Origin of the sequence: Euzebyella saccharophila (assembly GCF_014855495.1) — a bacterium.
GTDB lineage: Bacteria > Bacteroidota > Bacteroidia > Flavobacteriales > Flavobacteriaceae > Euzebyella > Euzebyella saccharophila.
The window spans coordinates 1-57,671 of the sequence record NZ_JACYFJ010000008.1; the positions used below are offsets into that span (position 1 = coordinate 1).

Consider the following 57,671-nt stretch of genomic DNA (forward strand, 5'->3'; position numbering starts at 1 on the left):
TCCGAACAGGGAAGTTAAGCCCGCCAGCGCCGATGGTACTGCTACACCAAGTGGGAGAGTAGGTCGCCGCCTTTCTTACAAAAGCCCCTTCACAAAATGTGAAGGGGCTTTTTTTATGGGGTGTACTTACTAAGAAATTGTTATAGATTAGTCTTAAGTGTCCAATCAGAACTAAACTTCTTTCTTCTTTATCTATTATTTGGTACCAAAAAGTGGTTTTTTCTTATTTTTAACTAAAGTGTATTGAATATAATTCAATTTATACTTAGTTTTAAAGAAGAACACACAACCAATGAATATCAATTTTGAATTAACCCCAAAGGACTTATTGGATAAGTGTAATAACCTTTGGTCACACTCTTCACAAAAGATCAAAAGCATGCATGCAGGGTTACAGGGAAAGAAAGGTTCCCCTGTAGTTACCGTAAATGGTATTTATGAGCCCAGAAGTTGGACAGATTGGACACAAGGCTTTCAGTATGGGTCTGAACTGTTTCAGTTTGATTCAACCGGAGATAGTTTCTTTCTCAATATTGCTATAGATAATATTAAAAACCAAATGACTTCACACGTTAGCCATTTTGGAGTTCATGACCATGGTTTTAACAATCTCAGTACTTATGGTAATTTATTGCGCCTAATCAATGAAGGGAAGGTAGATAAGAATGATTGGCTTAAGGATTATTGTCAATTGGCATTAAAACTATCTGCATCGGTACAGGCCCAAAGATGGACCCATCTTCCGGTTGGGGGATTTATTTATTCTTTTAATGGACCACATTCCTTGTTTGTTGATACGGTGAGGACCATTCGGATTTTAGTGGCGGGTAGAATGTTAGGACACGAATCTTCTTCAGAAAATGATATTCACATTAATTTGTTGGAGCGTGCTTGTATGCATGGTATGGTAACTGCCAAATATTCTATTTTTTATGGTGAAGGAAGAGATGGCTATGATGAGTGGGGTAGAACGGCGCATGAAGCTATATTCAATACCAATGATGGGAATTTTAGGTCCCCTTCTACACAGCAGGGATATAGTGGTTACTCTACTTGGACAAGGGGTCTGAGTTGGGCAATGCTCGGTTTTGCAGAGCAGTTGGAGTTTTTGCAGAGTGTAGGTCAATTGGCAGAGCTCGATGATATTGGCGGTAAGGACCTAATTATGAAAACGTACCTTAGGGCGGCCAAGGCTACTTGTGATTTTTATATTGAAAATACAGCAAAAGATGGAATCCCATATTGGGATACCGGTGCACCTGGTCTTTCTAATTTGAATGATTGGCGAAATGTGAATTCCCAACCTTTTAATGACTTTGAACCTGTAGATAGTTCTGCGGCAGCTATTGGTGCTCAGGGCCTCCTACGGTTGGGCAACTATCTAAAAGATATAGATAAAGAGAACTCGAAAAAGTATTTTTCCGCAGGATTAACAGTTGCTAATACGTTATTCGGTAATCCTTATTTGAGTTCAGATACCGACCATCAGGGTTTATTACTACATACCATTTATCATAGGCCTAATGGCTGGGACCACATTCCCGAAGGGAGTAAAATACCTAATGGAGAGGCATGTATGTGGGGAGATTATCATGCTAGAGAGTTGGCTTATTATATTCAAGGAATGGCCACTGAATCATATTACTACACTTTTTACAAGGATATAATTTAAATGGCACAAAAAATAACAAGAATAGCCCAGCTTAAGACTACCAATGACTTCCTTGGACATGCAAAAAAAATAAAGGCAGAACTTCCGTTTAAAGAGACATTAGCCTCAAGCGGAACGTCTTCCTTGGGAGAATCAATAAAGACAGCTACGGGATTCAATATAGGCAATAGATTCTGTATTCTTCCTATGGAAGGCTGGGACGGAACTAAAAATGGTCTGCCCACCGATCATACCAAAAGAAGATGGCACAACTTTGCCATCAGCGGGGCTAAATTATTATGGGGATGTGAAGCGGTCGCCGTTAGGCCAGACGGTAGGGCAAATCCTAATCAGTTAATAATTAACTCCCAAAATCTTCCCGCGTTCAAAGAACTTTGCAAAAATCTTCGCAATGACCATCGAGAGAAATTTGGTGATGATTCGGATTTGGTTATCGGATTGCAACTAACCCACTCGGGCAGATTTGCAGTTCCTAATGAAGATAGGGCTAGGAAGCCATGGATTTTGTATGATCACTCCATTTTGAATGACAAATTCAATTTGTCCAAAACCCATCTTCCAATGACGGATGATGAAATTGAAAAACTGATCCAAGATTTTATAAAAGCGGCACAACTGGCCAAGGAAGCCGGTTTCCAATTTGTAGATATTAAACATTGTCATGGATATTTGGGACACGAGTTTTTAAGTGCCAAAACAAGGAAGGGTAAATTCGGTGGCTCGTTGCACAATCGATTGCGATTTTTACGGAGCATTGTAGAAGGCATAAAAGAAACCTCTAATATTCCAGTGGGCGTGCGACTAAGTGCTTTTGATTTCATTCCCTTTGAGAAGGATAAAGGTAATATTGGAATCCCTAAAACAATTGAAAGTACGTATAAAGAAGGCTTTGGCGTTAATGGGGACGGTACGCATATTGACCTTACAGAAGTATTCGAGTTACTGGAGGAGTTTGAAAAAATGGGAATTGAAATGGTCTGTATAACCGCCGGTAGCCCTTATTATACGCCACATATCACTCGGCCGGCTATATTTCCTCCTTCTGATGGATATTTACCACCAGAAGATCCATTGGTTGGGGTGGCCAGACAAATTAAAGTAACTGCAGAACTAAAAAAGAAATTCCCCAATATGGTTATCATCGGCTCTGCCTATTCCTATTTACAGGAATGGTTGCCTAACGTAGCCGAGTCTGTTATTGATAATGGCATGGCAGATTTTATAGGCCTGGGGAGAATGGTTCTTAGCTATCCTAATATGCCCGAGGATATTCTACAGGGAAAACCTTTGGTTAAAGGAAAAATATGTAGAACTTTTTCTGATTGTACAACCGCACCAAGAAGTGGAATGATTTCCGGATGTTTTCCGTTGGATGCCTATTATAAGAAAATGCCCGAAGCCAAAACTTTAAAGGAAATTAAAAAAGAAGTAAGGTTATGAGCAGAAATGTCCTTATTACAGGAGGTTCCCGTGGTATTGGGCTTGCCATCGCCAAAGAACTTGCCAAAAATGGGTATCACTTGGCAATCAATGGGGTTAGGGATGAACATTCAGTAATTGAAGTGTTAGAAGATTTAAAGCAATATGGAAGCAAAATAATTTACTGCCAGGGCGATATTTCATCAAATGAAGATCGAATAAAAATTCTGCAACAAATTAAAAAAGGTTTAGGTGTATTGCACGTGCTAATTAATAATGCAGGTGTTGCCCCAAGGGAACGAAAAGATATTTTAGATATGTCTGCCGATAGTTATGATCGGGTAATGGACATTAATCTTAAAGGCCCTTTTTTTCTTACGCAAGAAGTAGCCAAGCAAATGCTGCAGAGGAAAAACGAGAGGTCAGATTTTAAGGGCTGTATTGTTAATGTGTCTTCTGTCAGTGCCCACACAGCTTCCGTGTTTCGTGGGGAATACTGCATATCCAAGGCGGGTATGAGTATGATGACCAAATTGTTTGCAGTACGATTGGGAAAGGAAGGTATTCCAGTTTATGAAGTGCAGCCGGGAGTAATTGAAACGGATATGACGGCTGCTGTTTTGGAGAAATACCAGAAAATGGTACATGAGGGTTTTACTTTGGTCCCTAGGTTGGGCCAACCCGGCGATGTGGCCATAGCCGTAAAAGCATTGGTGGAAGGTAATATACCTTACGCTACCGGGGAAACGATAAAAATTGATGGAGGAATGTCTATACCTACGTTATAACTATGGCTACTAACCGCAAACGATCACTTTTGATTTTAGATATTTTGGCGGGCTTACTTTTTGTAGGCTCTTTTACGCCGATGGTCATTCCCATGGGTAAAAATGAGCCAAACTTTATGGGCATACCCTACACGATGTGGATGGGTTTTGTGGTGAGTGTTCTTTTCGTGCTATTGGCCTATGGGGTTTCCAGAATACAAAAAAGAAATGACCATGCTGACTAATTTTTTAATTGCCAGTGCCATCTATTTGGTGGTCTTGATTTTCTTGGTAAGAAGAACCCGGATCAAGGATAAAACTACTTCAAACTATTTACTGGGAGGCGGGAATATTGGTTTTGTCATGGGACTTTTTACTACCGCCGCAACCTTGTTCAGTGCTTTTACGGTAGTAGGTATGCCCGATTTTTTCAGAACACATGGTGTGGGAGCATGGATATTTTTAGCAGTTTCCGATACCATGATGGTCTATGGATTGATTAGGGTAGGGGAAATTCTTAGAAAAAAAGCAAGACATCTTGATTTTAAAGGAATGTCTGGGTTAATGGTCTCTACATACGATTCTAAGCTTGCCGGTTATGTAGCTTTTGGTGGGGCAGTCGTCTTCTTGATTCCTTATATAGCGGTTCAAATAAGTGGCATATCCATTTTCTTGAATGCGGCATTTCCTGATGTGGTGCCTGTTTGGGTATGGAGTCTTTCCATTGTAGCTGTGATGATTATTTATAGTGAAACCGGTGGTTTGAGGGCTATTATGTATAACGATACGCTACAGGGAATCATGCTTTTTTTTACTATCTGGATTGTAGGTTATAACTGTATTGAACATTTTGGAAGTATTGAATCGATGTTTGCAAAGGTGGAAAGTGTCAATAAAGAACTTTTATCCGTTCCCGGACCTAAAGGGTTGTTCTCAGCCCAGTTTTTTATTATTTCGGCATTGGCGATTATCTGTCTTCCCTTTACACAACCCCAGATTTCAACCCGGGTAGTTATAATGAAAAGCAGCTCTTCCTTACGAAAAATGGCCATTGGTCTGGGTGTAGTGGCCATATTGGTAATATTGCCGACCTTATTTATGGGCATGTACGGGGCAGTGCTTTACCCTGAAACTTCAACACAAGATTTTATTGGTCATGTACTGCTTCATGATCAAGCGGCAGGAATCGCCGCTTTAGGACTCATTGGATTAGTGGCAGCTGCGATATCTACGTCTGATTCCCAAATTTTTGCCTTGGGTAGTGAATTAAGGTCGCTTATACACATAGAAGACAAAAAGGCAATTTCCATTACAAGGGTTTTTATTGTGGTATTTGGCGTCTTGGCACTGATTTTTAGTATTGTAAGCACAGAACATCTAGTTTTGTTGGCGCGTACTAGCTTTACAGGAACCGCAATGATGGCGCCTATGATTCTAACGGGTATCCTAAGTTCTAAAAAGCTGTCTCTTCTGATGCCAATATCCACCTTTGCGGCATTATTATTCTTTGTTTTTTCCAAGTTGGGATGGCTGCCTAGTTCAGTTTTAGGTCTTCAAATGGAACTTGTCCTATTTGGTATTTTAGTTTTGGCGGTAGTTCTTGAAAATTTGGTGTTTGGTAAAAAAGTTCGCTCCTGATTATTAAAAAACAACCCTCGGTCGTAACCGAAGGTTGTCTTCACTATTAACTAACTACTCATGTGTAGATGAGTGTTTTTCTAAATTCCATTGGAACTTAGTATCCAGAATTCTGCTCTAGATTAGGATTGTTCTGCATCTCTGAGGTTGGTATCGGGAATAACAGTTCGCGTTCAGATAATGCTTTGTTGGGTAGGTAGGTATAGGTGTGACCTACAAAATCTTCCAGCATATTGGTAACAGGGTTGTATGCTTTTCTCCATCGGGCCATGTCAAACCAAGTCTTGTTTTCAAAGCTGAGTTCATGAATTCTCTCAATACGAACAGCTTCCCTGAAGGTTTCTTGAGTTAAACCGGCCAAGTCCGGAACTTCCGCACGTTGCCTGATTAAATTAACAGCCTCATAGGCATCGGCACTTGGGCCGGAACCGGCTTCATTGGAAGCTTCGGCATACATCAAAAGCACATCGGCATAACGATAAATACACCAATTTAAATCAGATTGAGCCGATTCTTCATTGGCTGCAATATCAAAATGTTTGAATAAATAGGGAGCTCCCAAATTGATGCTGTCGTTTCTATCGGCCTCTAAAGAATAGCTCCTAAAATAGAATTCCTTTTCGTTCGCTCTTTTGTCACCGTCTTCATAGGAATCCGCAAATTCGTTGGTGGAAAATATTCCTCCGGTTTGTGCGGAATAGGCAGAAATGCCCAGGTTATAGGGTAAAATACCCGGTTGCCAGTTACCGGACTGGATGTTGGCAGCGAATTGAGTCATAAATATGTATTCTCCAGTATTCTTTGTTGCCGGATTATGAAGGTCATCGTAAGAATCGAAAAGAGAAAATACTCCAGAATCGATTACTTCTTTCGCTTTATTTGCAGCAAGCTGATAATTTTCAGTCTGTTGCAATGGATAGCCTGCCATAGTAAGGTACACATCGGCTAAAAGTGTTTTGACCGCTCCCATGGAAACCCTGCCAGATTCATCCCTCCAAGGTAAAGTAGAGTTTTCTGCCTCGGTAAGGTCTGCCACGATTAAATCGTAAACAGCTTCAGCCGTTGCTTGTTCTGGATATAGGTCTTCTGAAGTTAAATCTACTGAGCTTGTTATAATAGGAATATTGCCAAACATTCTAACCAAACCAAAGTAATAGTAAGCCCTAAAGAATTTAGCTTCTGCTAGATAGTTCTGTTTTTGCGCCTCATCCATATTAATTTCCGGAATTTTCTCAATGGCCAAATTGGCCCTGGAGATACCGGTGTAATATTCGTTCCAAAAGCTATTCCCGTAGCCATTATCAGAAGTGTTGATCAAATCTTTCACCAAATAAATATTGGTGGCTTGCCCTAACGCCGTATTGGCCAAACCAGTGGCAAACTCTAACATCATCCATGTGCCTCCTCCAAAGCCACTACTGGTAATGGGAACCAATGGTTCATAAATACCGTTTACGGCACTTTCGGCATGCTCTGCCTTTGTAAAATAAGTATCACTGGTGAAGTTAGATTCGTCTTCTTCATCTAAAAAGTCACTACAGGCCACAAAGCTGGAAACAGCGGTAAGTACGGCCATAGTTTTTATGAGATTTCTATAGATTTTCATTGTTTTTTCTTTTAATAAATTATAGTCCAACATTTAGTCCTACCATAAATGTTCTTGGTCTTGGATAATCATATAGAGAGAATCCTTGGTCAAAGGCACCACCTCCATTGGAACTTTCTGGGTCATAACCAGGAAATTTGGTGGATACAAAAAAGTTCTGAACAGATGTGTAAAGTCTTAGACGGTTTAGGTGTAGGCGTTTTACCAGTTCTGGTTGAAATACGTACGACAACATTAGGTTTCTACCTCTTAAGAAAGAAGCATCCTTTAATTTGCCAGAGTCATTGTTGGTGTCGTATCCAGCGGCAATAGGCCTTATTTGTGCAATGTCCGTATCTTGATTGTCCGGCGTCCAGGCGTTCAGAACGGTAGCAAAACTATTGGCTATGGTCTGGCGATCTTCTGCAGAGTGCTCGTCCCTATACATAATACTGTTGCCATATTGGAACTGAAGGTCTACCAATAATTCCAAATTACCATATCTAAAAGTATTGGAGAACGTACCAAAGCCATCCGGAATACCTTTGCCGATAATGGCCCGATCTTCACTATTGATTGCACCGTCGTTGTTCAGGTCACGATATTTGATATCACCAGGTAAACGGTCATAAATAGCCGCTTGGTCTGCTTCATCGGTATTCCAGGTTCCCTCATCAATATACCCAAAGAAGGTACTTAACGATTCACCCTCACGTATTAAAGTAGATCCTAAGAAAATATCGGATCCACCGGAAAGGGCAATCACTTCATTTTTGTTGATTGAAATATTAAAATTAGTATTCCATCCAAAAAGTTCGTTGTCTACATTAATGGTATTTAAGTTGATTTCAATACCCTTGTTCTCCATACTTCCAACGTTTCTAAAAACATTGCTAAACCCACTAGTTGAAGGTACCGGAGCATTTAAAAGCATGTCCGTTGTCAGTTTTCTGTACAAATCGATTTCAAGGGCTATCCTATTTTGAAAAAGTCCCAATTCCAGTCCGGCATCTACTTGTTCCGTACGTTCCCATTTAAGGTCTGGATTGGCCATACGTTGTGGAATGGTATAGGAGGCTCGGTCTCCGCTAAAAATTACGGTTCCATTGGTTAAACCTGCCAACGCTCGGTAGGCGGGAATCTCCGAGTTTCCGGTCGCCCCATAACTTGCCCTTACCTTAAGATTGGAAATGGTTTCGTTTTGAGAAAGAAAATCTTCCCCGGAAACCCTCCATGCCAATGCTGCCGATGGGAAAAAGGCAAATTGATTTTCGGGACCAAACTTTGAGGAACCGTCGGCCCTACCAGTCAATGTAAGCAGGTATTTATTCTTGTAATTATAATTAACACGACCAAAATAAGAATTAAGTCCGTAAGCAATTTTACTTGAGGTTGGTGTTTGAGGGTTGGACCCTGCTCCCAAGTTATTAAAGCCGTAAAAATCATCTGCGAATCCACGGGTCGTTGCACGCGCTGTGAATTCATCAATATGCTGCCAAGAAAGACCGAGCATGGCCGTTAAGGAATTATCGGCATTAAAGTCCTTATTATAGGTTAGGTAATTTTCAAACTGCCAAGAGTTATATCTGCTGTTTTCAACATGAGCGGCACCATCAGGTCTTGCAATGTAACGCAGCTCCCTTCCCCCATAGTAATCATTTCTTTGATTAATAATATTGGTACCTATGGTGGTTCTTAACTGTAAGTTTTTGTGAAGGGAGATATTGCTATAGAAATTTCCCAATACTGTTTGGGTTTTCAAAAAATACCTACGGTCGTTGGCAACGGCAACGGGGCTACCGCCGCCTTCCATACCTGGGTAGTCTATGTTAGAGCCCCAAGAACCATCTTCGTATCGAACTGGTATAATAGGTAAAGCTTCAAAAACTTGACGCATGGTAGTAATACCGCCACCACCTAATTGGTCAATTTGTTTTTCGTTTTGGTCGTTGTAACTTAAGCTACCGCCTACTTTTAGCCAATCGGTAACTTCGGTGTCCAAGGTGAATCTACCAGAATATCTTTTCAACCAAGATTCTACAATAAGGCCTTCTTCATCCCTGAAACCCATGAACAATCCGTAATTGCCTTTTTGGGTTCCGCCGGTAAAGGATAGTTGGTGGTTTTGGGTAAAAGAAGTTCTAATGGCTTCGTCTTGCCAATCAGTATCGTAAAGGGGATTTCCTTCCGAATCGAACAACCTTGGGTCTGTTCTTTTGGTGGTTGGATCGGTATAAGCACCGCCAGCCCAACCTGCGGGATCGTATTTTTCGGCATTGGCGTAAGCAATCTCCTCCACTCTTAAGAATTCTTCAGAATTCAATAGGTCTAACTTTTTAGGAAGTGTACCTATGCTAAAATCTACATCATAATTTAAACGGGTAGACCCAGTTGAAGTACCGCGTTTAGTGGTGACCAAGATAACACCGTTAGCCCCTCTAGCTCCGTAAATTGCTGTAGCCGAAGCATCTTTTAGTACTTCGATGCTTTCAATGTCATTAGGGTTCATATAGTCTATGGGGGTACTGCCATTAGGGAGATCCACGGCATTTAAGATAACCCCATCGATTACATATAGGGGCGTGTTGGCGATACTTACAGAAGTATTACCACGAATACGAACCACCGTTCTACCACCTGGTCTACCAGATCCCGAGGTAATGTTGACACCGGCTACTTTACCGGCCATTGCTTGGTTTAGGGAAGCCGCAGGTCTTTCTGCCAGTTCTTCTGACTTGACAGAACCAACAGCTCCTGTTAAATCACTTTTCTTTTGGGTTCCATAACCAATGACCACTACTTCATCTAAGTGTGCGGCATCTTCTTGTAATGATACATTTATGGATGTTTGTCCGTCCAAGGCTATTTCTTGACTGGCAAAGCCAATATAGGATATCACTAAGGTGGCGTTGGCAGTGCTGATTTCCAGCTCAAAATTTCCGTCAAAATCTGTTTGGGTTCCGTTGGAGGTTCCCTTTTCGATAACGCTTGCGCCGGGGAGTGGCTGCCCGTTATTGTCAAGAATGGTACCCGTAATCGTGCTTTCTTGATAAAGAACGGAGGTCTCCGAATTCTTTTTCTCGCTTATGGAGGCCTCGTTCAAAGACGGGGAGTTTCCATAAGAGGCAGTACACAGGGCCAACGTATATAGGCTCAGGTAATGCTTTTTTAATAGTAGTCTCTTCATAATGTTTAGGATTGAGTTAAATGACTTTGTCAAATAATAATGACAATCCCAAAGTTATATTCATACACTACCTGAGTCTACCTCTTACATTGCAAATAGTTCTATTTTTTTGTCATTGAATTGCAGGAATGTTAAAATTTGAATGACAAAAAAGTGTTGTTTGTAAAAATAGGAGCAAAAAATTATGGTATTATTTAAAAGGATGTTCTTTTAACAATTCATCAGAGGTATAGAATCCTTGTTTATCCTTTATCTTTTCCCGTACTTTTTTCACCATATCGGGAGTGATTACCGATGCTTCGTTACCAAATGAGTTTCTAACAAACGTAAGTACCGATGCCATTTCTTCATCATTGAGCATTCCACCAAATGGGGTCATAGGAACCTGTCCCGGAAATTTTTTTCCGTTTACCTCAATAGGTCCTATCATTCCTTTAAGTGTCAGTTTTATCAACCTGTCTTGGTTGCCGGTTACCCATTCTGATGAGGCTAATGGAGGGAAACCTGAACTTTCCAAGCCTTTACCATCTGGTTGATGGCAAGTGGCACAAAATCCTTCCCGCTCATAAATCTCTTGACCTGCGAGCAACAGTTCCAACTCTTTACCTTTTAAACTGGTTTCAATGGTTTCCTTAGGTTCTTCACCTAAGTTATGGTCGTTTAAGTGGGCTAATGCTGCTTCATAGGGTCTTTTCATCCATTGGTCCAAGCCTTTCTTACCGGCTTCGGTCACAATAGGAATTCCATCTTCCTTATCCATCCATGAGGCGGCAACAAGAGTAGCCAACCGTACCCTAGGATGATTATCCTTTGCAGATTCCATTAATAATTTGGCTTTGTTGGGTACTTGGTTTCCACTAAATCTTAAAACGCCCACAGCTGCTGCCCTTGCTTTAAAATCGTCGGCCTCTAAAAGAGTCTCCAACAGGTTTTGGTCAATATCGTTCAAGCCCCAAGTAACCCAAAGGGCCTCTAAAAGATGATGCTCATATTTTTCATCCTCTTTATCAAGCTTGCTCACCCATTCTCCTAATTTCGTAAGCACTTCGTTTTTATCCCTAGCCCTCAATTCCCTTCGGGTTCTATACCTTGTCCTATATTCCGGAAGTTTAAGATTTTCCAAAAGTTCGTCTATGGTGGCCCCGTCAACCTTTGCAGGAGTAACTAAAGGCTTGGAAGGATAGGTCACTCGGTATACCCTACCGTGAGCATGATCTCTAAGTGGATCCCGGGCATTGTGTTGCATGTGCCCGATAAGTACATTGCTCCAGTCAATAAAGTAAAGTGAGCCATCTGGGGCAAACTCCATATCCACCGGTCTAAAATTCTTATCGTCAGAGAAAATCAAGTCTTGTCTGTGCTTGCTTAAATAACCTGCGGAATTGGGGTCATCAACCATGGTATGTTGCTTTGTTCCCAAGAAACCTATGGTATTGTTGATTAAAAGGTCTCCTTGAATATTCTCTGGAAAATGACTGCTGGAAACAAACTCTAAACCCGAAGTTGGTCTTACCCTATGCTTATCCTCAATAAGGTTTTGAGGGTTAGGTGAGGCTTGGCCATATCTAGGTAAGATAGACCCGGGCATCATCCATGTCATATCGGGACCACTGGTGTGTGCAAAAAAGTATTGCCCCCAGTCATCAAAGGCTATACCCCATGGGTTGGGAATAGACAATTGTGCCGTTCTTTCCAAACGATGTTGTTGGGGGCTATAGCGGTAAAAACCACCGTTGGTGGCCCTTACCGGACCGTATGCGGTTTCTACATTGGTATGTAGAAAAACCCCTTCTCCCATGTAGATGGCGCCGGACGGGTCCGTCGTAAACGCGCTGATTGCGTGATGGGTGTCATGATCATCGAACCCGCTAAGGATAACTTCGGTTTCATCTGCTTTGTCATCCCCGTCCGTGTCTTTTAGAAGTACCAAATTGGTGCCTTGGGAGACATAAACCCCCTCCGGAGCAAATTCAAAACCGATGGTCAAGTGTAGTCCATCTGCAAAAACCGTTTGTTTGTCCGCTTTATTGTCACCATCCGTATCCTCAAGGATCAAAAGCTTATCATCCGGTTTGGAATCTCCTGGTTTATAATGGGGGTAGCTGGGCATGACCCCCACCCAAAGTCTTCCTTTGTTGTCAAAAGAAATTTGAACTGGATTGGCCAAATCGGGAAAATCTTGCTCAGAGGCAAACATTTCTACCTTATAGCCGGGAGCTACATTAATTTTGGCGAGGGCATCATCCCCATATAGATATTCAGGGGTGCCATTTTTATCGCTTACTTTATAGTTGGTTTTTACTGGCGGAAGTTCCCTTGTTTTGGAATCTGCTGCTGCCAAATCCATTTTTTTGCCATTAAGTGCTTGCCAAATAGCAGTATCCCTAATAGCGGTCATTTGCTTTATCTTCTCAATTTCATAAGGGTAATTGTCGGGGCCAAAGGGGTCATAACGTCTTCCATAGGCGTGAACCCCATTTGGAATCTTAAAATCATTATGCCAGAACCAGTTTTTTTCGTTGACAGCTTCTTGAACTAATTCTTCATTGACATTGGAAGTTTTATCCGCTCCAAAAATTTCATCGGCCAATAAATCAGCCAATTTTTTATAACCATAATCATTTAGCTGAAATCCGTCATTTGTAATATGCTGTTCTCCGGTAGCCATCCAATTTTTACTTGGCTCAAAAGCGTCTACAAACAATACACTATCTTGTGCGGCTACCTCTCTCATGGCATCTGTGTAAAGCTTTAGGTTTTTATTCTCCTCTATGCCATTAGGGAGGTCCATTTCATTTGATAAATCTTCAAAAGCAATAGGGGATACTAGGGCTAGTTGGGGTGCGCTTTTACCATTGTATTTCTGGTTTTTGGTATGCTCAATAAAAGCCCTTAATTCATTTTTGTAATTTTCCAACCCATCTGGACCGTTAAAAGACTCACTGTATCCAAAAAAAGCAATGATAATATCGGCTTCCAGCTCCGTAAGCCATTCATCTTCGGTTGGAAAATGCCCCACACTATTCGAGTTATTAGCAAGTTCATTTTGATGGAATTTTTCCGCTCCTGGGAATGCCCAAGGTGATTTTCTGGAAGAGTGTGGTCTAAAACCAGGGGTATTACCGCCATCTCCCATATTTCTAATGAACAAGGAGTCATTTGGGTATCGCAATTGCATTTCCGTTTCAAAATGACCAAAATGAATCATTCTGGATGCAAGGTTGTTTCCTATTAAAACAATGTGAGAGTTGGGTTCAACATGAAGCCTAGGGCCTTTGTCAGTCTCGCAACTTTGTAAAAAAACAAGGGACAACACTAAAATTGGGAGTAATCTCGCGGTAAGGAATCTACTTAAAATTTTCATTATTGTACGGTAACGGTAAAGAGGTTAGAATTAGGTTTTTGGTTAGTTTGGTTTCGTTCGGTAATGCGGTTTTCGATTAAATCAGGTGCTGTCCTGAACTTGAATTGGAATATTCTTAAAAACGATAAATTTTCAAACGTTGTAGTTGTCAAATTCGCAATCAAAAGCTTTAAAAATCACCATATTATTGATTCAAGTTGTAAATTTAAAACACTTTTTCAAAAAAGATTTGCCTTTTTTTGCTAAAAGGTGGTATTTTTTTGTCATATATTTATCCAAATTTCAATTTTAAGAGAAATTTATGAGTACTCCAAGTATTGAAAAAACACTTACGGCAAAAGAGACTTTTATATTTAAAGATTTGGTAGGGCCTCATTTTAACCCTATTTGGCATTTTCATCCTGAGTTTCAAATTTCTTATATCGCCAAAGGTCAAGGAACTCGGTTTGTTGGTGATCATGTGCACAATTTTGTGGAAGGAGATTTGGTAATGACAGGTCCAAACCTTCCTCATTTATGGAGGAGTTATGACCCTTATTTTGAGCCGGATAGCAACCTAACAACAAGGGGTCTAGTAATTTATTTTGATCATGATTTATTTAGCAAATCGCTATTGGGGAGGGAAGAATTTTATACCATTAACAAACTTGTTGAAAACTCTTTTAGGGGTATAGAGTTTTATGGAGCTACTCCTGGTAAAATTTATAAACTCTTGATGGAAATCTCCCAAGAGAAGGGGTTTAAGAGAATTTTGAAACTACTTGAAATATTGGATATTTTGGCCCACTGTCCCGATTTCTCATTATTGTCCAGTCCTAGTTACGTAAACTCATTTAAAGGAGGCGATTCCGAAAAAATGAGTATGGTGTACGATTATGTAATGAGCAATTTTAGGGAAAAGATTGCTTTGGACGAAGTAGCGGAAATGTTGAACATGACCACCTCTTCCTTTTGTAGGTATTTTAAGCCAAGAGCCAACAAAACCTTTACAAGATTTGTGAACGAAATACGAATCGGACATGCCCGAAAATTACTCTTGGAAGACAATTTTAATATTTCTCAGATAAGCTATGAATGTGGTTTTAATGCCCTGTCTAATTTTAACAGGCAATTTAAGGCAATTACGGGCTTGAGCCCCCATGAATACAGACAAATGTTCCTAAATATGCAAAATAACGAAAACGATTGAGATGAAAAATAGGGGTGGTCTTTGATAAAATATAGGAACTCTGTAAAATAGTTAAACTTTAGATTTGTAAAATTCCCTTTATATAAAATAACCATTAATTCTTGTATAGTCAAGGTTCGTGATTTCAGTCAAAGGGAGATTGAAGAAACTGAGACCTAACAAATGTAATTTTTTATGAAAATAGGAATGAACATGCTTCTTTGGACCAACCACGTAACCGAAGAGCATTTTGGAATAATAGATACTTTAAAAGAAACAGGTTTTAATGGCATAGAGCTATTTTTAGGGGAGGGTGACGAGTCGCACTATACCAAGCTGGGCAATCATTTTACGGATATTGGCATGGGAGTGACCGCTGTAGGGTCCTTATCCCCTGAGCAGAATATTGCAAGTGAAAACAAAGACTACCGTGAAGCCGGCCTGGAAAGGCTAAAATGGACCATAGATGTTGCGGCGGCCGCGAATGTGGAGGTCATATGCGGTCCTTTTCATTCTACTTTTGCATTCTTTACAAGAAAGCCGCCTACCATGGATGAAAAGAAGTGGAGTGCAGAGATGCTTCGTAAAGCAGCCGAATATGCATCTGGGTCAAACATAATTTTGGCGCCGGAGGCCGTCAATAGATTTGAGTGTTACCTGTATAATACCATGCAAGATTTAAAGACCATGGTAGAATTGGTGGATCATCCCAATTTGGGAGCTATGTATGATACACATCACTCCAATATTGAAGAAAAAAATCAAGAACAGGCTATAAAGACCATTGCACCCTACCTCAAACATGTTCACATAAGTGAAAATGATAGAGGTACTCCTGGCAGTGGTCAAGTTGATTTTAATTCGGCATTCAAAGGATTACGAGATATTGATTATGACGGTTGGCTTACCATAGAAGCGTTTAGTACCGTTATTCCAGAATTTGCCAATGCTATCAATGTTTGGAGGGATTATTCCCCTTCAGAGGAAATTTACACCAAGGGCTTCCAACTGATTAAGGAAGGAATGAAAAAATAATACAAACCAAAACCAAAAACATACCATGAAAAAGATATTGCCCCTTTTTATATGCATTCTTATGTTCGCCTGTAAGGAGGAAAAAAAAGAACAGGCCCAAGTAGATGAACAGGAAGAGGTAAATGATGGTCCTATTCAATGGCTCACATTTAATGGGGAAACTAATGGAAAAAATGTAGTTCTCATTTCAGGGGATGAAGAATATAGGTCAGAGGAGTCTATGCCACAATTGGCAAAAATTTTGGCTGAACATCATGGTTTTAATTGTACGGTCCTTTTTGCTCAAGACCCTGAACAGCCAGGGTTGGTCAATGCCAATTATGTGAATCATATTCCGGGGCTGGAAGCTCTTGATAAAGCCGATTTAATGATAATTTCGACCCGTTTTAGAGCTCTTCCAGATGAGCAAATGAAACATATTGATAATTACTTAATGGCTGGTAAGCCGGTTATAGGTCTAAGAACGGCCACCCACGCCTTTAATTTTAAGGAGGAGGACGTGTCTTCCTATAAGCACTATGGCAACTATTATGAGGGAGAGAAAACAGAATGGGAAGGCGGTTTTGGAAGGTTGGTGTTAGGTGAAAACTGGAGGTTTCACCATGGTCATCATAAACATCAAAGTACATTGGGTGTTGTTGTGGAGGAGGCTAAATCCACAGGTCTTCTCAACGGAATTTCTGACGGGGACGTTTGGGCCTCCGCAGATGTATATGGTGTTCGATTGCCCTTGCCGGGAGATTCCCAACCTGTGGTCTTGGGAAAGGTAATGAACCGCAAGGGAGAATTTGATGAAAATGATATGTTTTTTGGGATGAAACCTTCGGATGATGAGGTAGCCAAAACCAATAATAACGGAGACGATGTAAGTGCCCCGCTCATGCCCGTTGCGTGGACTAAAAGTTATCAACTTCCGGGAGGCAAGAAAGGTAAATCCTTTACTTCAACAGCTTTTTCTGCAGTTGATTTAACCATTGAGGGCACACGAAGACTGGTAGTAAACGCCGCCTATTGGACCCTTGACCTTCTGGTTCCAAGTAATGCTAAAGTGGATATAGTGGGCAGTTATAAGCCAACACAGTTTGAGTTTAGAAAGGATGAATATTGGCCACAAACCAACTTAAGGGTAGAAGATCTAAAATAAGAAGCACGTATGGGTGTCAAGCTCAATTTTGCAAATCGTTTTCTGATACTTAATTGCCTAATTTTCACTTTCTCCTGTAGTGAAAAAAAGGAGAAGGAGGTAGAAGCGGTGAAACCTAATGTACTTTTCATTTTGGTTGACGATTTGGGTTTCAAAGACCTTAGTGCTACAGGCAGTTCTTTTTACGAAACCCCAAATGTTGATTCTATAGCAAAGGAGGGAATGCAGTTCACACAGGGGTATGCTGCAAGTAGGGTTTGTAGCCCGTCACGGGCAAGTATCATGACAGGTAAATTTACGGCAAGGCATGGCATTACAGATTGGATCGGTGCCAAAACCGGTACCGACTGGAGGGAGCACGGGCACCATGATCAATTATTGCCTGCCGAATATGTTCATGCGCTGCCAAAAGAAGATATTTCCATCGCAGAAGCTTTTAAGGTCAATGGCTACAAAACTTTTTTTTCAGGCAAATGGCATTTGGGCGATGAAGGAAACTATCCTGAAGACCACGGTTTTGATATCAATATTGCAGGTTGGGACAAAGGAAGCCCAATGGGAGGCTACTTTTCTCCTTGGAACAACCCTAAGCTCCCCATTAAAAAGGATGGCGAAAATCTTTCGATGAGACTGGCACAGGAGACAGCGGATTTCATAGAGCAAAATAAAGACGTCCCATTTTTTGCATTTCTATCCTTCTATGCGGTCCACGGGCCAATTCAAACTACGCAACCAAAATGGAAAAAATATAGGGATAAGGCCCATAAGCAGGGGATAGCTAAGGAGGGGTACGAAATGGAAAGGGTTTTGCCCATTAGAACAGTTCAAGATAACCCCATTTATGCAGGCTTGGTTGAAAGTATGGATGATGCCGTGGGAGTGGTTTTGGAATCACTCAAAACTAGCGGTGTAGCTGATAATACTATTGTGGTTTTCACTTCAGACAATGGAGGGGTGGCTTCAGGAGATGCCTTCTCCACTTCAAATTTACCGCTAAGAGGGGGTAAGGGGTACCAGTGGGAAGGAGGGATTAGAGAGCCTTTTTTCATAAGGGTACCGTGGTTGGCAATCAAAAGCAAGAAAAGTGATTTCCCTGTTACCGGAGCCGATTTTTTCCCAACCCTATTGGATTTAGCTCAATTGGAACAGTTGCCTGATCAGCACAAAGACGGGGTGAGCCTTAAACCTATTTTAGAAGGAAAAACACTCAACCTAGAACGTCCCCTATATTGGCATTATCCCCATTATGGCAATCAAGGAGGAAACCCATCCTCCATCATAAGGTTGGGAGATTGGAAGTTGATTCATTACTGGGAAAACGATTTTGAAGAACTTTATAATTTGGGGGAAGATCCTAGCGAACAAAACAATGTCATTGGGCAACACAAGCAAGTTGCACAAAAGTTGAGCAGTCAACTCTTAAACTGGTTGAAAGAGGTAGGCGCTCGACTTCCTGAGAAAGACGAAGAATATAATGCGAATTTGGCGGCCAAGCGCCATCAATATATGGTGAATGAAAAAATGCCGGCATTGGAGAATCAGCGAATGGATTTCTTGTCCGAAGATTTTCTGCCAAATAAGGATTGGTGGGGAAGCATGATTACAGAAGATTAATTTTTCAATCATTAAATATCCAAAACTTTGAAATCGTTTTTTTACTTAATCACCGTTTTACCTCTACTATTTCTAAGTTGTAAAGAGGAATCTAAACCATCAACTGGTTCAAAAGAGGTGTCCAAACCCAATTTTGTATTCCTTTTTGCGGATGACCAAACTTTTGAGAGTATCCATGCCTTGGGGTTCGATGAAGTACATACGCCCAATCTGGATCGATTGGTGAACAATGGCTCATCCTTTAGCCATGCCTATAATATGGGCGGTTGGAACGGGGCTATATGCGTAGCTTCTAGAGCAATGATTATTTCTGGTTCCTATATCTGGAACGCCCAAAAGAAAAGCCAGAAATGGAGACAAGGTGATTCCCTTGCCCTGAACCAAACATGGAGCCGTTTATTGGAAAAAGAGGGATATGATACTTACATGACCGGTAAATGGCATGTAGAAGCTCCGGCAAAGACTATTTTCAACGATGCACGGCATATTAGGCCGGGAATGCCAGGGGATAAAAGAGGTGAACTAGGAGCGGCAATTAAGAAATGGAAAGAGGAATCGGGGGACATGAAAGATTGGAACGATTATATGCCCATTGGTTATGGCAGGCCAACTGGTCCGGAAGACCGGGATTGGTCCCCTACGGATACCCTTCAAGGTGGGTTTTGGGAAGGTGGTACCCATTGGAGTGAAGTCGTAAAGAACGATGCGCTTTCCTTTTTGGATATTGCCAAGGACAAAGACAATCCGTTTTTCATGTACCTGGCTTTTAATGCCACCCATGATCCAAGGCAGGCTCCACAACGTTTTATGGACATGTACCCATTGGAAAATATCAGGGTTCCCGAGAATTTCCTGCCAGAATATCCCTGGAAAGAAGAAATAGGAAACGAGCCCGGTCTTAGGGATGAGGCGCTGGCCCCTTTCCCAAGAACAAAATATGCCGTAAAAGTGCACCGTCAAGAATACTATGCTCTTATCAGCCATATGGATGAACAAATAGGAAAAATTTTGGATGCTCTGGAGGCAAGCGGAAAAATGGATAATACCTATATCTTTTTTGGAGCCGATCATGGACTATCCGTAGGGCATCATGGTTTGATCGGTAAACAAAGTATGTTCGATCATAGCGTACGTATTCCCATGATGGTTATGGGGCCCAATGTGCCCAAGGGAAAGGTGTTTGGTCAAGATGTTTACCTACAGGATATCATGGCCACTACTCTAGAATTGGCAGAGGTTGAAAAACCGGATTATGTACAGTTCCATAGTTTTATGGACGTGCTCGAGGGAAATAATACAGAAGGCCATTATTCAGATGGTGTCTATGGCGCATACACCCAAGTTCAGCGTATGATCAGAAAAGATGGTTATAAGTTATTGGTATTTCCCACGATGGAAAAGGTGCTTCTATTCGATATGAAAAAAGATCCTTATGAAATGAACGATTTGGCTGAAGAGAAAGCCTATTCCGATAAGGTGAAGACTATGTTTTCAGAATTATTGAAACTTCAAGAGAAATATGAGGACCCTCTATCTTTGCAACATATATATGAAAAGCTGTCCAAAGTTTAACTTGATTTATCCAATTTTGATTTATAAACAACATTGGCTACCAACCCCGATACTATCAGGAGAATTCCTATAAGACTGTACATAGTGTAGACTTCCCCCAACCACAGAAAACCTAAAATACCGGTAAACAAAACTTCTAGGTACTTCAAGGGAGCTACTAAATTGTTGGCGGCAATCTGAAACGCTTTCGTCATAAAAAACTGCCCAACAAAGCCAAATAAACCCAAAGCCAAAAAGATGGCCCAGTCCAGCCCTTGGGGCATTTGCCATACGGGAATGGCCATTACCAGGCCAAAGGAGGTAGCTGTAAACATAAAGTAATTGATAATGATAATTGGATGATCTTTTTGACCAATTTTACTAATGCAGATATACACCAAACCACTCAGCACAGCGGCCGATAAAATGAGGGTAAGCCCAATATTATTTACATTGCTATCAAATCCTTTAAGAATTACAACTCCGGCAAATGATACAATGAAGAATAACCATTGGGGAGCCTTGATTTTTTCTTTAAGAAAAAAAATAGCAAATATGGCGGAAAAAATGGGTGCAAGGTAGCGTAAGGACACGGCAGTAGCAGCGGATAGGTATTTCATGGATGCGAAAAAAAGAGTCATAGAGGATGTACCCGTTATGGCTCTAAGCACAAGAAGTTTTCTTTCGTTCCCCAATATATTCAACCTTAATTTTTTCACTAGGGCCATGGTTATGAGGAGCGACCCAAATCCCCTGAAAAAAACTATTTCATAAACGTTGTATTCCACAAGTTGCTTCACCAAGGTATTCATTAGCGTAAACGCCAAGGCACCTAGTGTCATGTACAATAAGACTTTTTTTAAAATCATCAATATTCTAAGGCATTTGAAAAATAAAAAAATCCAACCCGAGGTACGGGTTGGATATCTAATATTGCTAATGAATATTTAAAAGACTACACCCCTGGTAGATCTCCCTCTCCTTTTAAAGGAAGAGATGAGCTGCCCATTAAATATTTATCCACGTGATGAGCTGCTTGCCTTCCTTCGGAAATGGCCCAAACAATAAGGGATTGTCCTCTTCTTTGGTCTCCAGCGGCAAAAACACCCGGTACATTTGTCTTGTAATCATTTTCAGATGCCTCAATATTGGTTCTAGCATCATGCTTAATACCCAATTGGTCAGAAATAGTAGTTTCAGAACCTGTAAAACCAAGGGCCAATAAGGCCAATTCACATTTCCACTCTTTTTCCGTGCCTTCAACTTCAATTAATTGCGGTCTTTGGCCGGGAACTGTTTTCCATTCCACACGAACCGTTTTTAGGGCCGTTAGCTTACCGTTCTCATCCGTAACAAACTCCTTGGTATTGATCAGCCAATTACGTTCTACCCCTTCTTTATGGGAGCTAGAAGTTTTTAATTGCAAAGGCCAATAGGGCCATGGTGTGCTTGGAGACCTGTCTCCCGGTGGTTTAGGCATAATTTCAAAATTCACCACGGATTTTGCACCATGTCTATTTGAGGTTCCAATACAATCTGAACCAGTATCACCACCACCAATGACAATCACATTCTTATCAGTTGCCATTACTTGGTTTTCTACTTTTTTTCCTAGAACCACTTTGGTCTGCTGGGTTAGAAAATCCATTGCCTGGACCACACCATCAGCATCAATACCTGGAATAGGTAATGACCTCCTTTTGGTGGCACCTCCTGCCAAGACTACGGCATCATACTCCTTAATTTCCTCTACTGGAACATTTTCACCAACATGGGAGTTGACCTTGAATTGAATCCCTTCTTCCTTTAAAATGTCTACCCTTCGGTCAATAATGTTCTTTTCCATTTTAAAATTTGGAATTCCATAACGCAAAAGTCCACCGATTTCATCGTCCCTTTCGTACACGGTTACTAAATGCCCAGCTCTGTTCAACTGCTGTGCGGCCGCCAAACCAGCAGGTCCTGAGCCTACAACGGCCACTGTTTTGCCGGTACGTTTCTTTGGAGGAACTGCTTTGATCCAACCTTCGGCAAAGGCCTTTTCAACAATGTTTTTCTCTATGTTTTCTATGGATACAGGGTCTTCAATAATCCCCAATACACAAGACTGTTCGCACGGTGCTGGACATAATCTTCCCGTAAACTCTGGAAAATTATTGGTGGAATGAAGAATAAGGGATGCCTTATGCCATTCTCCTTGGTGAACCATATGGTTAAAGTCTGGAATCAGATTCCCCAGCGGGCATCCACTATGGCAAAAAGGAATACCGCAATCCATACATCTGGAGCCTTGCAAACCTATTTCTTTTTCATTCATAGGTATGGTAAACTCCTTGTAGTGGCCTACTCTTTCTTTTACAGGAGTATAGGCCTCATCCTGTCTTTCGTATTCTTTAAATCCGGTAATCTTTCCCATAATTATGCTATCTGTAATTCTTCAACCATTGGTTCTTCATTGGCAATACGCTCAAGTGCTGCCTTGTACTCTCTTGGCATTACTTTCACAAATTTTTTCAAACTTTCTTCCCAATTTTCAAGAACCTCTTTTCCTCTGTTACTATTTGTGTAAAGAACATGATTTTCAATCAATCCCTTCAGTTCTTCTTTATCTTCTTCGGTAAGCGGATCAAAGTCCACCGTTTCTTCGTTGCAAAGTCCGTTTTTGAACAATCCCTTTTCATCAAAGACATAGGCATAACCTCCGCTCATTCCGGCTGCAAAGTTTCTTCCCGTTTTACCTAGAATTACCACTTTACCACCGGTCATGTACTCACAACCATGGTCTCCAACGCCTTCTACTACGGCAATGGCTCCTGAGTTTCTAACGGCAAAACGTTCTCCGGCAATACCGTTTATGTATGCCTGACCTTTAACCGCCCCAAAAAGACAAACGTTACCTACAATTATATTTTCCTCCGCCTTGAAATCTGCGGCTTCTGGTTTTTTAACTATAATCTTTGCTCCAGAAAGACCTTTGCCCAAGTAGTCGTTTGAGTTTCCATGGATGGTGTATGTAATGCCATTGGCTCCAAAAACCCCAAAACTTTGACCTGCAGACCCGGTAAACGTTAAGTTGAGCGTGTCATCCGGCAATCCTAAATGTCCATAAATCTTGGATATTTCATTTGAAACGATTGCTCCAACGGAACGGTCCGTATTGTTTATCTTATAATCTAAAGAAGTAACCACCTTTCTGAAGATGGCCATGTGGGCATCTTTTAAAATTTGAAAATCAATTACCTCGTCTAGATTATGGTCTTGTTTTTCCGTATTTCTTAAAACAAGGTTTTCGTAACCTTCCGGTTGATACAAAATTCCGGAAAGATCAAGTCCTTTAGCCTTGTAATGGTCCAATACCTTTCTTGCGTTCAACTTGTTGGCCTGACCGACCATTTCGTCCATGGTTCTGAAACCAAGTTGCGCCATAATAGACCTAAGCTCATTTGCAACAAAATAAAAGAAGTTGATTACGTGTTCTGGCGTACCCTTAAAGTTCTTTCTTAATTCTTTATCCTGTGTAGCAATACCAACGGGACACGTATTTAGATGACATTTACGCATCATAATACAACCAGAAGCTACTAGAGGCGCCGTTGCAAAACCAAATTCTTCTGCACCCAGAAGTGCAGCGATCGCCACATCTCTACCTGTTTTCATTTGGCCATCACACTCTACAACAATTCTAGACCTTAGGTTATTGAGTACTAGGGTTTGTTGTGCTTCGGCAAGGCCAAGTTCCCAAGGTAGGCCTGCATGTTTTAAGGAGGTGAGGGGAGAAGCTCCCGTTCCCCCATCGTATCCGGAGATCAGAACAACATCTGCCTTGGCTTTTGCAACACCAGCTGCAATAGTGCCAACACCAACTTCGGAAACCAATTTTACATTGATTCTAGCTTCCCTGTTGGCATTTTTAAGGTCATAAATTAATTGGGCCAAATCCTCAATAGAATAAATGTCATGATGAGGTGGAGGTGAAACCAATCCTACAAAAGGAGTGGAGTTTCTTGCGGAGGCTATCCAAGGCAATACCTTATGGCCAGGAAGTTGCCCTCCTTCTCCGGGCTTGGCCCCTTGTGCCATTTTTATCTGAATTTCCTTTGCAGAAGTTAAATAGTGCGATGTTACACCAAATCTACCAGAGGCTACCTGCTTAATTGCAGAGTTCTTGTTATCACCATTGGCATCTGGTTGAAAACGTTTTCTGTCTTCCCCACCTTCACCGGAGTTGGACTTACCGCCCAAACGGTTCATGGCAATGGCTAAATTTTCATGTGCTTCCCTAGAGATGGAACCGTATGACATAGCGCCTGTTTTAAAGCGCTTCACAATTTCAGTCCATGGTTCTACCTCCTCCAAAGGAATGGGGTCCAAATTGCTAAACTCGAACAGACCTCTAATGGTAAGCATTCGCTTGGATTGGTCATTAATGGCCTGGGCATAGATATCATATGATTTTTGGTCACTTAACCTAACGGATTGCTGTAGTTTGGCAACGGTTGTTGGGTTAAACATATGTCTTTCTCCATGACGCCTCCATCTATAATCCCCTCCAATATTTAAGGCGAGGTTTTTGTCAATTTTAGTCTCTGGATAGGCATTTTTGTACCTATGGTTAATTTCTTTTTCGATTTCGTACAATCCCACACCCTCAATTCTTGAGGTGGTATAAGGGAAATATTTCTCTACGAAATCTGAGTTGAATCCTACAATTTCAAAAATTTGCGACCCTCTATAGGAATGCAAGGTAGAAATACCAATTTTATTCATGATCTTAAGAAGACCTTTTCCTATAGCTTTGTTGAAATTATTTACGGCAACCTGCTCCTCCAGCTCTATAAAGCCATCCTTCACCTGTTGTCTAATGATTTCATTAACCATGTACGGATTGATGGCCGAGGCTCCATAACCGAACAAGGTAGCAAAATGATGAGGTTCCCGAGGTTCAGCAGATTCTATAATAATATCAAAGTACGAACGCTTTCTTAACCTGTTCATCTGGTGATGAACAAATGAGCATGCCAGCAAACAAGGGATGGGGGCTAAACCTTTTTTGGCTCCCCTATCAGAAAGAATGATAATATTCACTCCTTTTTCAACGGCATTGGTAACTTTCTCAATAATTTGGTCCAGACCTTCTTCCAAACCGTTCATTCCACGTTCTACTTCATAGAGCATACCAATGGTTTCCGCCTTAAAACCGCTAATTCCTATACTCCTTATTTTCTCCAAATCGTCATTGGAAATAACCGGATTTTGGATTCTAAGTTTGGAACATTGCTCTGGAGTAATGTCAAAAATATTCTTATCGTGTCCTAGGGCTAGACTGATATCTGTAACCACTTCTTCCCTGATACCATCTAAAGGTGGGTTGGTAACCTGGGCAAACAATTGCTTGAAGTAATTGGGAAGTAATTGTGGTAAATCCGAAAGAACAGCAATAGGAGTGTCAATACCCATAGATCCCAAAGCTTCCTTACCATTTTGGGCCATGGGCACAATTACTTCTTGAATATCTTCAATAGTGTAATTGTAAAGTCTTTGTCTTGTATTTACATCAATGGTCTCAATAGGGCAGGTATCATTGGTGTAATCTACATCTTTAAGTTGCAAACTTTTTTCCTTTAACCATTTACGATATGGTCTCTCAGAAACAATTTTTGCTTTAATTTCTTCATCGTCTATGATGCGGCCCTCATTCATGTCTACCAAGAACATTTTTCCTGGTTCCAGTCTACCATGATACGCTATATCTGAAGGGTCCAGGTCTACTACACCTACTTCGGAAGACATAATCAACTTTCCGCTTTTGGTAACAGTATATCTTGAGGGTCTAAGTCCGTTACGGTCTAGTAGCGCCCCTATGTAATCACCATCTGTAAATGGTACGGAAGCTGGTCCGTCCCAAGGTTCCATGATACAGGAATTGTATTCATAGAAAGCCTTTCTTTCATCGGACATGGTGGCATGTTTCTCCCAAGCTTCCGGAATGGTCATCATCATTACCTCTGGTAGCGAGCGTCCTGTAAGGGTCAATAACTCCACTGACATATCCATGGAGGCCGAATCTGATTTTCCGGGAAGGATGATCGGAAATAGTTTTTCCATATCCTCACCAAAAATTTCAGACTTCATAATTTCTTCGCGAACCCGCATTCTGGAAACGTTTCCTCTCAAAGTGTTGATTTCCCCATTTTGACAAAGAAACCTAAAAGGTTGAGCCAGTTCCCATGAAGGCATGGTGTTGGTTGAGAACCTTTGGTGTACCAACGCCAGCCTAGTTACTAGGTCTGGCTGTTGTAAATCCGTAAAATAGGGCCCTATATCTTCGGGCATGATGATACCCTTATATATTAATGTTGTATTGGAGAGACTGCACACATAGAAATAATCTGCCAAAGAGATTTTAGATTTTCTAATGTTGTGTTCGGCTATTTTTCTGGCAGCGTAGAGCTTGGCCTTAAAAACGTTTTCCTCAAGATTTTCTTGAGCGATAAAAACTTGTTGGATGAGAGGTTCGGAAGCAGCGGCAATTTCCCCTAATTGAGAAGGGTCCACTGGTACTGTTCTCCAGCCCAGAATTTTTAAGCCTTGATTTTTGATTTCCTTTTCAAAAGTGTCCTTACAGTAAATAAATTGGTTTTCGTTTTTTGGAAAGAAAACCATACCTACGGCATATTGGCGTTGTTCAGGTAATTGAAATTCACAGACTCTTTTGAAATAATCATGTGGTATATCAATTAACAATCCTGCACCATCACCCGTTCTTCCATCTGCACTTACCCCTCCACGGTGTTCCAATTTCACAAGAATTTCAAGGGCATCGTGAATAATCTGGTTAGACTTTTCTCCCTTTAAATTACAAATGAATCCGGCACCGCAGTTTTCGTGCTCAAATTCCGGTAGGTACATACCTTGTCTCTTCATCGTCATATATTATCGTATTTCCTCAAAAATAACTTTTTTGATGCATTATTAATAGTGATTTTGGGGGAATCGAATAAAAATCCAACGTTTTGAATTAAACGTTAAATAATGTTTAAATATGGATTATCCACCCCCTAAAATTATCAGAATGGTAAATTTAGCTCAAAAGAGTTGGCTTTTAAAGTTTTTAAGGGGTTTGCTTTTCTCAAACTGTGCTTTTGTAACATAATGCCCTTAAATTATTAGGGTTTTAGTGTAGAAAATGGCTATTTAACAAACAGAACACCCTCCTAATGGGAGGGTGGGTAATAAATATTCAGTTTAAATCGCTGTTAATTCCTTAGAATTGACCTAGAAATTACAATTTTCTGTATCTCTGAAGTGCCTTCGTAGATTTGTGTAATTTTTGCGTCTCGCATAAGTCTTTCCACATGGTAATCTTTTACAAATCCGTTTCCTCCATGGATTTGAACGGCCTCAACCGAAGTTTCCATGGCTACTTGAGATGCGTAAAGTTTGGCCATTGCACCTGACAAATCATAGTTTTTTCCTTGGTCTTTGTCCCAAGCGGCTTTGTGTACCAAGTGTCTTGCTGCTTCTATTTGGGTATGCATATCTGCTAGTTTAAAGGCAATGGCTTGGTGATTGGCTATTTCAGTGCCAAAAGCCTTTCTTTCTTTGGAGTATTTAAGTGCAAGTTCATAAGCTCCTGCGGCTATACCAAGTGCTTGGGCTGCAATGCCAATGCGTCCGCCGGAGAGGGTTTTCATGGCAAATTTGAAACCAAAACCGTCATCACCTATTCTATTTTCTTTAGGGACCTTAACATCATTGAAGTTTAAGGAATGCGTGTCGCTTCCCCTAATACCTAGTTTGTTTTCTTTAGGGCCAATCTCAAACCCGGGCATGCCCTTTTCAACAATTAGCGCGTTGATGCCCTTGTGACCTTTTTCCCTATCCGTTTGCGCAATGACCAAATAAACCTCGGCAGTACCACCGTTGGTAATCCAATTTTTGGTACCGTTCAAGATATAATAGTCGCCATGGTCTATGGCCGTTGTCTTTTGAGAAGTGGCGTCACTGCCGGCTTCGGGTTCAGAAAGGCAAAAAGCCCCTATAATTTCACCGGAAGCCAGTCTGCTTAAATACTTTTCTTTTTGTTTCTTGGAGCCAAAAGTTTCCAGTCCCCAGCAAACCAAAGAGTTATTTACGGAAACCACTACCGAGGTAGAGGCGTCAATTTTTGATAATTCTTCCATGGCAATTACATAAGAAAGAGTGTCCATTCCGCTGCCGTTGTATTCTGGGTCTGTCATCATTCCCATAAATCCAAGCTCGCCTAATTTTTTGATTTGTTCTTTGGGAAAAATTTGATTTTCGTCCCGTTCGATTACGCCGGGCAAAAGTTCATTTTGAGCAAAATCCCTTGCTGCTTGACGAATCATTTCATGTTCTTCGGAAAGTGAAAAATCCATAGTTGTTGTTGAGTTTTAGGGGGTTGTAAAACTTGTGTTGAGATACTGGTATTGCGGGTATTTTTTACCCTACTTTGAAATATACTGCTTTTTTAACAGTATTTGTTAAATATACGGAATACGCTGGCAAATTTTTATATTTGTCGGGCATCAATAAGAAATTGATTAAAAGAAAAATTATGAGACAGCATTAGCCCCGCAAGGGGGAATTTAAATTTTGGTTTCGCACGTTGATAATCAATATACATTGTCTTATAATTTTAAATCAATTAAATGAAAGAATTACTTCAAACCTACGAAAATAAATCACCTGAAATTGTCTTTAACTGGAAGGATTCCTTGACGGAAGCCGAGGGGTGGACGGTTATTAATTCCCTACGCGGCGGTGCCGCCGGCGGAGGTACAAGAATGCGGGAAGGTTTGAATATGAACGAGGTGCTCTCTCTTGCTAAGACCATGGAAGTCAAGTTTACGGTATCGGGCCCGCCCATTGGTGGGGCCAAGTCGGGCATAAATTTTGATCCTAACGACCCTCGAAAAAAAGGAGTTTTGGAAAGGTGGTACCACGCGGTTTCCCCACTTCTGAAAAGTTATTACGGAACTGGAGGGGATTTAAATGTGGATGAAATTCACGAAGTGATCCCAATTACCGAAGATGCAGGGGTGTGGCATCCTCAGGAAGGTGTTTTTAATGGGCACTTTAAACCTACTGAAGCGGATAAAATTAACCGTATTGGCCAATTGCGGCTAGGTGTTATAAAACCTATAGAAAATAATACGTATTCTCCAGATACATCAAGAAAATATACGGTGGCCGATATGATAACCGGTTTTGGTGTAGCAGAAGCGGTACGTCATTATTATGATATTTACGGAGGTAAAGTAGAGGGAAAACGTGCCGTTGTGCAAGGTTTTGGCAACGTGGGCGCTGCGGCAGCCTATTATTTGGCCCAAATGGGAGTCAAAGTGGTTGGAATTATTGACCGCGCCGGTGGTATCATTAAGGAAGACGGCTTTTCTTTTGAGGAAATTAGAGCCCTTTATTTGAATAAAAAGGGCAATATCTTAAACCCGGTAGCGGGTGAACTTCTTCCTTTTGAAGAGATTAACGAAAGAATTTGGAACTTGTCAACGGAGATATTTGCACCTTGTGCGGCCTCACGCCTCATAACCAAGCAACAGATAGAATCTATGATTCAGAGTGGCTTGGAAGTAGTCTCCTGTGGAGCCAACGTACCATTTGCAGACAAGGAAATATTCTTTGGTCCTATTATGGAATATGCAGATAGCAGAGTAAGTCTTATTCCCGATTTTATCTCTAACTGTGGTATGGCCCGGGTTTTTGCCTACTTTATGGAAAAACGTGTAGCTATGGATGATGAAATGATATTTAATGATACTTCCAATACCATTAGGAAGGCAATTTTAAATATCTTTAGCCAAAATCCTTCACCAAAAAATATAAGTAGAACGGCATTTGAAATTGCACTAAAACAACTAATATAAACCAAATAGAAAATGGAAACAATTCTCATCATTGTATTTATTGTGGGTTATCTGGCGATAACCATGGAACATAACCTAAAAATTGATAAACTCATACCCGCTTTGGCAATGATGGCCCTGTTATGGGCGATAATCGCTTTGACACACATGGACGTGTTTGAGGTGAACACGGCGCTAAAAGAATTGGAGCCTACACATATAGATGAAATATTATTGCATCATTTAGGTAAAACCGCCGAAATTCTGGTGTTCCTCTTAGGGGCCATGACCATTGTGGAAATCATTGATTATTTTGACGGTTTCGCCACGATTAAAGGATACATAAGAACAAAAAGCAAACGTAAATTATTATGGTTGTTCGCTATTTTGGCATTTATTTTATCCGCTATTATAGATAACCTTACGGCTACTATTGTATTGGTTACCATCTTGCAAAAAGTAATTAAGGAACGTGATGCCAGATTGTGGTTTACCGGTTTAGTAATCATCGCGGCCAATGCAGGTGGTGCATGGTCGCCAATTGGTGATGTTACTACAACCATGCTTTGGATCGGTAATAAGGTAACTGCTCCTTTATTGGTAGAACATGTATTAATACCATCTATCGTTTGTATGGTGGTACCTGTTTTTCTTGCGAGTAGATTCAAAGCTTTTAGCGGAGAAATTGTAACCGATGTTGAAGCAGAGGAAGAGCCGAAGTCCAAATATGGTTCAACTATGTTGTATTTAGGGTTGGGCGCCATCGTGTTTGTGCCATTCTTTAAAACCATTACACATTTGCCTCCCTACGTTGGTATGATGCTTTCTTTAGCCGTTGTAGCGACCTTTGCGGAGATATATAGTAATTCTAAGTTCAGTCTTTCTACAGTAGATGGTGAGGGGCACGATACCCAAGGGCATCACAGTCCCGTTCATGCATCCTTGTCCAAAATTGAGATGCCAAGTATTCTGTTTTTCTTAGGGATTTTAATGGCTGTTGCGGCATTGGAGTCACTAGGTATGTTATTCCATTTTGCGGAAAGCTTGGAAGCGAACTTGCCAATGATGGGAACCGAATCTAAAGGTGAGTTGGTATCCGATCTAGTAGTACTTATACTAGGTATAGGTTCTGCCGTGATTGATAATGTTCCTTTGGTGGCAGCTAGTATGGGAATGTTCTCAGTTCCTGTAGATGACCCTGTTTGGCACTTTATCGCTTACTCTGCAGGTACAGGTGGTAGTATGTTGATTATTGGATCTGCTGCTGGAGTTGTTGCCATGGGAATGGAAAAAATCGATTTCTTCTGGTATTTGAAGAAGATTGCTTGGTTGGCATTTGTCGGATTTATCTCAGGAGCTATCGTTTTCGTACTGATAAGAAATTTTGTGCTACACGCATAATTTAATCGACAAAACATCGTTATAGAGGCAACTGTAATAACTAAGAATTCTATGATGCTATTTCAAGATGCGGCACAAGACCCCGCAATTGGTGATGCTATGTCTGAGGAGAAGACCTTGTCTGTGATAGATTTGATCTTTAATGGAGGTACGGGTAGTGTGTTGATTATCACTGTGCTGTTTATTCTTCTCTTTGTTGCATTGTACATTTATTTTGAACGATTGTTTGCGATTAAGGCGGCATCCAAAATAGATAAGAATTTCATGAATCAAATCAGAGACCATGTAACCAATGGAAAGTTGGAAGCGGCTAAACTGCTATGTGCCCAGACAGATTCACCGGTAGCAAGACTAACCGAAAAAGGGGTTTCTAGGATTGGAAAACCCTTGGATGATATCAATACGGCCATTGAAAATGCCGGTACCTTGGAGGTTTATAAGTTGGAAAAAAACGTAAGTATTCTTGCAACTGTTGCCGGTGCGGCTCCCATGATTGGTTTCTTGGGTACGGTAATTGGTATGATTTTGGCTTTCCATGAAATGGCCACCAGTGGCGGGCAGGCAGAAATGGGTTCTTTGGCGTCAGGTATTTATACGGCCATGACCACTACGGTTGCGGGTCTTATAGTTGGTATTATAGCGTACATTGGATACAATCACTTGGTGAACCGTACTGATAAAGTAGTTCATAAAATGGAGGCCAATGCGGTAGAATTCTTGGATTTGTTGAACGAACCTTTATAATTCAGCAGTATGAAATTAAGGGGTAGAAATAAGGTGAGTCCAGATTTTAGTATGTCTTCAATGACAGATATTGTATTTCTGTTATTGATATTCTTTATGCTAACCGCAAATTCCCCTAATGCTTTGGATTTATTACTGCCAAAGGCAAAAGGGAAATCTACCAACACACAGAATGTTTCCGTAAGTATAGACAAGAACTTACAGTATTTTGTCAATAATGAGCGGATCAACGGAGAATACATTGAAATTGAATTAAAAAAAGCACTTGAAGGACAAGATAAACCTACAATTATCCTGCGGGCAGAAGAAAGCGTGGCTATTAAAGAGGCCGTAAACGTTATGGATATTGCCAATAGGAACAATTATAAGGTAATCTTGGCCGTGCGACCCAATTAATGTCCTTTCTAGATACGAGACACAAAAAGAAATCCTTTACGCTTACCACTTTTCTGCTAAGCGTACTCCTACTTGTTTTGTTTTATATTGGTCTTACCTATATGGATCCTCCTGAGGAGAATGGTATTACCGTAAATTTTGGTACCATGGAATTTGGCAGCGGAAACGTACAGCCAAAAGAGCCCATTCGTTCCGAACCTTTGGATACGCCTCCCGTTGAACCAACGGAGCAAGAACAGGTTGTGGAAGAAGAGGTAATTGAAGAGGTCGCCGAAGAAGTACCGGAGGAGGCCGTTGCAAAGGAAGCACCTTCAGAAAAAGTCTTGACGCAAGATAACGAGGAAGCTATCCGTATGAAAATAGCGGAGGAAGCCAAAAGAAAAGCCGAAGAGGCAGAAAAGCAAGCTAAAAAGAAGGCAGCCGAAGCGGAGGCACGTAAAAAGGCAGAAGCGGAAAGAAAAGCTCGTGAGAAAAGGGAAGCAGAAGAAAAGGCCAGGCAAGAACAAGAAGCTAAAAAGAAAAAATTGGATGCTCTTATAGGCGGTATCAGTAAATCTGAAGGAACTGCTTCTGGTAGTGAAGGGGATGATAGTAGGGCCGGAGATAAAGGGCGGCCAGGCGGTGACCCCTATGCGACTAGTTACTATGGAGCACCGGGTTCCGGTAGCGGAACAGGTGGTTACGGATTAAATGGCCGTTCCCTAGTAAGTAAGGGCCAAGTAAAACAAGAATGTAACGAAGAGGGCAGGGTCGTGGTTAAAATTGTGGTAGACCGTAATGGAAACGTGGTTAGCGCCACTCCGGGTGTCAAAGGTACCACCAATAACAGCCCGTGTCTTTTGGATCCCGCCAAAAAAACGGCCTTTAAGCATAAGTGGAACCTTGACTCCAATGCACCTAGTCAACAGGTCGGTTTTGTGGTGGTGAACTTTAAATTGGGAGAGTGACCTATCAGGAAACCCTAGATTGGATGTTTGCCCAACTTCCAATGTATCAAAATCAGGGAGCGAAAGCTTTTAATGTTAAACTTGAGGGAATTTTATCCTTTGCCGATTACCTTGGTAATCCCCACACAGCTTTCAAAAGCATCCATGTGGCCGGTACTAATGGCAAGGGTTCTAGCAGCCACATGATTGCCTCCATACTTCAGGAAGCAGGCTATAAAGTAGGTTTGTACACATCGCCGCACTTAAAGGATTTTAGAGAACGTATTCGAATTAACGGGAAGTCAATTTCAAAGAAATTTGTTATTGATTTTATTGAACGCAACCAGCCATTTTTTGAAAAAAGGCACTTATCCTTTTTTGAAATGACCGTGGGTATGGCCTTTGATTATTTTGCCCAAGAAAAGGTAGATGTGGCCGTCATTGAAGTGGGATTAGGGGGTAGGCTGGACTCTACCAATATCATTACCCCTTTAGTGTCGCTCATTACCAATATTGGCTATGATCATATAGATATGCTGGGCGATACCTTGGAAAAGATAGCATACGAAAAAGCGGGTATCATTAAGGAGGGGGTTCCCGTGGTTATCAGTGAGCTGCAAGAGGAAACCCAAGCTGTTTTTGAGAAGGTAGCCAGAGACCGAAATTCTTCTATTGTTTTTGCGGAAGAGTTAAAGTTGCCGGATTACCGTACTTCGCTGCTTGGAAACTATCAGGCTAAAAACGTTAAGGGTGTGTTGGCCGTAGTTAAGAATCTAAAGGATACTTTTAGAATATCCGAAGCGCATATTAAAAACGGACTCGCAAGAGTAACCGAGAATACCGGATTAATGGGGCGCTGGCAGGTTCTTTCGCAAGAGCCTATGGTCGTATGTGATACTGCGCATAATAAAGAAGGCCTTAGCATCATCATGAAGCAGCTTGCAAAATGCCCTTACAATCATTTACATATGGTACTCGGTTTTGTAAAGGGGAAGGATTTAGATGGCATTCTTCCTTTACTGCCAAAATATGCTACCTATTATTGGTGTCGCCCTAATTTGGAAAGGGGACTTCCTGTGGATGAATTGTTGGTGAAATCTTTGGAATTTAACTTAAGAGGGAAGAAATTTTCATCAGTAGAGCAGGCTTATAAAGAAGCAATAGCTTCTGCAAAAAACACTGATTTTGTGTACGTTGGAGGAAGCACTTTTACGGTGGCTGAAATTCTTTAAATTTTATTCAATTTTTTCTTTGGGAATCAATAAAAGCATTTTATATTTGCACACCTTTTTAGGGCAATTAGCTCAGTTGGTTCAGAGCACCTCGTTTACACCGAGGGGGTCGGGGGTTCGAATCCCTCATTGCCCACCAAAAAACCGGTCTTTTTTAAGTCCGGTTTTTTTATTTTTAGGGCTTCTTTTTTTTAGTTTTCTCCCAAAATAACTTCTATATTTTCTTTAGCTTCCGATAGTTCTGTAGCTTTTTCTTTGGATACCCGGGTTCCCCAGAGATACACCCTTTTTAAGCCAGCCATTTGTTTTAAGGTCTCAATACTGCTATCGCTAACACCCTCATTATTATAGAGGTTTAATGCTTCTAAGTGGTTAAGGTTTTTTAATTGCTTTACTCCGGCATCACCAACCGCTGTTTTTTCTAACTGAAGACGGGTCAAATTTTTAAATTTTCCCACTTCTGAGAGCATTTCATTAGAGATGTTGCTGTTGCCCAACGATAGCCACGTAATATGGTCTTTTATGGGTTTTAACGAGTTAATTAATTCCGAACTTAGTTCGTTTCCTGAGTACTTAACATCCAAAAGGTTGTTATCGCCACCCAAAGATTTCACGGTAAACCCTTTTTTCATAATATCAACTATGGCAAGGCTGTCTGCTGGTGCAATGCCTACCTTTTCATAATAGGGTTTAGGCCGGTGTCAATTCCGTAGGTGCGTAAAAGAATTGCAGCTATATCTTCGGAAAGGTTCAATTGGCTCAGTCTTTCATCAAAATCTGCCCCTTGCTCAATCCACCATTCCACTGTTTTAATCTCGTCGTAGGACAACACTTTGTTGCTAGGGGGCATGAATTTTACACTACTTTGAGGCAACGTAATTCTTCTAAAAAATTCGCTTTGTGAAACATTTCCACCTTTAATGACCACTTCGTTATTGCCAATTTGCATCATGGAATCAGGGTGGCTCATATTGAGACCACCTCTTTTGATATCGTCATTATGACAAGCAAAGCATTTTTCCTTAAAAATAGGTTCTATCAAATCGGCATATACCTTTATCGAATCCGTATTTGAGCTTAGCAGCAAGTTTTTGTCTGGGGCTTCCTTTTGTAAAATACTTTTTAAAGGGGCTGGAGCGTACTCCGTCAAATAGGTCTCCCCATGTGTAAGATTCCCTCCTTTATGGCCTTCAATGGATAAAAGTACCAAGAGTATTACATTAAAGTTGTGATGTGTCCAAGTGGGTATTATTTTTGGTTTTCTTTTGATCCACCATCCTACTAAGGCGATAAAAATAAGGGCAATACCCAACCACCTGTGAGAAAATAATAACTCTTCTTCATAAAGCCCTGTTTCCCCCAAATACCACCCCGTTACGGCAGCACCCAAAGCACTCAGGGCGCCCAATAGCCAAGCCAACGGGATTGAACTTCCTCCCAAGTCTTTCTTTGTAAAGCGCTTATACCACTCAAGTGCTATAGCTAGAATTAAAAACCCGATGGGTAGATGAACAAATAGAGGGTGGAACCTGCCCAGGAACGTAGTAAACTCTAATGCAATCATAAAATGGTTGTTTCCGAATTAAACCCTATTTAGTTTAATAGGGTAGGTTTTACCAGAGTTCCATTGAGGTACATAGAGGTTGCCATCGTTATCTACCAGCACATCATGAGGGTTTTTAAAGGTTTTTCCATCGTAGGTAGGCTCTGCAAGAATTCCTGAACTATAATCGGGGACACTCCCTCCGGGTAGCGAAACGATTTTGTTGTTCGAATCGAGAACGGCAATCATACCGTCATATGTATCCCAAGTTTTAGTGACGATTACCGCGAAATAGATGTTTTCTCCGTGAATGACCGGCCTACATATTGAGCATCCTGGTAGTTTGATGGTCTCCAAATGTTTGCCATCTAGTGTAAATCTTTTGAATTCTTGACTGGCACGAGAGGTAATCAACAGCGTTGGATTAGAGGCATCACGCGTGTCTAGGGTGATACCATGGCAGCAATTAAATTTGTCTTCTCCACTGCCTTTGCCGCCAAAATGGTTCAAATAATTTCCATCGGCATCGTAGTGAATAATATAATTTTCGCCATACCCGTCAGCAATATAAAATTCCCCATTCGGCAAAATAGTGGTTTCGGTGGGTTTGAATTGATCGTCAGAAGTGTAACCTTCTACTTCTTTAGGGCGGTCTAAAGTCATAATGGTCTTGCCGTCAATACTGGTTTTGGTCACCCGATGTGTGTCGGGGTCGGTAATGAACAAAAATTGGTCACTGTTTTCTCCCATAATCGATAAGCCGTGGGCACCTGGAAAGGTAGTTCCCCATGATTCCAAAACTTTACCTGATTTGTCATAAACAAGCACGTTGTTGTTATTGGCTCCTGTGGTAGTCATTAAAATTCTACCTTTACTGTCCATGACCATTTCATGGCAATCGTTCACAGGAATTTTGGTGGGGTCTTGAATACCCCATTCTTGGTCTACCCTATATTGAAAATCTCCATGACCGACCAGAGCACCTTTTTTCTTTTTATGAATGATACCAAAAGTATAGGAGGGAGCTATTAGGCTAGCACCGGAAACAATACCAGTAGCTTTTATAAAATTTCTTCTTGAGTTTTTAGCGGATTTCATTTTTATTATAGTTTGGATTAAGCTAATATTTCTTTTACGACATGGCCGTGTACATCTGTGAGTCTAAATCTACGACCTTGAAATTTAAAGGTTAATTTTTTATGATCAATGCCCAATAAATGCATAAGGGTGGCCTGAAAGTCATGAACATGCACTGGGCGTTCGGTTACGTTGTAGCCAAAATCATCTGTAGCGCCAAGAGTGAAGCCTTTTTTGATTCCGGCCCCGGCCATAAAAATAGTAAAACACTTGGGGTGGTGGTCACGACCAAAATTATCTGGTGTAAGCTTGCCTTGCGAGTAGTTGGTTCTGCCAAACTCTCCTCCCCAAATAACAAGGGTGTCCTCTAACATTCCCCGTTGTTTTAAATCTTTGATCAAGGCAACGGTAGCCTGGTCGGTATCTTTACACTGCACTTTGATGGCATTGGGCAGGTTACCATGTTGGTCCCAGCCTTGATGATAAAGCTGAATAAATTTTACATCCCTTTCGGCCAAACGGCGAGCTAAAATACAGTTGGCGGCAAAAGTGCCGGGCTTTCTGCTGTCTTCACCGTACATGTCATAAATATAATCGGGCTCGTCTTTGGTATCCATTATTTCCGGAACCGACGTTTGCATTCTAAAGGCCATTTCATACTGGGACATTCTGGCCAAAATTTCGGGGTCTCCAATATCTTGGTGATTCATTTGTTCCAACTTTTGCAGCTGGTCAAGTTGTTCGCGTCTGCTTTTTTCGGTGATACCGGGGGGATTATTTAAATAGAGTACTGGAGCTTTACCTGCCCTAAACTGCACTCCTTGGTGTTGGGAAGGCAAAAAACCGTTACCCCATAAACGGGAATAAAGGGGTTGACCGTATTTATCTTTTGTGACCAATACTACAAACTCCGGAAGGTTTTTATTGTCGGTGCCTAGACCGTAACTCACCCACGATCCAATAGAAGGCCTACCCGGAAGCTGTGATCCTGTTTGTAAAAATGTAATGGCCGGATCATGGTTGATAGCTTCGGTATACATTGATTTTATAAAACAGAGCTCATCTACGATTTTGGAGGTGTGCGGCATCAAATCACTCATCCAAGCACCGCTGTCGCCGTGTTGTTTAAAGTTGAAAATGGTGCCTGCCAATGGCAATGTAGCTTGGCCGGATGACATCCCTGTAAGTCGTTGTTCCCCTTGTATACTTTTTGGTAAATCTTGCCCTTGCATTTTGTTCAAAAGGGGTTTGTAATCAAACAGGTCTAGTTGAGAAGGCGCTCCGCTTTGAAAAAGATAGATCACCCGTTTCACTTTAGGCGGAAAATGCGGAGTGCCTTGGGCTCCGCCTTTCAGCGACGGGGAAGTGAACGATGTTTGGTTACCGAACAAATTCATAGGGTCGAGCATCGATGCCAATGAAAGTGCTCCCATACCCAAACTTGTTTTGGTGAGAAAGTCTCTTCTCGAGTAATTTTTATTTTCGTGGTGTGTACACATTTTTGGGTTAGTTTTTAATCTGGTTTGGTAATCATCGCTTCATATACGCTTCGTCATGATTTAGCATGGTATTGGCCACCATGGTAAGAGCCGCAACCTGCGTCTGGTCATAGGATTTAGCAATTTCTTTTTGGCCCACGGATAGTAGCTCTTTTGCTTCTTGGGGATTTTCATTAAACCTTTCCGCTTGACTCTCAAAGAGCTCTTTGAAAATTTTACTTTCCTCGGTTTTTGGTTTTCTACTTACCGCCAGCCTGAAGCCATAAGCGATTTGATCCTCAATATTCTTTCCTCCTTCTGAAATCATACGGGTAGCCAAAACTTTGGAGGCTTCCACAAATTGGGGGTCGTTCATGAGTACCAAAGCCTGTAAAGGGGTATTGGTATTTTCCCGTTTAACCGTGCAGACTTCCCTGGAAGGTGCGTCAAATGCGGTCATTGCCGGATGCGGAGAGGTTCGCCTTACAAAAGTGTATAGGCCTCTTCGGTAAATACTGTCGCCTCCTGATTCCTTATAATGCAATAGTTTGTGCGAGAAACTGTTTTTTTCTATCCATAGTCCCTTGGGCTGGTAGGGCTGTACACTTTTGCCATCTACAGTTTTGGAAAGCAGGCCACTTGCTGCTAAGGCATTGTCACGAATCAGTTCGGCCGGTAGCCGGTAACTATTGGTCCGGGCAAGATAAATGTTGGTAGGGTCTTTTTCACGCATTTCCGGAGTGGTAATTGAGCTTTGGCGATAGGTGTGGGACATAACTATTTTTTTTAATAGTTTTTTTACGTCCCACCCGTTTTCAACAAAGTATACCGCGAGCCAATCGAGTAATTTCGGGTGTGTAGGAAGAGACCCTTGAACCCCAAAGTCATGGGGCGTGGTCACCAAACCTTTTCCAAAAAGCATTTGCCAATACCGATTGACCGTGACCCTGGCAGTTAGGGGATTTTCATCTGAAAATAACCATTGGGCCAATCCTAACCTGTTTTTAGGCAAGTCTTCAGGAAAATCAGGTAGCACTTCGGGTGTACTGGCCTCTACTTCATACATGGGTTGGTCATATTCTCCACGAGAATAAGCGTAGGCTTTTCTTTTTTCGGGCATATCTTCCATGACCATTACTTCCATAACAGGCTTCATTTGTTTTATCCATTGGTTACGGAGTTCTTTCAGTTCTTTTTCGAAACCTTGTATCTTGGGGTCAAGAGAGGCCCAATAGTCACTAGAAGTATCTGGAGAGGCTCCCGTTTCTTCTGAATCATTGGCAAAGCTTTGAATTTCTTCGGGGGTTAGGGTTCTTGCATACAGCCAGATATCATCCAGAGCACCTTTAAAAATACCATATTCGCCCGTAAATGCTCGGTAACTTTTGGCGACTTTTACAGGTCTTCTTTCAATGCCATGAATAGCGGACTGAAGGGTTTTTATGGATTTGGTTAGCCGGTCGTAGGCAATTTCACTATTGGCTTTTTTTCCGTCTAGAAAAATCTGCAAACCGGATGCTTTTCCTGAGCCGTCATAGGTGAAGGCAGCGTGTCTCCACTCATTTTTTCGTATAGAATCCTTAGAGCGTAAATGAATGTAATTGTGCGGTAACGAATGGATCAAGCGAACATTTAGACGATTGAGGCTATCTAAGTAAAAATCCCAACCGCTCCAGAAATTGTTTTTCTGTCCCGAAGTACCCAATAATTGTTGTGTTTTGTCTTTTTCACGTTTGGTAGTGTTAACCCAAAGGGCTGCGGAGAATTTATCCATCCACTCAAAATTGGGGACTTCATCAAGGTTGAGTTCATCGTATTCACCAGTGAAAACAAAAGCCTTTCCCTTTTTTCCATCAATTAATTCAGGGGGTTTAGCCGCAGTGGCTGTTTTGTTTCCATCGGCAGATACGCCCTTTCCGGTTTTGTTGAGGTGGTCTAATGGATAATGACCTATCAAGCTCTTTTGCTTTGCGGAACTGGGGAGTTGTTTGATGTATTTATCTAAATCATTTAGCTCTTTTTTTGTCAGTGCCAGTTCTTTTTCTTTTTGTTCGATAGATTTTTCAAGTTGTGTCAATACTTTTGATTCCTCTTCATTAGGAAGCGCTAAAATTGGTCCGTAGTTTCCATCATCTCCGGTCATACCCAATTCCTTTACATTATTGAAGAAGGCCGCCATTTGAAAATAGTCTTTTTGGGAGATGGGGTCGAACTTATGGTCATGGCAGCGAGCACAGGCTACTGTAAGACCCATTAGTGCGGTACCTACGGTTTCAGAACGGTCCCAAACGTAATTGAGCCGAAACTCTTCTTCAATAGCCCCACCTTCAGCTGTCATTGGGTGATTTCTATTGAAGGCGGTGGCCAATTTATGCGCCGTGGTAGGATTGGGCATTAAATCTCCGGCCAGCTGCCACGTTATAAATTGGTCGTAAGGCATGTTTTTCTGAAAAGCATTTATGACCCAGTCTCTCCAAGGCCACATTGATCGCCAACCATCTGCATGCAGGCCATGGGAATCGGCATATCTTGAAACATCCATCCAGTCTAATGCTAGTTTTTCCGCATTGGAGTCCCTAGTGAGCAACTCATCAACTACCTTTTCGTATGCGCCGGAACTTGAATCGTTCAGAAAATTGTCAAGTTCCTCAATGGTAGGGGGAGGCTCGTTAAATCCATAGTTACCCGCCTAAGCAATCTTTCCTTGCCGGTTTCTGGTGAGGGTTCAAACCCTCTTTGAATTAATTGGTCTTGAACAAAATAATCAATCTCGTTTTTAACCAAATCAACATTGTTCAATTTCGGTGGAGTAGGTTTTTCGGGTTTGGCAAAGGCCCAATGAGGTTTCCATTCGGCACCTTGTTCAATCCATTTGACAATCATGGCTTTTTCCCTTGCCGAAAGAGAGAGGTTGGACTCGGGTGGCGGCATTAGCGTTTCGGGGTCGTCACTTAGAATTCTAGCAACACTTTCACTTTTGGTTGGTTTTCCAGCTACAAACGCGCGGTTGCCGCTACTTAAGGATCCAAAGGCATTTTCTTCGACATCTAACCTTAAATCGGCATGTCTTGTTCCAGGATCGGGCCCATGACATGAAAAACACCTATCGGAGAGAATAGGTTTGATGTGAAAATTGAAATCTATATCCTCTGGCAAATCGTTGTAAGCTACTTCAACTTCTTCAGGCATTTCAAAGGTGCAGGAAGTTAGTGCTAACAACGAGCAGATAAATATGGTAAAATGTTTGAGCATGGTTTGGTATAAAGGGTTTTTAAAAATACCTTTTTTTGCCCAATCTTTTCGAGTCTACAACAGATAAGACCATTTGTTATAGAATTATAGCTGTGGAAACATCTTGGAAAGAGGGTTTCAGTGAAAGAGCCCCTCTTTATTTTTCATTTTTAGAATCGGAAATTAATTTTACCTTTGCCCAGCTTTTTGGGTTATTAGCTCAGTTGGTTTAGAGCGCTGCCTTGACAGGGCAGAGGTCACTGGTTCGAATCCAGTATAACCCACATTTTTTATTTCCTTAAACTATAATAGGTCCAAAATTCTCTCCAGGGCCATTCCGCGAGAACCTTTTATGAGTATTAGGCAATTCTCCTCCAGTTTTAATGTAGTCCAGTTTTCTGAAAGTGAATCGAAAGTTTTAAATTGATGAATAGTGGTATTTGTGGCCGCAAAATTTTCACCTACCAAAAATGACTGTTGATAATTCATTTCTTTGACCAAATCCGCAATTTCTTGGTGCTCTTTTTTGGCTGATTCACCTAACTCGAACATATCACCTAAAAAAACTATTTTGGTATTCCCTTCCATTTGTTGAAAGTTTTCCAGTGCAGCTTTCATACTAGTAGGGTTCGCATTGTAGGCATCAAGTATAATTTGATGACTTCCTTTTTCAAGAATTTGTGAGCGGTTATTATTTGGGGTGTATTCCTCTAGTGCTTCTTTGATTTTCTCTAGGGGAACATTGAAATATTTGCCAATAAGGGCGGCTGCCGCACAATTAGTAAAATTGTAACTACCTATTAAATTGGTGTGGATTTTAAGATTTTCAAGTTGCAGTTGAACAAAAGGCGTGGCACCTAAGAAATCGATAATGTAGTAATCCTTATTTTGTGTACTAAACCCATATTTTTTTATATATGAACCTAACTTGTTAAGTTGGATGGGGTCATCAGCATTTAAAAAAACAGCTTTCTTGTTTTCCGTTAAATAATGATAGAGCTCACTTTTACCTTTGATAATACCTTCTACGCCGCCAAAACCCTCTAAGTGTGCCTTTCCAAAATTGGTGATGTATCCAAAATCTGGTTGGGCTATGGAACAGAGAAATTCAATTTCTTTTTGATGATTGGCTCCCATTTCTATAATGGCCATTTCGGTATCGGCCTTTATGGATAATAGCGTTAATGGTACACCAATGTGGTTGTTAAGATTGCCTTTGGTGGCAATAGTTTTGTATTTTTTAGAAATGACGGAATGTATCAATTCCTTGGTGGTGGTTTTTCCATTGCTTCCCGTGAGACCAATAATTTGTGCCTTGGATTGTTTTCTATGGAATTGGGCAAGTTCCTGTAGTGTGTTTAATACATCATCTACAAGAATGTATTGATTGGATTTGGCAAATTCCTGTTCATCAACAATAGCCAGACGGGCTCCTTTTTCCAAAGCTTCAGATGCGTATTTATTGCCATTGAAATTGTCTCCTTTAAGGGCGAAAAAAATACATCCTTTCGTAATCTTTCTCGTGTCTGTGCAGACTATAGGGTTTGCTAAATAATGCTTGTGAATTTGCTGTATTTCCATGGAAGTAAATGTATAAAAAAAGTCCCGGAGCAAATTGTTCCGGGACTTTCATTTTTCTTGTATATTAGGCTTATCTCACCTTTTTTCCTCTAGGAGTTTTGTTCTTGGTTTTTGACTTAGAACCAACTCTAGACATGGCACATCTAAATCCGATATAATCCGTTGCCATGTATTGTGGCAAATATCTTCTTTGTGCGGGGTCTAACCAATAAGCTCTATCTCTCCAGGATCCACCTTTGTAAACTCTTACCTCGTCATTGATCAAAGTAGTTCTGTTGTTGGATTTGTCATATTGGCGAATTAGGTTACCTTCCTCATCCCTTTCCACTTTATGGGTAGGGGAGTTGTACATTTTGGTTTGGTCTTCCTCTTCTTCATCACTAAATCTGTCATAGAACCTTGAAGAGCCCGGGTCACCATCTCTGTATCCCCTGTTATCACTAGTTGAGAAATTGGTTCTCAAATAAGTTTCTTCTTCTCCTACAGGCACCATTGCAATCTCGCCAGGAAGGTTTACCGCAACTACTTTTCCGTTAGGCAATGTGTCATATACAATAGAATCCCTAAGTACATTTACTTTTCCATCCTCTCCTATAGCGGTCTTCATATAAATGTTTCCTCTATAGTAGTTGAAGTCACTAATTTCATCATCAACAATAGGTCTATATACATCTGCAACCCATTCTGCAACATTACCGGCCATGTCATAAAGACCTAGGTCGTTTGGTTTATAGGACATAACTTGTGCAGTGATATCCGCACCGTCATCGGACCACCCAGCAATACCACCGTAATCTCCTTTTCCTTGCTTAAAGTTGGCCAATTGGTCACCGCGTCCTACACGTTGTCCATTTCTGGTGTAATCACCATCCCATGGATATTTCTTTCTACCTCTGTAGTTATTGTATTCCCTATTGCCTTGGTTAGCCTGTGCAGCATATTCCCATTCTGTTTCAGTTGGCAAACGGTATTCTGGCATAATCACACCGCTACTTCTTTTTGCAAAACTGCTAACACTGTCCTTTTTCATCTTACCTTGTAAGGAATCTATCTGTCCATTATAAACGGATTCTGGTCTGTTTAGGTACGCCTCCGTGCTAAAAGTTCCGGCAACTTCACCAGTGGCGGCTTTATATTTGGCATCCTTTGCCAAATAACCTTCACGCTCCAAATAAATTTCGTTCACACGGTCAGTTCTCCATTCGGCAAATTGTGTTGCCTGAATCCAGTTGACGCCTACAACAGGATATTCTGCGTAAGCAGGATGTCTTAAGTAGTTGTTGGTCATGGTTTCGTTAAACCCTAAACGATTACGCCAAACTAAGGTATCTGGTAAAGCACCTTTGTAAATATTGGCATATTGAGGATTTTCCGGAGGGTAGACACTTTTAAGGTAGTCCAAGTATTCCAAATACATTACGTTGGTGACTTCCGTCTCGTCCATGTAAAAGGATTGAACATGCTGTGCAGTTGGGGTATTGTTCCAATCGTGCATTACATCATCCTGTACCTTACCTTTTGTGAAAGTTCCGCCTTCAATAAATACAAGACCGGGAGCGGTTTCTTGCTCCTTAAAATCCGTATTGTATTGGAAACCACCTTCGTTGGCGTTTATTTTCCATCCTGTGGCTCTCGACACGTTTTTGGAAGATCCGGAATTTTTACAGCTGGTGACCGTAAAACCTCCTGCAACCACTGCACAAGAAAGTACAACTTTGATAAACTGTTTCTTCATAATTAGGACTTGAGTTCAAATGGTTCGCTTACGTAATGATATGAGGCGAAATTTGTATTTTGATTAATTATTAGTCTTAACTTTCGGCATATAAAACGGGGTTTTAACCATTATATTTTATAGCCAAATAAAATATTTTAAATCTGTTTGGAAGCTTATTACCATTGTTAGTCAGGCTTCTCTAAAAAGCATAACGGAGCATTTTAAGATATAGTATAGGTATAATCATTTCTTTATTTCTTAAATACTTTCTTTGTTGTGAAAATTGATTTTTATTAATGTGTGGGGTGCAAAGTTAGTGGTTCATCTAATTTATTTGCGTCTTGCCTATAATTTAAAATATTTTAGGGATGTCATATAAGATATGTCTTATTTGCCCGTTTACATGTACGACGTCTATATGTTTGCGTTTAATAGCAATAGTTGGATGTTGACTTATTCTAAAAATGACCGACTTTAATTTAGCCTAAAAAAATGAAAAAATTTTCAGTACTTATTTTGCTGCTTTTAGCCAGCAAATTATCCGCACAGGAGGCAAGTGATCGTGTAATCACAACGGCGGTACCTTTTTTAAATATAGCTGCCGATGCTAGGGCTGCAGGAATGGGCGATATGGGAGTGGCTACTTCTTCCGATGCTTTTGCCCAACAATGGAATCCCGCAAAATTTGCATTTGCCGAAAGAAAAATGGGCGTAGGGCTCGGATATACACCTTATCTAAGTAACACAGTTTCGGGTATTGGCTTATTAAATGCAAGCTATTTTAATAAGATAAATGAACAAAGTGCATTTGCCGTTGGTTTGCGTTACTTTACATTGGGAGATATTGAATTAAGACAAACTTTTGACGATCAAGGAAGTATAGTTAAGCCAAATGAATTGGCTTTGGACGGTTCTTATTCCTTAAAATTAAGTCCTACATTTTCCATGGCCGTAGGAGGGCGTTACATTCGATCTAACCTTAAATTTCAAGCAGATGCCAATATAGATTCAAAACCTGGTAGCACGTTTGCGGTTGATGTGGCAGGGTTTTATCGCTCACGGGAAATTGCTTACAACAGTTTTGACGGTCGTTGGAGAGGTGGATTCAACATTTCAAATTTAGGGGGTAAAATTTCATATGACGAAAATGGTCAGAAGAACTTCATCCCAGCAAATATGAGGTTAGGTCTTGGGTTTGACTTTATTCTTGATCAAGATAATGTTATTGGTCTAACTACTGAGTTTAATAAATTGTTGGTGCCAACCCCTCAAGATTTTGATGGTGACGGGGATTTGGATGCTGCCGATAATGACGAATACCAGGATATTGGATTTCTAAACGGCGTATTTAAATCATTCGGTGATGCTCCAGATGGCTTTAGTGAGGAGTTAAAAGAGATGACTTGGGCTTTGGGGGCGGAGTATACGTATCAAGATGCGTTTATGTTCCGTACTGGTTACTTTAATGAAAGTGATGTTAAAGGATTTAGAAAATATTTTACCTTGGGTGCCGGATTTAGATTTAAGTCTGCCCAGATTGATTTGTCCTATCTTTTCTCTACTTCCCAAATTACCAACCCTGTGGAAAATACCTTAAGGTTTTCCTTAACCTTTAATTTAGGGGAAGAATTTTATAATGATTAAAAAGACAATACTTTTATAAAATAATAAAGAAAGCCTGCAGTTTGCAGGTTTTCGTAGTTTTAAAGGATACTTTAATTATTATGCGTAAACATAAGATAGCGTTTGAACTAGAGGTGTATGATTCTCGGAAAGAATTGAGTGAGGAGGATGCATCCTTGATGAAACAGGCCCTTATAGCAAGAGAAAATGCCTATGCACCTTATTCAAATTTTTTTGTAGGGGCTGCGGTTCTTTTGGAAAATGGAGAGGTTGTATGTGGAAATAACCAAGAAAATGCCTCATACCCTTCCGGCTTGTGCGCTGAAAGAGTGGCCATATTCCATGCCGGCGCAAATTTTCCCAATGTAAAAATTAAGGCTGTTGCAATTACTGCCGCTTCAAAAAATATAAAAGTAGAAAATCCTGTAGCTCCCTGTGGTAATTGCAGGCAATCAATAAAAGAGTATGAGGTAAAACAAGATGCTCCCATTAGCCTGCTGTTAATGGGTGAAAGCGGGGCCGTCTATAAATGCAGTTCCGTAGCGGATATACTCCCCTTAGGTTTTGATAGTTCCTATTTGGGTTGAATCTGCTGATCCGCTTTTTTTGAAAGTGTTTTCTGAGTTTTTAGCCTGAACTTTTTTCCAAGTATTTGAATCATTGTAAATTCTAGGTAACCTTTTATCGCAATTTTTTTCATCTAATAATTTAATATGTATTTTTGCTTTTCTTGTCCGTTCCGGGGAGCTTAGGAACTTCAAGATGTATCGGAATCCAATTTAAAAAGCATCAATGAAAAAAATTACCAAGGAAGTATATCTAAAGTGGTACGAGGATATGTTGTTTTGGCGTAAGTTTGAAGACAAACTGGCGCAAGTTTACATTCAGCAAAAAGTAAGAGGGTTTTTGCATTTATATAATGGACAAGAAGCCGTTTTGGCCGGTTCTTTGCATGCAATGGACCTCACTAAGGATCGTATGATCACTGCTTACCGTAACCACGTTCAGCCAATAGGTATGGGAGTGGACCCAAAAGCTGTCATGGCAGAGTTATATGGTAAAGTAACCGGTACATCTAAAGGTATGGGCGGTTCCATGCATATATTTTCAAAGGAACATCGTTTTCACGGTGGACACGGTATTGTAGGTGGTCAAATTCCTTTGGGAGCCGGAATGGCATTTGGAGACAAATATTTTAAAAGGGATAATGTGACCCTATGTTATATGGGCGATGGCGCTGTAAGACAAGGTTCCTTTCACGAAGCTATGAACTTGGCAATGCTTTGGCAGTTACCTGTAGTATTTATTTGTGAAAACAACGGATATGCCATGGGTACCTCGGTTGCTAGAACCTCTCATTCAACAGAAATTTGGAAACTGGGTCTTGGTTATGAAATGCCATGTGGCCCGGTTGATGGAATGAATCCGGTTACAGTGGCCCAAGAAGTGAGTAAGGCTATTGACCGTGCACGTACAGGCGGCGGACCTACTTTCTTGGAAATGAAAACGTACCGTTACAGAGGTCACTCAATGTCTGATGCCCAGCACTACCGTACCAAGGAAGAAGTGCAGGAATATCAAAAGATCGATCCCATTACCCAAGTATTGGATATAATCAAAGAGAATAAATACGCAACTGACGAGGAGATCAAGAAGATTGATGGCGAAGTTAAAAAACGCGTAGCCGAGTGTGAGAAATTTGCCGAAGAGTCAGATTTTCCACCAGTACAGCAGTTGTATGATATGGTCTACGAAGAGGAAGATACTCCATTTGTTCAACATAAATAATAAGTAGTTAAATGGCAGAAATTATAAGCATGCCCCGATTGAGCGATACCATGGAAGAAGGTACCGTGGCCAAGTGGTTAAAAAGCGTTGGCGATAAAGTTGAAGAGGGCGATATACTGGCTGAAATTGAAACGGACAAGGCCACTATGGAATTTGAGTCCTTTTATGAAGGAACATTGCTACATATTGGTATTGAAGAGGGAGATGGAGCTCCGGTAGATTCGCTTTTGGCCATTATTGGCGAAGAAGGCGAGGATATTTCCGGTTTGTTGAATGGTGAAGATGGAAGTACTTCAGAGGAATCGGAAGTTGAAAGTGCTTCGGAGGAATCTTCGGCAGATGAGGACGAAACGGAAGAAGAAGGTGGTGCGGAAATCCCTGAAGGGGTCGAAATTATAAAAATGCCACGTTTAAGCGACACTATGGAAGAGGGTACTGTGGCTTCCTGGTTGAAAAAAGTGGGCGATACTGTTGAAGAAGGGGATATCTTGGCGGAGATTGAAACCGACAAGGCCACTATGGAATTTGAATCATTTTATTCCGGTACTTTGTTGCACATAGGTATCCAGGAAGGAGAATCCTCTCCAGTGGATGCTGTTTTGGCAGTTATCGGTCCTGAAGGTACCGATGTGGATGCCGTGCTTAACAGTAAACCTTCATCAGGCAAGAAGAAAGCTAAAGCAGATGCTCCTAAAAAAGAAGAAGCTTCAAAGCCTTCAAAAGAAGAAGCTTCCAAACCAGTTGGAGATGGTAAAAGAATTTTTGCATCGCCCTTGGCCAAGAAAATTGCTGCTGATAAGGGTATAGATTTGGCAAGCGTATCCGGTTCTGGGGACAATGGTAGAATCATTAAAAAAGATATAGAAAATTACAAGCCTGAAGCTAAGGCCGAGCCAAAAGCAGCTAGCGATTCTGGGGCAGCCCCCAGTAAATCTGTTACTCCTATAAATCTACCGGTAGGTGAGGAGAGCGTAGAGGAGGTGAAGAATTCTCAAATGCGTAAGGTTATTGCAAAGCGCCTTTCAGAATCCAAATTCAGTGCTCCCCATTATTACCTTACTATAGAAGTAAGCATGGACAATGCCATGGCTTCCAGAAAGCAAATAAATGAGTTGCCAGAAACCAAGGTGTCCTTTAATGATATGGTAGTAAAGGCTTGTGCCATGGCACTTAAAAAACATCCTCAGGTAAATACGACTTGGAACGGTGATACTACTAAATATAACCACCATGTTCATGTTGGTGTAGCGGTTGCTGTCGAAGATGGATTGGTGGTGCCGGTATTGAAGTTTACCGATCAAATGTCTCTTTCCCAAATTGGTGCTTCGGTAAAAGATTTGGCGGGTAGGGCAAGAACTAAAAAGCTTACCCCTGCAGAAATGGAAGGCAGTACTTTTACAGTGTCTAATTTAGGTATGTTCGGTATTTCAGAATTTACTTCTATTATCAATCAACCTAATTCTGCCATACTTTCGGTGGGCGCTATCGTACAAAAACCAGTTGTGAAAGACGGGCAAATTGTAGTAGGTAATACTATGAAAGTAACTTTGGCATGTGACCATAGAACGGTTGATGGTGCCACTGGAGCTCAATTTTTGGCAACCTTACGTTCGTATCTAGAGAATCCGGTAACCATGCTGGCTTAGACGAATTATAAATTTTTTAAAATTGGGCATCTCGTTTTTTTCGAGATGCCTTTTTTAATTTCTAAATTGTAGCAAAATCTTTTATATGAAAAATGGAATTCTTTTGATGGCGTGTCTTTTGGCCATAGCATGTGGTTCAACCAAAGTGGAAGAATCCGTCACTTTGCAAAGCGGGGATGCCGTAAAATTTGATCGTGCCCTCATGGATGTTCCTAAAAAGGCCAGTGATTTGGAGGGAATTGCCCAAGCTTCAATTTCTCAAGTAAATTTTACAAGTGAAACGGAGGTTTCTACCATTATGAATTTTTTGGCTTCAGATGAGCTTGAAGGGAGAGACTCTGGCACCGCAGGAATTACCAAAGCGGCAGAATACATTGAGACCAATTTTAAAAATAATGGGGTAAAGCCCTTTTTTACCAGCTACAGAGATACGCTATCCAATTTTGAAAAGCCGGCATTTAATGTTGTTGGTTGGGTAGAGGGAAACGACCAGCAGCTGAAAAACGAGTATATAATTATTGGGGCACATTATGATCATATAGGTTTGATTGAACCAGAAAACGGTGATAAAATAGCCAATGGGGCCAATGATAATGCTTCAGGTACTACCACGGTAATGGAATTGGCCCGTTACTTTGGAAAGAATAGAACCAATAAAAGGAGTTTGCTGTTTGTCCTATTTAGTGCGGAAGAAAGAGGATTACTTGGGTCTAAACACTTAGCTCAAAAATTAAAGGATAGCTCTTTAAACCTGTATGTGCTACTCAATTATGAAATGGTGGGTGTTCCCTTGGTTGGTAAAGAATATCTCACCTATCTAACCGGTTACGAACAATCTAACCTAGCGGATGTAGTCAATAGTTATTCCGCTGGCACTTATACCGGATTTTTACCAAAGGCCAAGGAATTCGGGCTTTTTAAAAGGTCTGATAATTATCCTTTTCATGAAGTATTTGGAGTGCCTTCCCAAACATTTTGCACTTTTGATTTTACTAATTATAATTATTACCACAAAGTAGGTGATGAAGTATCCGAAATGGATTTTAATCATATGGCTAAATTGATTAACCAGAGCATTCCCGTTGTTGAAGGAGTTGCCAATTCTGCACAGAAAGAAATAAAGTACAACTAATGGCAAATGTTATTATAACTGGAACGAGTAGGGGAATAGGATTTGAGTTGGTAAAGCTATTTGCTGCAGAAGGACATCAGGTATTGGCTTTATCAAGAAACCACCAGCCTGTAGCTGATTTAAAACTTGATAATGTCACCTCTTTTTCATTCGATTTGGCAAAAACCTCAGATTTAGCAAAGCTTACGGCTTTCGTTAGTGATGAATGGGAGCAGGTAGATATTCTTATTAATAATGCCGGCAGTTTGCTTAATAAACCTTTCTTAAAAACCTCTGCCGAAGAATTTGAACTAGTGTATAGGGTAAATGTCTTTGGGGTTGCCTCAGTGACTCAGGCAGTTCTTCCAAAAATGCTAAAAAATGGACATGTGGTGACCGTTAGTTCCATGGGCGGAGTACAAGGTAGTATGAAATTTCCCGGACTTTCAGCATATAGTTCTAGCAAAGGTGCCGTTATTACCCTAACTGAGTTATGGGCAGAGGAGTTTAAGGATTCCGGTCCTTCATTCAATGTATTGGCATTAGGCGCTGTACAGACAGAAATGTTGGAAGAGGCTTTTCCGGGCTACAAAGCTCCGGTTACCGCCCTACAAATGGCTTCATACATCAAATCTTTTGCACTTACCGGAAATGAGCTATATAACGGCAAGATGCTTCAAGTGAGTAATAGTACACCTTAAATTACGGTAAATAAACGGTCCAAAATTGCCATGGTTTGCTCCGTGGCTCTATCTGGGGTAAGCGAGGTGTCCGAAATTCCGGAAACTACTTTAGTGATATTATGGTCGATTGTGCCGGGTTTTGACCAAGAGCTTCTAGGTGCTGCGGTTAGGTAGGCAGAAAAGTTGTGGTGGCCAGATCCTGGCCTTTCTCCAATTATATGTACTATGGCCTTGTTAAGAGAAGAGTTTTGGTCTTCTCCATACAATATTTCGCCACATGCATAACCCGCGCGTACGCGACCATGTTTAATGACAATATTCTCTCTGTTTACCGAATAGCCCTTGTTTGAAAGCTGTTTTTTTAGTTTGGATAGGTAGGGCAATAAATGATCTTCATCCATTAGTGCCAAAGGATTGAGTCCGTCTGAAATTATAAATTGAATATCTGGAACATTATTTTTCCATTTTGCTTTTAGATCTGTCAAAACAGATATGGCATCAGGAGTGAGTTTCTCTCCTGATTCTGGGTGGTACACATAGTCTTTCCTGTCCTTAGAGCTAGTGATAATGGGCATAGCTGCTGGAATCGATTTTACAAAAGTGTCTGTCATATTGGTCCATAAACTTTTCTTGGCATCCTCATAAAGCCACCTAACTTGCTTTTCTAATTCTGGTTCTAGGTTCCAAATATGCTTTCCGTAACCTTCCGAAATCGGAACACCACGTTCCCTAATTCTTTCAATACAATTTTTCCCTTCCTTTTTTATTTCGTTATAATCTCTTTGGTCTCCTTTTGCTTGGCAATATTTATAATAAACCCATGTAGGGTTTCCAAAATTATCTGTTGGTTGACCGTTGTGATCAATAATTTCTATGTCTTTGAAAAATTGCCATATGGCGTCATTAATCTTATAACCAAATTTTTCCCTTACCCTAACATGGTCACTAAAAGAGGTGGTCAAATAGCTGAGCATGGGGTCGTTTTTGGTAGGTAGGGCCATTAAATAGGCAGGGTTTGCCGGCATTATTTGGTCTATACACCAATCTAGGTCCTCTAAACTTACATCCATGTGCAAGGTGGAGCACACATCTAGACCAATGGTAAGACCATGTAGTTTTCCCATGACGATATCTTCCAAACAGCATCTCACCAGTTGTTCCTTGCTTTTAAAAACCTCTGGACCAATAAATCCTGCAACGTCGTTTACGTGCACCCAAGGTTTTTGAGTGTCCTTGTTCTGTTGCTTGAATTGTAAATCAAGGGCGCGCAAAAAACCATATTTTCTTGATTCATGTAACACTATGTCAAAACCGGCCCCATGACCATTGGTAAAATCAGCGCCTTGGCCAGTTTCGGCATATAGCCCATACAGGCCTGTCCGATTTTTTACGTGATTTTGCATTTTTTCAATGCTGAGGTCAAAGGTGTGGTTGGCATTAACCGTGCCTGCTAAACTTTGAAACCAAATTCCGGTCGTTCCAGGTTGAATTTTTTCAACTTCTGCCTGAACATCAATATGGGAAAGAACACAATTGGACATGGTTTTTTCTAAACCAAATACCGTTAAAACCTCAAATAAGGTTTTTTCGATATTGGCTACCGAGTCCACCTCACTACTAACGGGATTGGTTCCTAAAACCAAATCGCCCACGGCATAGGACCATGCATTAAATACCTGCCAAATTATATCTTCGGGGTTATCCGTTGGTGAGTTGGGTTGTACCCTGGCACTCAAATATCCTTTACTTCCAATTTTACTGTTCTCTAGCGGATTAAATACTTTTTGTCCAACATCAATAAGTTCGTCATTGGTCATGAGTTTTACCAAGCAACCTATACAATCACTCGTAAGTGCGGGCATGATTGCCTTAATTTCCGCTTCATCCTTACTTAAAATAAACGCTTTAAGTTCGGATAGCGTCCAATTACCTATAGATGTTGATTCTTTGGTGGTTGCTTTGATTAAGTGGTATAAATCATCCGTGTAAACACTATGATGGTCCAATTCTGAAATGGAAGTGTTACTCAGCAGTTGTCTGGCTCGTTCTCTAGATAGTATATCCTTAGCCGCAACTCCCAAACTGGCGTCTCCTTCCTTGAATTCATTGGCAGCTCCAATTATTTGTTGGTATGCAGTAAGATCAAAGCTTCCGTGTTTTCTCTTTATGTATTCAAAAATGGTTTCCTTGGGTTGGATAGTATCAATAGTAACACCGTAGGTATGTAGCGGTGAAAAGTTCTTTGAAGGAACTTGCGTTTGTGGCCAAAGGAAGGTTCCTGCGCCTAATAGTCCCATCTTGTTTAAAAAATCTTTACGGCTTATATGATCCATAGGAATATAGATTAATGGGTTATGATAAGCTGAGTCTCCACAAGTTAAAGATTTTTATTGAAGCCTTGCATTGATATAACCATTATTTAAAGTTCTTCTGTTATTTTTGTGAGCAGTGCATCACATTTTAAATAAATATTTGCCCGAAAGGGCCGTGCCTTCCTGTTTTGAGCTGATTCAGAAAACCGGAGTGCACCTAAAGATTGTCAACGAACGGGTTACCAGACACGGTGATTACCGAAGAATGTCTAATGGAAAGCATCAGATTACCGTCAATGCTACCTTAAACAAATACCGGTTTTTGATTACCCTTGTTCATGAGATTGCTCACCTAGTGGCATTTGAGAAATATGGGAGAGGAATAAAGCCCCATGGTATGGAATGGAAACGTACTTTTCAATATTTAATGCTTCCTTTCATACGGCCAGAAGTATTTCCTACACAACTTTTGCCCTTGTTGGCCAATCATTTTAAAAATCCAAAGGCAAGTAGTAGTACAGATGCAAAACTGTCTATTGCGTTGAAACAGTTTGATACACAACAATCAGATAAATCCTACGTTTTTGAATTACCTACCGGAAGTATTTTTAGACTATACAACGGTAAATTATATAAAAAAGGGAATAGAAGGGTAAAGAGATACGAATGTGTGGAGATTTCTACAGGAAGAATGTATCTTTTTCAGCCCAATGCTGAAGTAGAGTTGGTGGATTCTTAAATGAATCCCATTAAATAATTTCTAAATGTAACATAAAGTTATATTTGAACGTACTATTAATAAATATGAACCTTGGGGCAATTAAAAAGGTATCACTCATCAAACATGCCCTAAATCCAAACAACTATGAATAAGAATTATTACGCAGTTTTAATGGCCGGGGGTGTGGGGTCCAGATTTTGGCCCATTAGTACCTCCTCTTATCCCAAACAATTTCATGATATGCTTGGTACGGGAGATACGCTTATTCAAAAAACTTTTAAGCGCCTTAATAGATTCGTACCTACGGAGAACATTCTTATTCTTACCAACGAGCGTTACAATGATTTAGTGTTGGAGCAATTACCAATGGTAGACCAATCTCAAGTAGTATTGGAGCCTGCCATGCGTAATACGGCACCCTGTATCCTATATGCGGCACTAAAAATTCAGAAGATGAATCCAAATGGGGTTATGATCGTAGCTCCAAGTGACCATTGGATAGAAGATGAAGAAGCCTTTGCTAAGGATGTAACCACCTGCTTTGACAAATGTGAAAAGGAAGAAGTTCTATGTACGTTAGGTATTAAACCATCCTTTCCCAATACGGGTTTTGGATATATCGAGTTTGATAAAAATAGCGGTGAGGGTCTTAAAAAGGTACATCAATTTAGGGAAAAACCGGATTATGAAACCGCAAAGGAGTTTCTCGCACAAGGTAATTTTTTATGGAATGCAGGTATATTTATGTGGAGTGTAAAGACAATTGTCAACGCCTTTAAAAAGTACCAGCCACAACAGTTTGAGTTGTTCGATTCTGGAATGAGTTGTTATAATACTCCTGAGGAAAGGGAATATATAAAGGAGAATTATCCAAAGGCAGAAAATATTTCCATTGATTATGCCATATTAGAGAATTCTAAGTCCATTTATGTGTTACCTGCAACTTTTGATTGGAATGATTTAGGAACTTGGGGCTCTCTATACGATAAATTGGATAAAGATACCTCCAATAATGCAGTGGTAAATAGTCAGGTGTTGGCGCAGGATGCGTCGGGCAATATGATTCGATCTCCCAAGGATAAGGTGGTGGTCGTAGACGGGTTAAAGGATTATATTATAGTGGATAAAGAGGAAGTTTTACTAATTTATCCAAAGGAAAAAGAACAGGATATTAAAAAGGTGCTGGCCAAGGTGAAGGATACTTTTGGCGATTCTTACGCGTAATATGAGCGAAAAATTAAATCAGGATAATATTACCCCTACAGAGCAGCCAAAAGAAAGTGCAGAGGCTATAAAGAAAGACGCCAAGGGACTTTGGGAGAATTTGCGTAAATTTTTTAGGGAGCTGTTGGACATCAGGACCAATACGGACCAAGATGCTACCAAACAAGCGATTATTGCAGATATACCATTTAAAGGCCATACCTCTTGGATTCTTATCTGCTCCATCTTCATTGCATCTATTGGATTAAATGCCAATTCTACTGCCGTGGTTATTGGGGCCATGTTAATTTCTCCTCTTATGGGCCCTATCTTGGGATTGGGAATGTCCTTGGCAATCAATGATATAGATACACTAAGGAGGTCTCTCAAGAACTTTGGGGTAATGGTTGGGTTAAGTGTGCTTACCGCTTATCTATTCTTTGAGTTTTTTCCGTTACAGGATGAATCTTCTGAGCTTTTAGCGCGTACTGCTCCTGATATTCGGGATGTTCTTATCGCTTTTTTTGGTGGTCTGGCCTTGGTAATTGCACGGGCGAAAAAGGGTACCATTGCCAGTGTTATTTTTGGTGTGGCTATTGCAACGGCGTTGATGCCGCCACTTTGTACGGTTGGTTTTGGACTGGCCATTGGAAATTTGGGCTATGCTTTTGGTGCCATGTACCTTTTCATTATCAATACCATATTTATTGCCTTGGCAACTTTCTTGACCATAAAGTTGTTGAAATTCCCTATGGTGAGGTATGCCAACTCTGCCAGACGCAGGAGTATAGCTAGAATTGCTTCCGTGGTAGCCGTTCTGGTCATGGTACCCGCAGGATATACTTTTTACAAGGTATTTCAAGAGTCTATTTTTAAAAAGCAGGCAGCTGAGTTTGTTGATGCCACCATTGCCAAGTATCAGTTCACAGGCGGAGGCAGGTTTTTGAACAACTTCACCACTGTTGAATATAATGAAGGCGAAAATCCATTGATCGAAGTAGTATGTATGGGGAATGAAAATATTCCGCCCAATATTATCGCCTCATGGAATACCATGTTAAAGGAAGATGATGATTTCCCTCGTCTTAGGAATACGGAATTACATGTTATTCAAGGTGGGCAAAATGAACAAGTGGACCAATTGAAATATATTAATGAGCTTTATGAATCCCAGAAAAATCAAATTTCTAATAAGGACGAAAAAATAGCTTTATTGGAGGCCGAAGTGGG

The 57,671-nt window shown here is 40.8% G+C and carries 41 protein-coding genes, 2 tRNA genes and 1 rRNA gene (1 of these 44 running past the window's edge); 28 read left to right on the forward strand and 16 right to left on the reverse strand.

Annotated features, from left to right (window positions below; translation table 11 throughout):
- From rrf to IL355_RS17555, 6 genes are all read left to right on the forward strand, one after another.
- Positions 1 to 75: ribosomal RNA gene (gene rrf / locus IL355_RS19470) — 5S ribosomal RNA — on the forward strand; the annotation flags it as partial.
- A 304-nt stretch (positions 76 to 379) separates the two neighbouring features.
- Positions 380 to 1,672, forward strand: coding sequence for a hypothetical protein (locus IL355_RS17535; RefSeq protein ID WP_225621319.1), 1,293 nt, complete (start codon positions 380 to 382; stop codon positions 1,670 to 1,672).
- The gene (locus IL355_RS17540; protein ID WP_192463400.1) at positions 1,673 to 3,112 is read left to right on the forward strand and encodes an oxidoreductase; all 1,440 of its coding nucleotides are present in this window, start codon (positions 1,673 to 1,675) and stop codon (positions 3,110 to 3,112) included.
- Positions 3,109 to 3,879, forward strand: a complete 771-nt coding sequence (locus IL355_RS17545; protein ID WP_192463401.1) for a 3-ketoacyl-ACP reductase — start codon at positions 3,109 to 3,111, stop codon at positions 3,877 to 3,879. The genes IL355_RS17540 and IL355_RS17545 overlap by 4 nt, the downstream gene beginning before the upstream one ends.
- Before the next feature lie 2 nt (positions 3,880 to 3,881).
- Positions 3,882 to 4,103 carry a hypothetical protein gene (locus IL355_RS17550; RefSeq protein ID WP_192463402.1) on the forward strand — a complete coding sequence of 74 codons (222 nt, stop codon included), beginning with the start codon at positions 3,882 to 3,884 and terminating at the stop codon, positions 4,101 to 4,103.
- Positions 4,093 to 5,496 (forward strand): sodium:solute symporter family protein, encoded by a 1,404-nt coding sequence (locus IL355_RS17555; protein ID WP_192463403.1) that lies wholly within the window; start codon positions 4,093 to 4,095, stop codon positions 5,494 to 5,496. Before IL355_RS17550 ends, IL355_RS17555 begins: the two co-directional genes overlap by 11 nt.
- A gap of 97 nt (positions 5,497 to 5,593) precedes the next feature.
- On the opposite strand, the gene IL355_RS17560 is transcribed toward IL355_RS17555, so the two are convergent.
- The 3 genes from IL355_RS17560 to IL355_RS17570 form a co-directional block, all read right to left on the reverse strand.
- A complete protein-coding gene (locus IL355_RS17560) occupies positions 5,594 to 7,102 on the reverse strand; it encodes a RagB/SusD family nutrient uptake outer membrane protein (protein ID WP_192463404.1) in 1,509 nt (502 codons plus the stop codon).
- A gap of 19 nt (positions 7,103 to 7,121) precedes the next feature.
- On the reverse strand, positions 7,122 to 10,268 hold the full coding sequence (locus IL355_RS17565; RefSeq protein ID WP_192463405.1) for a SusC/RagA family TonB-linked outer membrane protein: 3,147 nt from the start codon (positions 10,266 to 10,268) through the stop codon (positions 7,122 to 7,124).
- Between the two features lie 190 nt (positions 10,269 to 10,458).
- Positions 10,459 to 13,476: a PVC-type heme-binding CxxCH protein gene (locus tag IL355_RS17570; protein WP_225621320.1), complete on the reverse strand. Its 3,018-nt coding sequence runs from the start codon at positions 13,474 to 13,476 to the stop codon at positions 10,459 to 10,461.
- A 457-nt stretch (positions 13,477 to 13,933) separates the two neighbouring features.
- On the opposite strand from IL355_RS17570, the gene IL355_RS17575 reads away from it, so the two are divergent.
- From IL355_RS17575 to IL355_RS17595, 5 genes are all read left to right on the forward strand, one after another.
- Complete coding sequence (locus IL355_RS17575) at positions 13,934 to 14,821, forward strand: AraC family transcriptional regulator (RefSeq protein ID WP_192463407.1); 888 nt, start codon at positions 13,934 to 13,936, stop codon at positions 14,819 to 14,821.
- 174 nt (positions 14,822 to 14,995) lie between these two features.
- Positions 14,996 to 15,835 (forward strand): sugar phosphate isomerase/epimerase family protein, encoded by an 840-nt coding sequence (locus IL355_RS17580; protein WP_192463408.1) that lies wholly within the window; start codon positions 14,996 to 14,998, stop codon positions 15,833 to 15,835.
- A gap of 25 nt (positions 15,836 to 15,860) precedes the next feature.
- Positions 15,861 to 16,979 (forward strand): ThuA domain-containing protein, encoded by a 1,119-nt coding sequence (locus tag IL355_RS17585; RefSeq protein WP_192463409.1) that lies wholly within the window; start codon positions 15,861 to 15,863, stop codon positions 16,977 to 16,979.
- Between the two features lie 9 nt (positions 16,980 to 16,988).
- Positions 16,989 to 18,593: a sulfatase gene (locus tag IL355_RS17590; RefSeq protein WP_192463410.1), complete on the forward strand. Its 1,605-nt coding sequence runs from the start codon at positions 16,989 to 16,991 to the stop codon at positions 18,591 to 18,593.
- Positions 18,594 to 18,620: 27 nt separating this feature from the next.
- Positions 18,621 to 20,165 (forward strand): sulfatase-like hydrolase/transferase, encoded by a 1,545-nt coding sequence (locus IL355_RS17595; protein WP_192463411.1) that lies wholly within the window; start codon positions 18,621 to 18,623, stop codon positions 20,163 to 20,165.
- On the opposite strand, the gene IL355_RS17600 is transcribed toward IL355_RS17595, so the two are convergent.
- From IL355_RS17600 to IL355_RS17615, 4 genes are all read right to left on the reverse strand, one after another.
- Positions 20,162 to 20,986, reverse strand: coding sequence for a DMT family transporter (locus IL355_RS17600; RefSeq protein WP_262892193.1), 825 nt, complete (start codon positions 20,984 to 20,986; stop codon positions 20,162 to 20,164). The genes IL355_RS17595 and IL355_RS17600 overlap by 4 nt on opposite strands.
- 113 nt (positions 20,987 to 21,099) lie before the next feature.
- Entirely contained in the window at positions 21,100 to 22,560 is a 1,461-nt protein-coding gene (locus tag IL355_RS17605) for a glutamate synthase subunit beta (protein WP_192463413.1), read from the reverse strand.
- 2 nt (positions 22,561 to 22,562) lie between these two features.
- Positions 22,563 to 27,068: a glutamate synthase large subunit gene (gene gltB / locus IL355_RS17610; protein ID WP_192463545.1), complete on the reverse strand. Its 4,506-nt coding sequence runs from the start codon at positions 27,066 to 27,068 to the stop codon at positions 22,563 to 22,565.
- A 332-nt stretch (positions 27,069 to 27,400) separates the two neighbouring features.
- Positions 27,401 to 28,543, reverse strand: coding sequence for an acyl-CoA dehydrogenase family protein (locus IL355_RS17615; RefSeq protein WP_192463414.1), 1,143 nt, complete (start codon positions 28,541 to 28,543; stop codon positions 27,401 to 27,403).
- 273 nt (positions 28,544 to 28,816) lie between these two features.
- Here IL355_RS17615 and IL355_RS17620 point away from each other — a divergent pair, with 273 nt between their 5' ends.
- From IL355_RS17620 to IL355_RS17650, 7 genes are all read left to right on the forward strand, one after another.
- Positions 28,817 to 30,049 (forward strand): Glu/Leu/Phe/Val dehydrogenase, encoded by a 1,233-nt coding sequence (locus tag IL355_RS17620; protein WP_192463415.1) that lies wholly within the window; start codon positions 28,817 to 28,819, stop codon positions 30,047 to 30,049.
- Between the two features lie 12 nt (positions 30,050 to 30,061).
- Entirely contained in the window at positions 30,062 to 31,429 is a 1,368-nt protein-coding gene (gene nhaD / locus IL355_RS17625) for a sodium:proton antiporter NhaD (protein WP_192463416.1), read from the forward strand.
- A gap of 51 nt (positions 31,430 to 31,480) precedes the next feature.
- Positions 31,481 to 32,173 carry a MotA/TolQ/ExbB proton channel family protein gene (locus IL355_RS17630; protein WP_187457428.1) on the forward strand — a complete coding sequence of 231 codons (693 nt, stop codon included), beginning with the start codon at positions 31,481 to 31,483 and terminating at the stop codon, positions 32,171 to 32,173.
- Positions 32,174 to 32,182: 9 nt separating this feature from the next.
- Complete coding sequence (locus IL355_RS17635) at positions 32,183 to 32,569, forward strand: ExbD/TolR family protein (protein ID WP_187457429.1); 387 nt, start codon at positions 32,183 to 32,185, stop codon at positions 32,567 to 32,569.
- Positions 32,569 to 33,516 (forward strand): energy transducer TonB, encoded by a 948-nt coding sequence (locus tag IL355_RS17640; protein WP_192463417.1) that lies wholly within the window; start codon positions 32,569 to 32,571, stop codon positions 33,514 to 33,516. The genes IL355_RS17635 and IL355_RS17640 overlap by 1 nt, the downstream gene beginning before the upstream one ends.
- Positions 33,513 to 34,727, forward strand: a complete 1,215-nt coding sequence (locus IL355_RS17645; RefSeq protein ID WP_192463418.1) for a bifunctional folylpolyglutamate synthase/dihydrofolate synthase — start codon at positions 33,513 to 33,515, stop codon at positions 34,725 to 34,727. The genes IL355_RS17640 and IL355_RS17645 overlap by 4 nt, the downstream gene beginning before the upstream one ends.
- A 61-nt stretch (positions 34,728 to 34,788) precedes the next feature.
- A tRNA-Val gene (locus IL355_RS17650) sits at positions 34,789 to 34,866 on the forward strand.
- Positions 34,867 to 34,918: 52 nt separating this feature from the next.
- Here the strand turns inward: IL355_RS17650 and IL355_RS17655 are convergent.
- Genes IL355_RS17655 through IL355_RS19265 form a run of 6 tightly spaced genes read right to left on the reverse strand, consistent with a single transcriptional unit; the run spans position 34,919 to position 42,077 of the window.
- Positions 34,919 to 35,359 carry a leucine-rich repeat domain-containing protein gene (locus IL355_RS17655; protein WP_192463419.1) on the reverse strand — a complete coding sequence of 147 codons (441 nt, stop codon included), beginning with the start codon at positions 35,357 to 35,359 and terminating at the stop codon, positions 34,919 to 34,921.
- A gap of 38 nt (positions 35,360 to 35,397) precedes the next feature.
- A complete protein-coding gene (locus IL355_RS17660; RefSeq protein ID WP_192463420.1) occupies positions 35,398 to 36,291 on the reverse strand; it encodes a c-type cytochrome domain-containing protein in 894 nt (297 codons plus the stop codon).
- A gap of 18 nt (positions 36,292 to 36,309) precedes the next feature.
- Positions 36,310 to 37,368, reverse strand: a complete 1,059-nt coding sequence (locus IL355_RS17665; RefSeq protein ID WP_192463421.1) for an NHL repeat-containing protein — start codon at positions 37,366 to 37,368, stop codon at positions 36,310 to 36,312.
- A 17-nt stretch (positions 37,369 to 37,385) separates the two neighbouring features.
- Positions 37,386 to 38,846 (reverse strand): DUF1501 domain-containing protein, encoded by a 1,461-nt coding sequence (locus IL355_RS17670; protein WP_225621321.1) that lies wholly within the window; start codon positions 38,844 to 38,846, stop codon positions 37,386 to 37,388.
- Positions 38,847 to 38,877: 31 nt separating this feature from the next.
- Positions 38,878 to 41,478 carry a DUF1553 domain-containing protein gene (locus IL355_RS17675; RefSeq protein ID WP_317175515.1) on the reverse strand — a complete coding sequence of 867 codons (2,601 nt, stop codon included), beginning with the start codon at positions 41,476 to 41,478 and terminating at the stop codon, positions 38,878 to 38,880.
- Positions 41,454 to 42,077: a c-type cytochrome domain-containing protein gene (locus IL355_RS19265; protein ID WP_225621322.1), complete on the reverse strand. Its 624-nt coding sequence runs from the start codon at positions 42,075 to 42,077 to the stop codon at positions 41,454 to 41,456. Before IL355_RS19265 ends, IL355_RS17675 begins: the two co-directional genes overlap by 25 nt.
- Before the next feature lie 188 nt (positions 42,078 to 42,265).
- On the opposite strand from IL355_RS19265, the gene IL355_RS17680 reads away from it, so the two are divergent.
- A tRNA-Val gene (locus tag IL355_RS17680) sits at positions 42,266 to 42,340 on the forward strand.
- A gap of 19 nt (positions 42,341 to 42,359) precedes the next feature.
- Here IL355_RS17680 and IL355_RS17685 read toward each other — a convergent pair.
- Together IL355_RS17685 and gldJ are read right to left on the reverse strand one after the other, a co-directional pair.
- On the reverse strand, positions 42,360 to 43,637 hold the full coding sequence (locus tag IL355_RS17685) for a UDP-N-acetylmuramoyl-tripeptide--D-alanyl-D-alanine ligase (protein ID WP_192463422.1): 1,278 nt from the start codon (positions 43,635 to 43,637) through the stop codon (positions 42,360 to 42,362).
- Between the two features lie 70 nt (positions 43,638 to 43,707).
- Positions 43,708 to 45,372 carry a gliding motility lipoprotein GldJ gene (gene gldJ / locus IL355_RS17690; RefSeq protein ID WP_192463423.1) on the reverse strand — a complete coding sequence of 555 codons (1,665 nt, stop codon included), beginning with the start codon at positions 45,370 to 45,372 and terminating at the stop codon, positions 43,708 to 43,710.
- A gap of 474 nt (positions 45,373 to 45,846) precedes the next feature.
- Here gldJ and porV point away from each other — a divergent pair, with 474 nt between their 5' ends.
- The 6 genes from porV (at position 45,847) to IL355_RS17720 (ending at position 52,223) form a co-directional block, all read left to right on the forward strand.
- Positions 45,847 to 46,998: a type IX secretion system outer membrane channel protein PorV gene (gene porV / locus IL355_RS17695; protein ID WP_192463424.1), complete on the forward strand. Its 1,152-nt coding sequence runs from the start codon at positions 45,847 to 45,849 to the stop codon at positions 46,996 to 46,998.
- An 80-nt stretch (positions 46,999 to 47,078) separates the two neighbouring features.
- A complete protein-coding gene (gene cdd, locus IL355_RS17700; protein ID WP_192463425.1) occupies positions 47,079 to 47,564 on the forward strand; it encodes a cytidine deaminase in 486 nt (161 codons plus the stop codon).
- Positions 47,565 to 47,769: 205 nt separating this feature from the next.
- The gene (gene pdhA, locus IL355_RS17705; protein ID WP_192463426.1) at positions 47,770 to 48,765 is read left to right on the forward strand and encodes a pyruvate dehydrogenase (acetyl-transferring) E1 component subunit alpha; all 996 of its coding nucleotides are present in this window, start codon (positions 47,770 to 47,772) and stop codon (positions 48,763 to 48,765) included.
- Positions 48,766 to 48,776: 11 nt separating this feature from the next.
- Complete coding sequence (locus IL355_RS17710; RefSeq protein WP_192463427.1) at positions 48,777 to 50,411, forward strand: pyruvate dehydrogenase complex dihydrolipoamide acetyltransferase; 1,635 nt, start codon at positions 48,777 to 48,779, stop codon at positions 50,409 to 50,411.
- An 85-nt stretch (positions 50,412 to 50,496) separates the two neighbouring features.
- Positions 50,497 to 51,543 (forward strand): M28 family metallopeptidase, encoded by a 1,047-nt coding sequence (locus IL355_RS17715; protein ID WP_192463428.1) that lies wholly within the window; start codon positions 50,497 to 50,499, stop codon positions 51,541 to 51,543.
- Entirely contained in the window at positions 51,543 to 52,223 is a 681-nt protein-coding gene (locus tag IL355_RS17720; protein WP_192463429.1) for an SDR family NAD(P)-dependent oxidoreductase, read from the forward strand. The genes IL355_RS17715 and IL355_RS17720 overlap by 1 nt, the downstream gene beginning before the upstream one ends.
- Here IL355_RS17720 and eutB read toward each other — a convergent pair.
- Complete coding sequence (gene eutB / locus IL355_RS17725; protein WP_192463430.1) at positions 52,220 to 54,538, reverse strand: ethanolamine ammonia-lyase subunit EutB; 2,319 nt, start codon at positions 54,536 to 54,538, stop codon at positions 52,220 to 52,222. The two genes, IL355_RS17720 and eutB, sit on opposite strands and share 4 nt — an antisense overlap.
- 115 nt (positions 54,539 to 54,653) lie before the next feature.
- Here eutB and IL355_RS17730 point away from each other — a divergent pair, with 115 nt between their 5' ends.
- From IL355_RS17730 to IL355_RS17740, 3 genes are all read left to right on the forward strand, one after another.
- Positions 54,654 to 55,256 carry a SprT-like domain-containing protein gene (locus IL355_RS17730; protein ID WP_192463431.1) on the forward strand — a complete coding sequence of 201 codons (603 nt, stop codon included), beginning with the start codon at positions 54,654 to 54,656 and terminating at the stop codon, positions 55,254 to 55,256.
- 126 nt (positions 55,257 to 55,382) lie between these two features.
- Positions 55,383 to 56,462: a mannose-1-phosphate guanylyltransferase gene (locus IL355_RS17735; protein WP_192463432.1), complete on the forward strand. Its 1,080-nt coding sequence runs from the start codon at positions 55,383 to 55,385 to the stop codon at positions 56,460 to 56,462.
- Between the two features lies 1 nt (position 56,463).
- Positions 56,464 to 57,671, forward strand: partial view of a DUF389 domain-containing protein gene (locus tag IL355_RS17740; RefSeq protein ID WP_192463433.1) — the 5' portion only. It continues 265 nt past the right edge of the window; 1,208 of the gene's 1,473 nt are visible here — the first part of the coding sequence; the start codon lies at positions 56,464 to 56,466; its stop codon lies off the right edge, out of view.

Bases quoted from the DNA above. Each gene is read 5' to 3' on its own strand.
- pdhA (WP_192463426.1), top strand. From the start codon at position 47,770: ATGAAAAAAATTACCAAGGAAGTATATCTAAAGTGGTACGAGGATATG.
- IL355_RS17735 (WP_192463432.1), top strand. From the start codon at position 55,383: ATGAATAAGAATTATTACGCAGTTTTAATGGCCGGGGGTGTGGGGTCC.
- IL355_RS17550 (WP_192463402.1), top strand. From the start codon at position 3,882: ATGGCTACTAACCGCAAACGATCACTTTTGATTTTAGATATTTTGGCG.
- IL355_RS17685 (WP_192463422.1), bottom strand. From the start codon at position 43,637: ATGGAAATACAGCAAATTCACAAGCATTATTTAGCAAACCCTATAGTC.
- IL355_RS17540 (WP_192463400.1), top strand. From the start codon at position 1,673: ATGGCACAAAAAATAACAAGAATAGCCCAGCTTAAGACTACCAATGAC.
- IL355_RS17555 (WP_192463403.1), top strand. From the start codon at position 4,093: ATGCTGACTAATTTTTTAATTGCCAGTGCCATCTATTTGGTGGTCTTG.
- IL355_RS17710 (WP_192463427.1), top strand. From the start codon at position 48,777: ATGGCAGAAATTATAAGCATGCCCCGATTGAGCGATACCATGGAAGAA.
- IL355_RS17565 (WP_192463405.1), bottom strand. From the start codon at position 10,268: ATGAAGAGACTACTATTAAAAAAGCATTACCTGAGCCTATATACGTTG.
- IL355_RS17620 (WP_192463415.1), top strand. From the start codon at position 28,817: ATGAAAGAATTACTTCAAACCTACGAAAATAAATCACCTGAAATTGTC.
- IL355_RS19265 (WP_225621322.1), bottom strand. From the start codon at position 42,077: ATGCTCAAACATTTTACCATATTTATCTGCTCGTTGTTAGCACTAACT.
- IL355_RS17615 (WP_192463414.1), bottom strand. From the start codon at position 28,543: ATGGATTTTTCACTTTCCGAAGAACATGAAATGATTCGTCAAGCAGCA.
- IL355_RS17630 (WP_187457428.1), top strand. From the start codon at position 31,481: ATGATGCTATTTCAAGATGCGGCACAAGACCCCGCAATTGGTGATGCT.
- IL355_RS17545 (WP_192463401.1), top strand. From the start codon at position 3,109: ATGAGCAGAAATGTCCTTATTACAGGAGGTTCCCGTGGTATTGGGCTT.
- eutB (WP_192463430.1), bottom strand. From the start codon at position 54,538: ATGGATCATATAAGCCGTAAAGATTTTTTAAACAAGATGGGACTATTA.
- IL355_RS17665 (WP_192463421.1), bottom strand. From the start codon at position 37,368: ATGAAATCCGCTAAAAACTCAAGAAGAAATTTTATAAAAGCTACTGGT.
- gltB (WP_192463545.1), bottom strand. From the start codon at position 27,068: ATGAAGAGACAAGGTATGTACCTACCGGAATTTGAGCACGAAAACTGC.
- IL355_RS17660 (WP_192463420.1), bottom strand. From the start codon at position 36,291: ATGATTGCATTAGAGTTTACTACGTTCCTGGGCAGGTTCCACCCTCTA.
- IL355_RS17585 (WP_192463409.1), top strand. From the start codon at position 15,861: ATGAAAAAGATATTGCCCCTTTTTATATGCATTCTTATGTTCGCCTGT.
- IL355_RS17635 (WP_187457429.1), top strand. From the start codon at position 32,183: ATGAAATTAAGGGGTAGAAATAAGGTGAGTCCAGATTTTAGTATGTCT.
- IL355_RS17535 (WP_225621319.1), top strand. From the start codon at position 380: ATGCATGCAGGGTTACAGGGAAAGAAAGGTTCCCCTGTAGTTACCGTA.
- IL355_RS17560 (WP_192463404.1), bottom strand. From the start codon at position 7,102: ATGAAAATCTATAGAAATCTCATAAAAACTATGGCCGTACTTACCGCT.
- IL355_RS17655 (WP_192463419.1), bottom strand. From the start codon at position 35,359: ATGAAAAAAGGGTTTACCGTGAAATCTTTGGGTGGCGATAACAACCTT.
- IL355_RS17575 (WP_192463407.1), top strand. From the start codon at position 13,934: ATGAGTACTCCAAGTATTGAAAAAACACTTACGGCAAAAGAGACTTTT.
- porV (WP_192463424.1), top strand. From the start codon at position 45,847: ATGAAAAAATTTTCAGTACTTATTTTGCTGCTTTTAGCCAGCAAATTA.
- gldJ (WP_192463423.1), bottom strand. From the start codon at position 45,372: ATGAAGAAACAGTTTATCAAAGTTGTACTTTCTTGTGCAGTGGTTGCA.
- cdd (WP_192463425.1), top strand. From the start codon at position 47,079: ATGCGTAAACATAAGATAGCGTTTGAACTAGAGGTGTATGATTCTCGG.
- IL355_RS17590 (WP_192463410.1), top strand. From the start codon at position 16,989: ATGGGTGTCAAGCTCAATTTTGCAAATCGTTTTCTGATACTTAATTGC.
- IL355_RS17570 (WP_225621320.1), bottom strand. From the start codon at position 13,476: ATGATTCATTTTGGTCATTTTGAAACGGAAATGCAATTGCGATACCCA.
- IL355_RS17600 (WP_262892193.1), bottom strand. From the start codon at position 20,986: ATGACACTAGGTGCCTTGGCGTTTACGCTAATGAATACCTTGGTGAAG.
- IL355_RS17715 (WP_192463428.1), top strand. From the start codon at position 50,497: ATGAAAAATGGAATTCTTTTGATGGCGTGTCTTTTGGCCATAGCATGT.
- IL355_RS17720 (WP_192463429.1), top strand. From the start codon at position 51,543: ATGGCAAATGTTATTATAACTGGAACGAGTAGGGGAATAGGATTTGAG.
- IL355_RS17640 (WP_192463417.1), top strand. From the start codon at position 32,569: ATGTCCTTTCTAGATACGAGACACAAAAAGAAATCCTTTACGCTTACC.
- IL355_RS17605 (WP_192463413.1), bottom strand. From the start codon at position 22,560: ATGGGAAAGATTACCGGATTTAAAGAATACGAAAGACAGGATGAGGCC.
- nhaD (WP_192463416.1), top strand. From the start codon at position 30,062: ATGGAAACAATTCTCATCATTGTATTTATTGTGGGTTATCTGGCGATA.
- IL355_RS17580 (WP_192463408.1), top strand. From the start codon at position 14,996: ATGAAAATAGGAATGAACATGCTTCTTTGGACCAACCACGTAACCGAA.
- IL355_RS17670 (WP_225621321.1), bottom strand. From the start codon at position 38,846: ATGTGTACACACCACGAAAATAAAAATTACTCGAGAAGAGACTTTCTC.